Origin of the sequence: Sutcliffiella sp. NPDC057660 (genome assembly GCF_042800035.1) — a bacterium.
In the GTDB taxonomy this organism is placed as follows: domain Bacteria; phylum Bacillota; class Bacilli; order Bacillales; family Bacillaceae_I; genus Sutcliffiella_A.
Window position 1 is genome coordinate 57,672 of record NZ_JBHVHV010000015.1, and the last position, 47,472, is coordinate 105,143.

43 protein-coding genes (1 of these 43 cut by a window edge) are annotated in these 47,472 nt (G+C 43.0%); 14 read left to right on the forward strand and 29 right to left on the reverse strand.

Annotated features, from left to right (window positions below):
* The 4 genes from ACFVAD_RS17585 to acsA form a co-directional block, all read right to left on the reverse strand.
* On the reverse strand, positions 1-619 hold the 5' portion of the coding sequence (locus ACFVAD_RS17585; RefSeq protein ID WP_386642935.1) for an MFS transporter. Its footprint begins 614 nt before the window's first position; the window shows 619 of its 1,233 coding nt (coding positions 1-619); the start codon lies at positions 617-619; the stop codon falls past the left edge of the window.
* Between the two features lie 93 nt (positions 620-712).
* The gene (locus ACFVAD_RS17590; RefSeq protein ID WP_386642942.1) at positions 713-1,624 is read right to left on the reverse strand and encodes a nuclease-related domain-containing protein; all 912 of its coding nucleotides are present in this window, start codon (positions 1,622-1,624) and stop codon (positions 713-715) included.
* A gap of 66 nt (positions 1,625-1,690) precedes the next feature.
* On the reverse strand, positions 1,691-1,990 hold the full coding sequence (locus ACFVAD_RS17595; RefSeq protein ID WP_386642945.1) for a hypothetical protein: 300 nt from the start codon (positions 1,988-1,990) through the stop codon (positions 1,691-1,693).
* A gap of 43 nt (positions 1,991-2,033) precedes the next feature.
* Positions 2,034-3,752 carry an acetate--CoA ligase gene (gene acsA / locus ACFVAD_RS17600; protein ID WP_386642948.1) on the reverse strand — a complete coding sequence of 573 codons (1,719 nt, stop codon included), beginning with the start codon at positions 3,750-3,752 and terminating at the stop codon, positions 2,034-2,036.
* A gap of 219 nt (positions 3,753-3,971) precedes the next feature.
* Here acsA and ACFVAD_RS17605 point away from each other — a divergent pair, with 219 nt between their 5' ends.
* From ACFVAD_RS17605 to motB, 5 genes are all read left to right on the forward strand, one after another.
* Positions 3,972-4,604 carry a GNAT family N-acetyltransferase gene (locus tag ACFVAD_RS17605; protein ID WP_386642951.1) on the forward strand — a complete coding sequence of 211 codons (633 nt, stop codon included), beginning with the start codon at positions 3,972-3,974 and terminating at the stop codon, positions 4,602-4,604.
* Between the two features lie 45 nt (positions 4,605-4,649).
* Positions 4,650-5,294, forward strand: a complete 645-nt coding sequence (locus ACFVAD_RS17610; RefSeq protein ID WP_386642954.1) for an acetoin utilization AcuB family protein — start codon at positions 4,650-4,652, stop codon at positions 5,292-5,294.
* Positions 5,264-6,466 (forward strand): acetoin utilization protein AcuC, encoded by a 1,203-nt coding sequence (locus ACFVAD_RS17615; protein ID WP_386642957.1) that lies wholly within the window; start codon positions 5,264-5,266, stop codon positions 6,464-6,466. Before ACFVAD_RS17610 ends, ACFVAD_RS17615 begins: the two co-directional genes overlap by 31 nt.
* A 162-nt stretch (positions 6,467-6,628) precedes the next feature.
* Entirely contained in the window at positions 6,629-7,423 is a 795-nt protein-coding gene (motA, locus tag ACFVAD_RS17620) for a flagellar motor stator protein MotA (protein WP_386642960.1), read from the forward strand.
* Entirely contained in the window at positions 7,416-8,156 is a 741-nt protein-coding gene (gene motB / locus ACFVAD_RS17625) for a flagellar motor protein MotB (protein ID WP_386643139.1), read from the forward strand. Before motA ends, motB begins: the two co-directional genes overlap by 8 nt.
* Positions 8,157-8,220: 64 nt before the next feature.
* Here the strand turns inward: motB and motS are convergent, their stop codons facing one another.
* From motS to ACFVAD_RS17645, 4 genes are all read right to left on the reverse strand, one after another.
* Positions 8,221-8,976, reverse strand: coding sequence for a flagellar motor protein MotS (gene motS / locus ACFVAD_RS17630; RefSeq protein ID WP_386642963.1), 756 nt, complete (start codon positions 8,974-8,976; stop codon positions 8,221-8,223).
* On the reverse strand, positions 8,973-9,788 hold the full coding sequence (gene motP / locus ACFVAD_RS17635; protein WP_386642966.1) for a flagellar motor protein MotP: 816 nt from the start codon (positions 9,786-9,788) through the stop codon (positions 8,973-8,975). The genes motS and motP overlap by 4 nt, the downstream gene beginning before the upstream one ends.
* A gap of 104 nt (positions 9,789-9,892) precedes the next feature.
* Positions 9,893-10,891 carry a catabolite control protein A gene (ccpA, locus tag ACFVAD_RS17640; protein ID WP_386642969.1) on the reverse strand — a complete coding sequence of 333 codons (999 nt, stop codon included), beginning with the start codon at positions 10,889-10,891 and terminating at the stop codon, positions 9,893-9,895.
* A gap of 248 nt (positions 10,892-11,139) precedes the next feature.
* Positions 11,140-12,216: a bifunctional 3-deoxy-7-phosphoheptulonate synthase/chorismate mutase gene (locus ACFVAD_RS17645; protein ID WP_386642972.1), complete on the reverse strand. Its 1,077-nt coding sequence runs from the start codon at positions 12,214-12,216 to the stop codon at positions 11,140-11,142.
* Between the two features lie 361 nt (positions 12,217-12,577).
* On the opposite strand from ACFVAD_RS17645, the gene ACFVAD_RS17650 reads away from it, so the two are divergent.
* Positions 12,578-14,731 carry a cell division protein FtsA gene (locus ACFVAD_RS17650; protein ID WP_386642975.1) on the forward strand — a complete coding sequence of 718 codons (2,154 nt, stop codon included), beginning with the start codon at positions 12,578-12,580 and terminating at the stop codon, positions 14,729-14,731.
* Between the two features lie 38 nt (positions 14,732-14,769).
* Here ACFVAD_RS17650 and ytxJ read toward each other — a convergent pair whose 3' ends face one another.
* The 3 genes from ytxJ to ACFVAD_RS17665 form a co-directional block, all read right to left on the reverse strand.
* Positions 14,770-15,096, reverse strand: a complete 327-nt coding sequence (ytxJ, locus tag ACFVAD_RS17655; protein WP_386642978.1) for a bacillithiol system redox-active protein YtxJ — start codon at positions 15,094-15,096, stop codon at positions 14,770-14,772.
* 78 nt (positions 15,097-15,174) lie between these two features.
* Positions 15,175-15,660 carry a YtxH domain-containing protein gene (locus ACFVAD_RS17660; RefSeq protein WP_386642981.1) on the reverse strand — a complete coding sequence of 162 codons (486 nt, stop codon included), beginning with the start codon at positions 15,658-15,660 and terminating at the stop codon, positions 15,175-15,177.
* Positions 15,661-15,673: 13 nt separating this feature from the next.
* Positions 15,674-16,108: a DUF948 domain-containing protein gene (locus tag ACFVAD_RS17665; RefSeq protein ID WP_386642984.1), complete on the reverse strand. Its 435-nt coding sequence runs from the start codon at positions 16,106-16,108 to the stop codon at positions 15,674-15,676.
* 242 nt (positions 16,109-16,350) lie between these two features.
* Here ACFVAD_RS17665 and ACFVAD_RS17670 point away from each other — a divergent pair, with 242 nt between their 5' ends.
* Together ACFVAD_RS17670 and ACFVAD_RS17675 are read left to right on the forward strand one after the other, a co-directional pair.
* Positions 16,351-17,466, forward strand: a complete 1,116-nt coding sequence (locus ACFVAD_RS17670; RefSeq protein ID WP_386642987.1) for an aminopeptidase — start codon at positions 16,351-16,353, stop codon at positions 17,464-17,466.
* Positions 17,467-17,586: 120 nt separating this feature from the next.
* Positions 17,587-18,552: a hypothetical protein gene (locus ACFVAD_RS17675; protein WP_386642990.1), complete on the forward strand. Its 966-nt coding sequence runs from the start codon at positions 17,587-17,589 to the stop codon at positions 18,550-18,552.
* On the opposite strand, the gene murC is transcribed toward ACFVAD_RS17675, so the two are convergent.
* The 5 genes from murC to ACFVAD_RS17700 form a co-directional block, all read right to left on the reverse strand.
* The gene (gene murC / locus ACFVAD_RS17680) at positions 18,549-19,859 is read right to left on the reverse strand and encodes a UDP-N-acetylmuramate--L-alanine ligase (protein WP_386642993.1); all 1,311 of its coding nucleotides are present in this window, start codon (positions 19,857-19,859) and stop codon (positions 18,549-18,551) included. The genes ACFVAD_RS17675 and murC overlap by 4 nt on opposite strands.
* A gap of 335 nt (positions 19,860-20,194) precedes the next feature.
* On the reverse strand, positions 20,195-21,280 hold the full coding sequence (locus tag ACFVAD_RS17685) for a nicotinate phosphoribosyltransferase (RefSeq protein WP_386642996.1): 1,086 nt from the start codon (positions 21,278-21,280) through the stop codon (positions 20,195-20,197).
* A 171-nt stretch (positions 21,281-21,451) separates the two neighbouring features.
* Positions 21,452-23,914 (reverse strand): DNA translocase FtsK, encoded by a 2,463-nt coding sequence (locus ACFVAD_RS17690; RefSeq protein ID WP_386642999.1) that lies wholly within the window; start codon positions 23,912-23,914, stop codon positions 21,452-21,454.
* Between the two features lie 266 nt (positions 23,915-24,180).
* Entirely contained in the window at positions 24,181-24,792 is a 612-nt protein-coding gene (gene ytpR / locus ACFVAD_RS17695) for a YtpR family tRNA-binding protein (protein ID WP_386643002.1), read from the reverse strand.
* On the reverse strand, positions 24,789-25,619 hold the full coding sequence (locus ACFVAD_RS17700; protein ID WP_386643005.1) for a DUF1444 domain-containing protein: 831 nt from the start codon (positions 25,617-25,619) through the stop codon (positions 24,789-24,791). Before ACFVAD_RS17700 ends, ytpR begins: the two co-directional genes overlap by 4 nt.
* A 684-nt stretch (positions 25,620-26,303) precedes the next feature.
* On the opposite strand from ACFVAD_RS17700, the gene ACFVAD_RS17705 reads away from it, so the two are divergent.
* A complete protein-coding gene (locus tag ACFVAD_RS17705) occupies positions 26,304-30,716 on the forward strand; it encodes a S8 family serine peptidase (RefSeq protein WP_386643008.1) in 4,413 nt (1,470 codons plus the stop codon).
* A 48-nt stretch (positions 30,717-30,764) separates the two neighbouring features.
* On the opposite strand, the gene ACFVAD_RS17710 is transcribed toward ACFVAD_RS17705, so the two are convergent.
* Positions 30,765-31,076: a thioredoxin family protein gene (locus ACFVAD_RS17710; protein ID WP_386643010.1), complete on the reverse strand. Its 312-nt coding sequence runs from the start codon at positions 31,074-31,076 to the stop codon at positions 30,765-30,767.
* Between the two features lie 5 nt (positions 31,077-31,081).
* Positions 31,082-32,095: a PTS sugar transporter subunit IIC gene (locus ACFVAD_RS17715; protein ID WP_386643013.1), complete on the reverse strand. Its 1,014-nt coding sequence runs from the start codon at positions 32,093-32,095 to the stop codon at positions 31,082-31,084.
* Positions 32,096-32,307: 212 nt separating this feature from the next.
* Here ACFVAD_RS17715 and ACFVAD_RS17720 point away from each other — a divergent pair, with 212 nt between their 5' ends.
* On the forward strand, positions 32,308-34,452 hold the full coding sequence (locus ACFVAD_RS17720) for a methyl-accepting chemotaxis protein (RefSeq protein WP_386643016.1): 2,145 nt from the start codon (positions 32,308-32,310) through the stop codon (positions 34,450-34,452).
* Positions 34,453-34,562: 110 nt separating this feature from the next.
* On the opposite strand, the gene ACFVAD_RS17725 is transcribed toward ACFVAD_RS17720, so the two are convergent.
* On the reverse strand, positions 34,563-35,093 hold the full coding sequence (locus ACFVAD_RS17725) for a hypothetical protein (protein ID WP_386643019.1): 531 nt from the start codon (positions 35,091-35,093) through the stop codon (positions 34,563-34,565).
* A 167-nt stretch (positions 35,094-35,260) separates the two neighbouring features.
* Here ACFVAD_RS17725 and ACFVAD_RS17730 point away from each other — a divergent pair, with 167 nt between their 5' ends.
* Positions 35,261-35,701 carry a YtoQ family protein gene (locus tag ACFVAD_RS17730; RefSeq protein ID WP_386643022.1) on the forward strand — a complete coding sequence of 147 codons (441 nt, stop codon included), beginning with the start codon at positions 35,261-35,263 and terminating at the stop codon, positions 35,699-35,701.
* Positions 35,702-35,757: 56 nt separating this feature from the next.
* On the opposite strand, the gene ACFVAD_RS17735 is transcribed toward ACFVAD_RS17730, so the two are convergent.
* Entirely contained in the window at positions 35,758-36,285 is a 528-nt protein-coding gene (locus ACFVAD_RS17735) for a DUF84 family protein (RefSeq protein ID WP_386643142.1), read from the reverse strand.
* A gap of 69 nt (positions 36,286-36,354) precedes the next feature.
* Positions 36,355-37,425: a M42 family metallopeptidase gene (locus tag ACFVAD_RS17740; protein ID WP_386643025.1), complete on the reverse strand. Its 1,071-nt coding sequence runs from the start codon at positions 37,423-37,425 to the stop codon at positions 36,355-36,357.
* A gap of 255 nt (positions 37,426-37,680) precedes the next feature.
* Here ACFVAD_RS17740 and ACFVAD_RS17745 point away from each other — a divergent pair, with 255 nt between their 5' ends.
* Positions 37,681-37,992 (forward strand): PepSY domain-containing protein, encoded by a 312-nt coding sequence (locus tag ACFVAD_RS17745; protein WP_386643028.1) that lies wholly within the window; start codon positions 37,681-37,683, stop codon positions 37,990-37,992.
* Positions 37,993-38,043: 51 nt separating this feature from the next.
* Here ACFVAD_RS17745 and ACFVAD_RS17750 read toward each other — a convergent pair whose 3' ends face one another.
* Positions 38,044-38,892: a YtnP family quorum-quenching lactonase gene (locus tag ACFVAD_RS17750; protein WP_386643031.1), complete on the reverse strand. Its 849-nt coding sequence runs from the start codon at positions 38,890-38,892 to the stop codon at positions 38,044-38,046.
* Positions 38,893-39,233: 341 nt separating this feature from the next.
* Positions 39,234-39,875: a tRNA (guanosine(46)-N7)-methyltransferase TrmB gene (gene trmB / locus ACFVAD_RS17755; RefSeq protein WP_386643034.1), complete on the reverse strand. Its 642-nt coding sequence runs from the start codon at positions 39,873-39,875 to the stop codon at positions 39,234-39,236.
* A 151-nt stretch (positions 39,876-40,026) separates the two neighbouring features.
* Between trmB and ACFVAD_RS17760 the strand changes: the two genes are divergently transcribed.
* Positions 40,027-40,305: a YtzH-like family protein gene (locus tag ACFVAD_RS17760; RefSeq protein WP_386643037.1), complete on the forward strand. Its 279-nt coding sequence runs from the start codon at positions 40,027-40,029 to the stop codon at positions 40,303-40,305.
* On the opposite strand, the gene ACFVAD_RS17765 is transcribed toward ACFVAD_RS17760, so the two are convergent.
* The 6 genes from ACFVAD_RS17765 to thpR all read right to left on the reverse strand — a co-directional run bounded on the left by ACFVAD_RS17765 (position 40,300) and on the right by thpR (position 46,108).
* Positions 40,300-41,085 carry a phosphotransferase gene (locus tag ACFVAD_RS17765; RefSeq protein ID WP_386643040.1) on the reverse strand — a complete coding sequence of 262 codons (786 nt, stop codon included), beginning with the start codon at positions 41,083-41,085 and terminating at the stop codon, positions 40,300-40,302. The genes ACFVAD_RS17760 and ACFVAD_RS17765 overlap by 6 nt on opposite strands.
* A 237-nt stretch (positions 41,086-41,322) precedes the next feature.
* A complete protein-coding gene (pulA, locus tag ACFVAD_RS17770) occupies positions 41,323-43,470 on the reverse strand; it encodes a type I pullulanase (protein WP_386643043.1) in 2,148 nt (715 codons plus the stop codon).
* Positions 43,471-43,514: 44 nt separating this feature from the next.
* Positions 43,515-44,450 (reverse strand): nuclease-related domain-containing protein, encoded by a 936-nt coding sequence (locus ACFVAD_RS17775; RefSeq protein ID WP_386643045.1) that lies wholly within the window; start codon positions 44,448-44,450, stop codon positions 43,515-43,517.
* A 22-nt stretch (positions 44,451-44,472) separates the two neighbouring features.
* Positions 44,473-45,150, reverse strand: a complete 678-nt coding sequence (locus tag ACFVAD_RS17780) for an LrgB family protein (protein WP_386643145.1) — start codon at positions 45,148-45,150, stop codon at positions 44,473-44,475.
* A gap of 10 nt (positions 45,151-45,160) precedes the next feature.
* Positions 45,161-45,538: a CidA/LrgA family protein gene (locus tag ACFVAD_RS17785; protein WP_386643048.1), complete on the reverse strand. Its 378-nt coding sequence runs from the start codon at positions 45,536-45,538 to the stop codon at positions 45,161-45,163.
* 9 nt (positions 45,539-45,547) lie between these two features.
* A complete protein-coding gene (gene thpR / locus ACFVAD_RS17790) occupies positions 45,548-46,108 on the reverse strand; it encodes an RNA 2',3'-cyclic phosphodiesterase (RefSeq protein WP_386643051.1) in 561 nt (186 codons plus the stop codon).
* Positions 46,109-46,290: 182 nt separating this feature from the next.
* Between thpR and cysK the strand changes: the two genes are divergently transcribed.
* Positions 46,291-47,223, forward strand: coding sequence for a cysteine synthase A (gene cysK, locus ACFVAD_RS17795; RefSeq protein ID WP_386643053.1), 933 nt, complete (start codon positions 46,291-46,293; stop codon positions 47,221-47,223).
* The last annotated feature ends 249 nt before the right edge of the window (positions 47,224-47,472 follow it).

The following is a 47,472-nucleotide window of genomic DNA, read 5'->3' on the forward strand; positions in this document are numbered from 1 at the left end:
GCACTTCGGAAATGTCCTTTCCGATGGAATAGATGTTTTGTTTGAATCCCCTAACCGCTTCACGAGTTTCAGGTAGTGCCATGTGCCATTTAAGACGCCACAGTACCAGTGCTGATAAAAGGTATGTAGCCGCATCAATCATCAGCGTATATTTATAACCGAGCATCTCCGTTATCACACCAGCTCCAATAAAACCGGTTACCAGACTGACAGAGGTAAGCCTTGCGATAAGTGAATTGGTCTCAATAATCTTATCCTGACCGAAAATCTGTGGAATCTCCGCACTGAAACTGACCATAAAGAAGCTATTAATAAAGCCGATCAGACACGATACAGCGATAATGACAACCGGATCTGGAAATGGGATAAGCAGCAGTATCAACCCCGCCCTGGCAATATCCGTAACAAGCATAATCGATTTACGGTTCCATTTATCTGCAGCCACACCCGAGACCAAGCTTGCCAGCACTCCCCCAACCGTCCTGGCTATCATTGTCGCAGCCAGCCAAACAGGACTGCCCGTCGCCGCATATACAACGACATTCAAAACAATCAGGTCCATAAACGAACCAAAATCAGATAACGCCTTAGTGTATAAAAATAACTTATGATTTCTCACTGCTGCTTCCCCACTTTCTAGTTCTTGTATTTATTGTAAGCTTGCGGAAAGTGTTTCGCAATGCGAAATTTATGTGTTGGGAAATAAAATGGTTTAGGGGAGGATGTATTTTAAGTATCTATTTTTTCCTTGGGTGGTTAAATTCATTGGAGCAAGCAGCCTTCTGGCTCTAACAGGATCAGCAATATGAAGGAAGTCACATAACTCATTAATTGAGGCTGTTTTACTAATTAAGAGAGCGAACTCGTTTAGAGCATTGATGTGAGCTTTTTTACATGTATTTTTACAGTGATGACATTTCCATCTGGCATTCCATCTTTCCATTGCCAGTTCGCTGCATTTCGGACATCTGACACCTGTTAGCAATTCTGAAATGGATATTTCATAGTAATCTAGGAGATTAATTTGCAATGGGGTGTTGTGTTTAAGGAGGCTGTTGATGACTTTTCTCATCTCTTTCTTGTTCCAACCTGAAGTACCGTACTTACTAATGAGTTTTTCTATTCTGAATGATAGAGCCGTATTTTTCACTACCATTTCATGGACTAATTGAGGGTTGGAAAGGGACTTTACTATTGCGTTAGGATTTGTTAAAACTACTAACATCTCACCTGGTATGGGTGGTACATTTATTCCTGAAAGCCATTCTCTGAATTGACTATATTGCCTTTTCACTTGAAGTATCGGCTCTGTTATTGCCTTTTCTACCTGTTTGCCTGACTCATCTGTTCTAATTTGGATTAATTGCTGGTGGTTAGGGTCGAACAAGAGGGTTCCAGTTAAGTTTTTCACATCAAGGATGATGAAAAAAGATGGAAATAATAGTAGAGTATCGATTTGGAAGTAGTAGTCTTTAAAACGAAGTCGAATATTGTGAAGGATTTTGAAATCAGTTCCGTGGATTAGCGAAAGAAAATAATCCAGTGAGTCCTCACCGTACTCCCCCGCTTTTCTTTTCTCTAAGTCATTTCTAATCCGCTCATACTTGGGATGGCTTTTGGGCAAGGACTTAACAAAATGGCTAGTATTGCGATAATACCGGCAGTCTCACGTAGTTTTTCAATCAAAAAATCACTCCTTTTTTTGTACAGAATAAGAATTCGGTATATAAGCTGAAACTCCTGCTGATTCGTGGGCTTTTTCATAACTATTTGAATAGTTCATATGGCAGATATTTTCTATCGGACTTTTTTTGAGGTCTATCGGACTTTTTTCACGTTCTATTGAACTTTTTTCCAAGTCTATTGAACTTTTTTCGACTTCTATCGAACTTTTACAAAATATTCCCGCATAGAACAATGCATCACATATCCCGTCAAATAAAACAGCCACCCCTCCAAAGGGGGTGGCTGCTCCAAAACTCTTTTTCAACGACTTCGTCAACTTCCAAAGCCGCAGTTTAAACTTCAGAAAATCAGTCCTCCATCGTCGACAAATCACCTGTAGGCAAATCAAGCTCCCAGGCTTTCAGCACGCGGCGCATGATCTTCCCGCTTCGTGTCTTAGGCAGCTTATCACGGAACTCGATTTCACGAGGTGCTGCATGGGCCGCCAGCCCGCGTTTCACGAACTGTCGGATCTCCTCTTTCAGTTCATCTGTCGCTTCATGACCGTCACGCAGCGCAACGAATGCCTTGATGATTTCCCCTCGAACAGGGTCCGGTTTTCCGATTACGCCCGCTTCCGCTACAGCCGGATGCTCGACAAGCTTGCTCTCCACTTCAAATGGTCCCACCCGCTCACCGGAGGTCATGATGACATCATCGATTCGGCCTTGGAACCAGAAATAGCCTTCCTCGTCCATGTAGGCGGAGTCACCTGATACATACCAGTCGCCAGGCATGAAATAGGACTCGTATTTCTCTTTGTTGTTCCAGATTGTGTGCATCATGGATGGCCAGCCTTTTTTAATGGCAAGGTTGCCCATGCGGTATGGAGGCAGCTCGTTCCCTTGGTCATCGACGATTGCCGCTTCGACACCAGGGATCGGTTTGCCCATGGAGCCAGGCTTGATTTCCATACAAGGGTAATTGCAGATCAACTGTGCCCCTGTTTCCGTCATCCACCATGTATCATGCACGCGCAGGTTGAACACTTTTACTCCCCAACGAATTACTTCTGGGTTCAAAGGCTCCCCTACACTCAGGATGTGGCGAAGCGAGGACAGGTCAAACTTCTTCACTACCTCGTCCCCTGCACCCATCAGCATACGGAACGCAGTCGGTGCGCTATACCATACAGAAACACCGAAGTCCTCGATCGTCTGATACCACGCCTCAGGTCGGAAGCGCCCTCCCACGATGACGTTTGATGCACCAGCAAGCCAAGGGCCGAAAATACCGTAGGCGGTCCCAGTTACCCAACCCGGGTCGGCCGTACACCAATATACATCCTCTTCCTTTAGATCCAATACCCATTTGGCGGTTTGATAGTGCTGTACCATCGCATTATGGACATGTAGCACACCCTTAGGCTTGCCTGTTGACCCACTTGTATAATGAAGAACAAGTCCGTCCGTCTTATCCACCCATTCAATCTGCAGCTTTTTGCTTGCATCCTTCATTCTTCCATTAAAATCAATAAACGGTCCTTCCTCTTTCACATTATCGCCTACAAGCACAACATGCTCCAATGCTGGCAGGTCATCAAACGGAATGCGCTTAAAAAGCTCAGGAGTCGTTACAATCACCTTCGCTTCACTATCCTCCAAGCGGTCTTTTACTGCACCTTCCATAAAAGCCTCGAATAAAGGCCCTACGATGGCACCTAATTTAATCGCCCCGAGTGCTGCAAAATAAAGCTCCGGAGAACGAGGCATGAAAATGAATACGCGGTCCCCTTTTTCCACATCACATGTTTGTCGGAGAATATTCCCCGCTTTGTTGGACATTTCCTTCATTTCCTTGAACGTGTACTTTTCATCACGTTCCGGGTCGCGGTAATAAAGTGCCACTTTGTTCTTTCTGTGAGTCAAGGCATGGCGATCAATTGCTTCATATGCCACATTCACTCTTCCTGTTTCGGCAAAACTGAAGCTCTTTTCCACTTCTGCCCAATCGAAATTATGGTAGGTTTGTTGATAGTCTTCGAGATTATAGTTCCCCTTTGTTACTGGTAGCGCTTCCACTTTCATCTACAACTCCCCCTTATGTAAAATATACCCTCTATTATAATATAGTTTTTGTTTTTTCTCAATTTTTAAAAAAGTAGGTGTAATCACATGAATTATTTCCTGTTTTCTAGTAGACTTAAAGGGCAGCAGGCATGAAAGCGTTTTATTTCTCTTGTTTTTTTTCAGTAAAATGAGAAAATAGTTTTATACTATCGTAGTCAAAAGTGGGTGAATGACAGAATGGAACATAGAAAAACGTACAATGCAAAGGAAATCAAAACGAAAAATAGCCGCTTGATTATAGAAGGGCCCGTAACACCTGAGAAACTCGCAAGCTATGAGTTCCATGAAGATCTGATTGCTTTCAGGCCGCCTGCACAGCAGCGAAAGGCATTGATTGAGATAGCAGGGCTTCCTGAGGGGAGAATCCTGATTGCACGGACACATGATACGATCGTAGGATATGTGACTTATCTATATCCTGATCCGATGGAAAGATGGTCGGAAGGGAAGATGGAAAACCTGATTGAACTCGGTGCCATCGAGGTTGTGCCAGAGGTCAGGGGGAGTTCCGTAGGTAAGACCCTTCTACAGGTATCGATGATGGATAAAATGATGGAAAATTATATTGTCATAACGACTGAATATTATTGGCATTGGGATTTAAAAGGGACTGGGCTGAACGTCTGGGAATACCGGAAAGTGATGGAGAAAATGATGAATGCCGGTGGCTTGGAATATTACGCAACCGACGATCCTGAAATCAGCTCGCATCCTGCCAACTGTCTGATGGCAAGGATCGGGAAAAACGTGGACGCAGAGTCTGTACAGAAATTTGATACTCTTCGCTTTCACAATCGCTTCATGTACTAGCATATGATGTCTTAAGGGAACTTGTTTTACAAGGGGGAGAGACTTTTGATCGTTGAACGTATAATGAAGAAAGACGTTTTTACGCTTTTGCCTACCGATACGGTGGAACAGGCACTTCAGTTGATGGAGAAAAAGAGTATTCGTCACATTCCGATCGTCAATGCCAAGCAGCAGCTGGTCGGGATCATTTCGGACAGGGATGTGCGGGACGTGCTGCATTCCTCGCTATCTGAACATGCAGGCAAGGATGATTTGAATCAGCCACTTTCCAAAGTGATGAAGACCAACATTCTCACCGGGCATCCGCTTGATTTCGTGGAAGAGGTTGCGGCATTATTTTACGAATATAAAATAAGCTGCCTGCCGATTGTAAGTGACTCTAAATTGGTTGGTATTGTAACAGAATCAGATCTGCTGTATACCTTTATCCAGCTGACAGGTGCCAACCAGCCGGCATCGCAGTTTGAAGTCAAGGTGGAGAACATCTCTGGGAAACTTGCAGAAGTCACATCTATCTTACGTAAACGAAAGCTCAATATTCTAAGTGTCCTGGTGTATCCACATGAGGACGAACAGTATAAAATTCTGGTTCTGCGTGTGCATACCATGAATCCTACCGGGGTAATCAAAGATCTCCATGAGGAAGGCTATGATGTACTATGGCCCAATCTTCCGGGTGTGACCTCATGAAAAAAGCGGTTTTCGTTTATTCGGATGATTTTCAAACCTATAAATTCAGTGAGAATCATCCTTTCAACCAGCTTAGAGTGAGACTCACCTATGATTTGCTTCAAAAAAGCAAGCTTCTGTCCTTTCAGGATGTGGTCCCTCCTCGGATGGCCACGGACGAGGAATTGGCTTTGATCCATGATCCCAGTTACATCGAATCTGTAAAACTCGCTGGAAAGGGACTATTGCCGAAAGAAAAAGCAAACAATTATGGACTTGGAACAGAAGATACCCCGATATTCCCAAATATGCATGAGGCAAGTGCCCTTTTAGTCGGAGGCACCTTGACCGCGGTGGACTATGTGATGACTGGAAAATCGGAGCACGCTCTGAATTTGGGCGGCGGGCTGCACCACGGATTCCGTGGAAAGGCTTCCGGATTTTGCATTTATAATGATAGTGCTGTGGCAATCAAATATTTACAAAAGAAATATAAAGCGAGAGTGTTGTATGTGGATACCGATGCCCATCATGGCGACGGTGTGCAGTGGACCTTTTACGAGGATCCTGATGTTTGCACCTTGTCCATCCATGAAACAGGTCGGTACTTGTTCCCCGGAACCGGGAATGTGAATGAGCGCGGACAAGGAGATGGCTATGGCTACTCCTTCAATATTCCAGTCGACGCCTTTACGGAGGATGATTCCTTCCTTGAAGTGTATGAGCAGGCATTGACCGAAATTGCGGCCTTTTTTAAACCGGATATCATCTTGACCCAAAATGGTGTCGATGCCCACTATCATGATCCCCTGACCCATCTCTCCACTACGATGAAGGCTTATCGGGAAATCCCGAAGCTTGCCCATAAAATTGCCCATCAATACTGCAGCGGACGCTGGATTGCTGTTGGCGGGGGCGGCTATGATATATGGAGAGTGGTACCAAGGGCCTGGTCACATCTTTGGGCTGAGATGATCGAGAAAAACACTGTCACTGGAGCAATCCCGGAGGAATGGATGAAGGAATGGGAAGCACAATCCCCTGTAGCTCTCCCTCCAAACTGGGAAGATCCAATAGACATGTATAAGGCCATTCCACGAAAGCAGGAAATAACCGAGAAAAACAAACAGATTCTCTTAAAAGCCCTATATCCGATCAGCCATCTCAATAATGACAACCACAACATCGGCTGATTTACCACAAAACACTTTTCCTATTATTGGAAAAGTGTTTTTCTTTTGACTACCAGGACGCACAATTTTATATCGCTCTATAAAATATTTTGATATTATGTCGAAGTAATTAGAAAGAGAAGTTTTGCAAAAGTTTATAGAATAGGAACAGGTGGTTATTTCATGGATAAAACGTCGGTAGTAGGTCTAATTTTAGGATTCATAGCTGTGGGAGTAGGAATGTTTTTTAAAGGTGTCACTCCAGCTGCTTTAATCAACCCAGCCGCTCTCTTAATTATATTATTGGGTACTGTAGCTGCAGTAACAATTGCCTTTCCAACCTCTGAGATCAAGAGAATCCCAAAGCTTTTCGGCATTTTATTCAAAGAAAGAAAAATGATGGATCCGATAGAATTGATCAAAACATTTTCCGGATTGGCTCTAGTGGCAAGAAAGGAAGGTTTGTTGGCACTTGAATCGACAACGATCGATATTGAAGATGAATTCCTGAAGAATGGTTTAACATTGGCAGTCGATGGACAAAGTGCTGAATTCATCAGAGATGTACTATCAGAGGAAATTGAAGCGATGGAAGAAAGACATCAATCCGGAGCATTAATATTCACACAGGCTGGCACGTATGCTCCCACATTAGGAGTACTCGGTGCAGTGATCGGGTTGGTTGCGGCATTGAAATATATGAATGATATTGATGGTCTCGGCCAGGCGATCAGTGCAGCATTCATTGCGACATTACTAGGGATTTTTACAGGTTATGTGCTTTGGCATCCATTTGCAAATAAGCTGAAGAGGAAATCAAAACAAGAGGCCAAATTGAAATATATGATGATTGAAGGAATATTATCGATTCATGAAGGCGAATCTCCTAAAGTAATTGAACAAAAGCTATCCTCCTATCTGCCTGCAAGTGAAAGAAAGAAAATTCTTGAAGGAAATGATGGGAACAAGGATGAGTAGAAGGCGAAAACGACATGACGAAGAAGAACATATTGATGAGTCCTGGTTAATTCCGTATGCTGACCTTTTAACACTGCTTTTAGCATTGTTTATTGTTTTATTCTCTATGAGTTCCATCGATGCAAAAAAGTTCCAGGCACTTTCTGAGGTTTTTAATGAAGTTTTTTCTAAAGGCTCAGGTATCATGGAATTCCCTAATCCAGTTCCACAGGAGAACGCAGCAGTTTTGGATGAACAGGATGAGGTTGAAGAGAATTTGGAGAAAAAGGCAGATATGCAAGAACTTGAATCCCTTCAAAAGAAAATTGACTCTTATATCATGGAGAAGGAACTAAGTAATATGCTGGATACTTCCTTAACAGATGAAGGGCTATTGGTCTTGATCCGGGATAATGTATTATTCTCATCTGGAAGTGACAGGGTAAGAACAGATGACTTGGAGATGGCAAAAGAAATTTCAGATCTATTAGTGATAAATCCGCCGAGAAACATTATTATCAGCGGTCACACCGATAATGTTCCCATCAATAATTCCCAATTTGCATCAAACTGGGAATTAAGCGTAATGAGAGCTGTCAATTTTATGAAGATTGTAATAGAAAATGATAGGCTTGACCCAAGCTGGTTCAGTGCAAAAGGTTTCGGCGAATACGAACCTATTGCTACTAATGAAACAGCGGAAGGTAGAGCACAGAATAGACGAGTTGAAATATTGATACTTCCAAGAAACTGACGCCAATCCGAATGAGGATTGGCTTTTTTTATTATGCTTTTACGTAAAGAAAAAAAGACCAATATTAATTGATCTTTTCCTCATACTGCGGGTCAGAAATGACTATTTCTACCCTTCTATTCTTTTGAAAATTTTCACTTGATGTGTTTGGTACGATTGGTCTTGTATCCCCATACCCTACAGCTACAAAACGCTCGGAGTCGAGTTCATGTTCAGCAACCAGGTAACGGATGACACTGCTTGCCCGGGCTGCGGACAATTCCCAGTTGGATGGGAACTTTTCTGTGGATATCGGCCTATTATCCGTATGCCCCTCCACCTTCACCAGATTTGGGATTTTCGTCAGCAGTGTTCCGACTTTATCCAGGAATGGGTAGGCTGTTGGGAGGATTCTTGCTTCGGCAGTTTCATAGAGCACCTTTTCTTCCAAAACCAGCACAATCCCACGTTCTGTGCGATTTGCAATCACGACATCCTGCAGGTCGTTCTCATCTAGGAATTTCTGTACTTCATGCAACAACTCCTCGAGATTTTGCTCGCTTTCCTGTGGATTCGTCTGATCTTCTTCCTTGTTGTTCGTTGATTCTGTCTCCACCGTAAAATCGGTAGGATGATCAAACGGAATAGCGGAAGGATAATAATCCAAAATGTTCGTCTCTTTGAAAGATTCCGCTACTGCCTTGAATTTAACCAAATCTATTTGGGACATGGAAAATAAAAGGATAAAGAATACGAGTACAAGCATGAAAAGGTCGGAAAATGTCACCATCCATAGTGGTGCCCCTGGTGCCTTTGACGATTTTTTTTTCCTGATCATCATCGGACGGTCTCCTCCATCCCCTCCATCACTTCCACTTCTTCTTTTTCACGATCCTGTGCAGTAAGAAATGCTGATAATTTCTCTTCCAGGATTTTCGGGTTCTGTCCGGATTGAACTCCGATGACACCTTCGATGATGATTTGCTTCATAAATACTTCTTTTTCTGTCTTATTCCCTAATTTATTCGCCATTGGCAAGAAAACAAGGTTGGCCAGCAAGGAGCCATAAAGAGTAGTCAGAATGGCAATAGCCATGTTTGGACCCAACGTAGTAGGATCGTTTAGATTGTTCAACATGAGGACAAGACCGATCAATGTACCGATCATTCCCCATGCAGGTGCATATTCACCCGCTTTTTCCAAAATGTTTTTGCCTTTTAGGTGGCGTTCTTCCATCGCGCTTATTTCTGCGTTCATAATATCATGAATGACTTCCGGATCCACTCCATCCACGGCCAGCAGTATCCCTTTTTTTATAAAATCATCTTCCACATCTTCGAGCTCTGCTTCCAATGCCAATAAACCTTCTCTTCTTGCACGGTCAGAAAGACGGACAAATGTTTCAATGAGAGCAGGCAGCTCCGTTTCCTCTCTGGAAAATGTCGCCTTCAGCACTTTGGGCATCAGCTTCATTTCTTTCAAGTTAAAGGTAATGAAAAGTGCGCCTGTTGTGCCTCCAAGAACAATAAACAAGGACGCAGGGTCCAAGAAGCTTGCAGCTCCGGCAAATCCAGAGTTGCTTAATATTCCAAAGGCAATCATCGCAAATCCAAGAACTAGTCCAATAGGTGTTAACATATCAAGCTTTTTCATACTTTCTCCCCTGACCTTACAACGCTTTTTAAAATTTTTGAAATAAAAAGAGGACAAATTTTAAAGCATTTTGTCCTCTTTTACTATCTATATCGACAGTTTTTTTATTTTGTTGAGCGCCTAAATTCAATTCGGTGAGGAAGTACGACAGTTTGTTCTTCGACTTTTTCCTTGTTCATGAATTTGGTCAATAAACGCATTGCCACTGCGCCGATATCATACATCGGCTGAACCACGGTCGTAAGAGTTGGGCGTACCATCGTTGCCAGACGGGTATTATCAAAACCGATCACTTCTATATCATTTGGAATGTGAAGACCATGATCCTGTGCACCGTGAATCACACCAAGCGCCATTTCGTCTGTACCAACAAAGATAGCTGTTGGTCTATCATCCAAGCTGATGAGCTTCTCTACAGCTTCAATTCCTGAATCGTAGCTGTAATCACCTTCGATCACGATTTCTTCATCATAGGAAAGGCCTGCTTCCTGAAGCGCATTCTTATAGCCGGTCAATTTCTTTTCCCCGTTGATCGGTTCATCAAAAAGTCCGGAAACATATCCAACACGTTTATGGCCTTTTACCACGAGAGCAGTAACTGCATCAAAGGAAGCTTGTACATAATCAATAGTAACGGACGGTACTTTGTTATCCTTTTCAATGGAGGCTGCAAGTACGATCGGTACAGGGGATTTTTCGAATTCTGCAGCAAGGTCTTCTGTAATATTTCCACTCATGAATACGATTCCATCTACTTGCTTGCCAAGCATCGTATTTAATAGATGCAATTCCTTATCCACATTCTGATCAGAGTTGCTTAGGATTATATTATACTTATACATTGTCGCAATATCTTCAATTCCACGTGCCAGTTCTGCATAGAAGATATTCGAGATATCAGGGATGATTACACCGACAGTAGTCGTCTTTTTGCTTGCCAATCCACGGGCAACTGCATTTGGACGATAGCCCAGACGCTCAATCGCTTCAAGCACTTTCTTTCTTGTGGTCGGTTTTACATTTGGGTTTCCGTTTACTACACGGGAAACCGTTGCCATGGAGACATTCGCTTCTCTGGCAACATCATAAATTGTTACGTTCATTCAAACACACACTCCTTCATTTACATGCATCTATGTAGGTAAAACAGTTTTATATAAGATAATAATGGCAATTTCAGCGCATTTATTTTATTATCATACGTTATTATGGTGGGACAAGCAACGAATTTACTGCCTTTTTGTTCATCTTGCCCTATCCGGGATAAATTATTTGTTTTTTTTCACGATAAAAGCTGTTCTGACAAAATAAAAAGACGAGCAGCTCGGTGCTCGTCTTGGATGGTTATCTCTTATGATTTATAAGCATAATGGCTGCGGAGCTCTGTAATGAACTCATTGAACATATCGATATCCATTTGCTGTGCAGAGTCGGAAAGCGCAACTGCTGGATCTGGATGAACCTCTGCCATGACTCCGTCTGCTCCGATTGCCAGTGCAGCTTTAGCTGTAGGCAATAGTAGATCTCTTCGTCCTGTGGAATGTGTCACGTCCACAAATACCGGTAAATGTGTTTCCTTTTTCAGAATAGGTACTGCGGAAATATCCAAGGTGTTTCTGGTTGCTCGCTCGTACGTTCTGATGCCTCGTTCACAAAGGATGATTTGATCGTTTCCTTGTGAGATGATGTACTCTGCTGCATTGATGAATTCATCAATCGTTGCTGCAAGCCCACGTTTTAATAGTACAGGCTTTCTTACAGCACCAGCAGCCTTCAATAATTCGAAGTTCTGCATGTTGCGTGCACCAATTTGGATCACGTCCACATAATCACATGCGGTTTCGATATCTGCAGGATTGATGATTTCACTGATGATTGCCATATCAAATTCATCGCCGATACGCTTCAGGATTTTCAAGCCCTCAAGTCCGAGTCCTTGGAAATCGTAAGGTGATGTTCTTGGCTTGAATGCTCCACCACGCAATAGTTTGATTCCTTGTGCTTTGGCAGCCTGTGCCACTTGAGCCACTTGCTCGTAGCTTTCCACTGCGCATGGTCCGATGATGAAGTGTTGAGAACCGTCGCCTATTTTTACACCTTTTACATCGACAATAGTATCTTCCGGTTTTTTCTTCCTGGATACCAATAGAGCTTTTCTATGATCATCCTTTTGGAGTTCAAGTCCAGCTTTGAAAATTTCCTTGAAAAGATGCTGCAAGGTAGATGTCTCGAATGGACCATCATTATGTTCCGTAATCAGGTCGAGCATCTTTCTTTCTCGCACAGGGTCATATCGATTTACACCTTGCGCTTCCTTGAGCTTCCCAATTTCCTGTACAAGCTCACCACGCTTATTGATGACCTCTAATAGTTGTAAGTTAAGTTCTTCTACTTGTTTTCGCAGGGCGTCTAGTTCGTTATGACTCATTTTAATTCATCCTTTCCTTATTTATAGGCCTTTTTCGCAGAAATTGTTGCTTATGACGAATACAACCCAAACACGGAAATATACATTCCTTCGTGCTCTTTCCGGTGTATCAGTTAACAAAATTCTTAAATTATGCGAAGTTAATCTCTGTAAAAAATCCAAAAACCGATTTTTTACGGTCAGAAGCAACAAACTTTACGAAAAGAGCTTATTTATAACAGCACCAAGTTATGGTACATTTCTATTAATTAGTTATTATAAACGAACAACCAGTGATTGTCACGAAAAATCTCTTTAATAATTAAACGCTTTTAAGCGATAAAGTATTATATGACCTTATATAGAGGAAGGTGTACCTATTTTGAAGGGTAACTCGAAAGTCTTTGCATTGGATATTGGGACAAGATCAGTGGTCGGACTATTATTGGAACAGCAGAATGAACAGTTCAAGGTCCTTGATATGGTGACAAAAGAGCATGAGGAACGCGCTATGCTGGATGGGCAGATACACGATATATTAGCAGTTTCCAAGGTGATCGAATATGTAAAAATGGAACTGGAAAAAAACCATGGTCCACTTACGAAAGTTTGTGTGGCAGCTGCGGGTAGAGCCCTAAAAACGCAGACCGCCCATTCAACCCAGAACATTAAAGGGAAATCACTTTTTACAGAAAATGATATTTTCCTATTGGAGCTGGCAGCTGTACAAGAAGCTCAAGCCCAGCTATTGAACGATCAGCAGGATTCCGCCAATCAATATTTCTGTGTAGGATATTCGATTCTCCGCTATTACTTGGATGGCCAGGAAATCGGAAGCCTTCTTGATCAAAGAGGTGAGATTGCTTCAACAGAGGTCATTGCCACCTTCTTACCGAAAATAGTGGTGGAGTCCCTCATCTCAGCATTGCAGCGGGCAAACCTACAGTTGGAAGCATTGACCCTTGAACCGATAGCGGCAATCAATGTGCTGATCCCACCCAGCATGCGCCGCCTGAACGTTGCACTTGTAGATATCGGTGCTGGGACCTCGGATGTTGCCATTACAAGGGATGGAACCGTTACTGCCTATGGAATGGTCCCTGTTGCTGGAGATGAGATTACAGAGGGATTAAGCGATCAATTCTTATTGGATTTCCCTCAAGCTGAACTGGCAAAACGAGATATGATACATAAAGACATAATTACCTTCACCGATATTCTGGGTTTTGAACATACTCTTACGAAAGATTCGATGATTGATCACATAAAGCCTTTCATTGATAAACTGGCAAAAGCCATTACAGATGAAATCAAGCATCAGAATAATAGGCAATCACCAAAGGCAGTCATGCTTGTTGGCGGAGGAAGCTTAACGCCCACCCTAACCTCCATGATTGCCCATTACCTGGATCTACCTGAGAACCGTGTGGCAATTCGTGGGGTGGATGCCATCCCTCAGCTTCAAAAATCGGACATTTCCATCACTGGTCCTGAATTTGTCACTCCTGTCGGCATTGCAATAGCCGCAAAGCAAAAACCGATCGAATATGTCTCTGTCACTGTCAATGATCTGCAGGTACGACTATTTGATGTGAAAAAGCTGACAATAGGCGACAGTCTGTTGGCAGCTGGTGTTTCCATCAACAAACTGGTAGGAAAACCAGGGCTTGCCTTGATGGTTACCGTTAACCAGAAAAGCATCACACTGCCCGGTAGCCTTGGGACAGCCCCTGAAATATACAAGAACGGGGAGCTCGTCCAAAGCTTTGATACCATCCAGAACGGTGATTCCATTGAGGTGATAAGAGGAGTGGACGGCGTGAACGCAACCGCTGCAGTCAGAGATGTCATAGGCGAGGATCTACCAAGTTATCCGGTAATAATCAATGGCAAAACTCTGATCATAGAGCCGACTCTTCTCATCAACGGGGAAGCTGCCTCTCTGGCCAGTGACTTAAAAGACCGGGATAGAATTGTATTCCATTATCCTTCTAGCATTAGGGAGTTACTGACGCATCTTGGTCAAAATGAAGAAGAGGATTTTTCTCCTTTTGTTCTTTATCTGAACGATGAAAAAACAAAGTTCGAGCATTTTTCTAAGAAACTTTATGTAAATGGAACCAAAGCCACATTCCAGGACAGCTTTTCGCCAGGAGATGAAATTGAATGGAAAGATGGTTCACATCCGACTGTCAGAATGGTGTCCATGATTCAAAACTATGAAACAAGGCAGGAGATAGCTGTCACTTATAACGGGGAAAAGATAGTCCTTCATAAAACGCTGCTTGAATTTTATCGGAATGGAGAACTGTTGACGGAAGATGATACACTATCCAACGGAGATCATCTTCAGCTAATGGTGAGACGAAAAGAGCCGTTTATCTTCCAGGATATTTTCCGATTTGTAGAAATAGAAAAGCCACACGGAGCAGGCTCTTTTATACTTCAAAAAAATGAGTCTGATTCCTCTTTCTATGATTTCATTGAACAAGGGGATGTGCTCGATATCAAGTGGGAGAAAAAGGTGTACCAATAATACAAAAAAACGAACGAGCAGCATGGGCCCGTTCGTTTTTATTTTACATTTTCCCCAAGAGAAGAGTACGTGATTTTCCAATGGGAAGCATTCCATACAACTTTTCCGTCTTTGAAAAGAAGTGCCTGTGGAGATTCATGTTTGATGCCATATATCTCTGCAATATAGTTTGATAAGGCTCTGGCTTCCTGTACATGCAAATAGTACAAAGGAATCTCATTGTGGTCGGCAGCGAAGTTTTCAAACTCCTCATATGCAGCATGGCTTATCGGGCATGTTGTACTGTTCTTAAATAATAGGAACGTACCATTTTCCTTTGCCAGCTCTTCAAATTGTTCAACAGATTGAACCAACGTTTTACTCATAGAATTACACCATCCTCTTGATTATTCCGAATTAAAAACGGCGAAGTTATCATATCACTTCGCCGCTTTATACTCAAGTTATTTAGTTTCAGTCAATTGCTTCTCCACATCTTCCAATGCAGCTTTTGTATCTTCAAGCTTCTTTTTCACTTCATCCGTCATTTCATCAGAGCCGCTTTCAATTGCAGTCGCCGCCTCGGAGATGATTTCCTGAACCTGATCCTGAAGATCTGAAGAAACATCACCGTTTCTATCTTTCAGCTGCTTCACTTTATCCATTACTTGCTGTGTCTGGTCTGTGATGGCCTTTGTTAATTGATTGGACTTCTCACGCGCCTGCTCAGCCAAGTCTGTTGAAAAATCAGTTGCTTGCTGTTTCCAGTTATCTGTTCTTTCCTTCAATTGAGTAGCTTGATCGGTAATGTCTTCACGAAGCTCTCTACCTGATTTAGGCGCTAGGAAAAGTGCAGTTGTCGCTCCAACGATTCCACCAATCAATGTACCGATTAAAAAGTCCTTTGTGTTGATTCCATCATTGTTTTTGTTCATTTCTTCGTTACTCATTTCCGATTCCTCCTCATAATTTGTTGATTTTGTTTTTCTGTTTTTTCTCATTCCATTTTTCCACAAGCTCCATTGCAACATTGGACCATTGAACCACCTGGGAAACCTTGTCCTGATTCTGATCCAATTGATGTGCTACATTATTTGATAACCGTGTTACGGAATGATTAAACCCTTGAATGGAAGTACCAACATCCTTAACGGCTGTCACAACCGTATTAAGCTGCTGCGATTTATCTTGAATATCATCCATCAAAACGTTGGTTTTATGTAATATCTGCTCCGTCTCTGTCGTGATTCCCTGCATCTGCTTTTCGATACTTCCAAGAGTACCTGCAACCTGATCCAATGTACCCTGCACAGAACGAAGAGTTTTCGAAACAAAAATTACTAATACTAAAAATGCAATTGCTACGATAATGGCACTCACGTAGAGCAAGTCGATCAAATCTGACACCTCCTGCTGAATATTTGCATACTAGTTGTTTACCCCACATGATAAAGTTTAAACATCTTATACCACTTCTTATTCTATGAGAAAGACAAAATCCCTGCTAGAAAATGCGCAAATTGTACATTTTATAAAAAAATTTCTGCTGCTGGAAAATCAAAAAAATTAAACAAACTCCGTGAATTCGGTTACAATAAAATGGTTACATACTAAACTTCATTAATTAGGGGGCAATACATGTGAAAGATCCTCGCATTCAAACTTTAGCCAAAAACCTGATAAATTACTCGGTTAAATTGCAAAAAGGTGAAAAAGTGCTTATTGAAAACTTCGGTCTTCAACGAGAGCTCGTTGTGGCCTTGGTGGAAGAGGCATACAAAGCTGGCGGCTACCCGTTCGTATCCTTAAAGGATGTACAAGTAGATCGTGCCCTGCTTATGGGTGCCCAGGAAGAACAATTTAACATGAAGGCTGATTTCGAAGCAAATGTCATGAAAAATATGGACGCATATATTGGATTGCGTTCCGGCGATAACATCAGTGAACTTTCCGATGTACCGGATGAAAAGCAGAAAATCCAAGGAAGCACAGTCGGCAAAAAGGTTCACCGTGACATCCGTGTACCGAAAACGAAATGGGTTGTTCTTAGATACCCGAATGCTTCCATGGCTCAGCTTGCAAAAATGAGTACTGAAGGCTTTGAAAACTTCTACTTTGACGTTTGCAACCTTGATTACGGGAAAATGAGCGACGCAATGGATGCACTGGTTTCCCTTATGAATAAAACGGATAAAGTGCGCATTACAGGCGAAGGCACAGATCTAAGCTTCTCCATCAAGGATATCCCGGCAATTAAATGTGCAGGGGAAATGAATATTCCTGACGGTGAAGTCTATACTTGTCCAGTAAGAGATTCCGTAAATGGAACCATCTCCTACAATACTCCTTCACCTTACCAGGGATTCACTTATGAAAATGTCAAATTGACTTTCAGAGACGGGAAAATCGTAGAAGCATCTGCAAATGATTCCGACCGCATCAACAAAATCTTTGACACGGACGAAGGTGCACGCTATATCGGTGAATTTGCAATCGGTGTGAACCCTTATATTCAGCACCCGATGCAGGATATCCTGTTCGATGAGAAAATTGACGGTAGCTTCCACTTCACTCCAGGTCAGGCATATGAGGATGCCTACAATGGAAACGACTCCGATATCCACTGGGATATGGTCATGATCCAGCGCCCTGAATATGGCGGAGGAGAAATCTACTTTGATGATGTACTGATCCGCAAAGATGGCCGTTTTGTCATTCCGGAACTGGAGAGCTTAAATCCGGAGAATTTGAAATAGATTCTTTCATAGAATAAATGGATTCGTGCTCACCGTAGTAATATTGGTGGGGCGGGTCCTTTTTTGTTGTTCAGATGGTTCATTGGCTTTTTTACATTAGCGACCTAGGTAGGTTTGGTCTTGGTCTCAGCCATGCTTTTTGAGACCACCATTCTTTGTTTCTGGACAAATGGCGATCTCAAACATGGCTTTTGTTACCACCATTCTTTGTTTCTGGGGGAATGGTGGCCTCAAATATTGCTTTTGTTACCACCATTCTTTGTTTCTGGGGGAATGGCGGTCTCAAACATGGCTTTTGTTACCACCATTACTTACTTTTGGACGAATGGCGGTCTCAAACATGGCTTTTGTTACCGCCATTACTTACTTTTGGACAAATGGCGGTCTCAAACATGGCTTTTGTTACCACCATTCTTTGTTTCTGGACGAATGGCGGTCTCAAACATGGCTTTTGTTACCACCATTCTTTGTTTCTGGACGAATGGCGGTCTCAAATATTGCTTTTGTTACCGCCATTCTTTGTTTCTGGGGGAATGGCGGTCTCAAACATGGCTTTTGTTACCACCATTCTTTGTTTCTGGGGGAATGGAGGCCTCAAATATTGCTTTTGTTACCACCATTCTTTGTTTCTGGGGGAATGGTGGTCTCAAATATGGCTTTTGTTACCGCCATTACTTACTTTTGGACGAATGGCGGTCTCAAACATGGCTTTTGTTACCACCATTACTTACTTTTGGACGAATGGCGGTCTCAAACATGCCTTTTGTTACCGCCATTACTTACTTTTGGACGAATGGCGGTCTCAAATATTGCTTTTGTTACCGCCATTACTTACTTTTGGACGAATGGCGGTCTCAAACATGGCTTTTGTTACCGCCATTACTTACTTTTGGACGAATGGCGGTCTCAAATATTGCTTTTGATACCACCATTCCTTTCTTTCGGACGAATGGTGGTCTCAACCTGCTCTTCCCACTACACAATCTACGAAAAACCTGCCACCCTGTAAGTCCATCCCCTGAAAACAAAAAAGAGAACAAGGTATACTTACTACCTCATTCTCTTTCAATATTCATATTAGCTTAATTCGTTTCCGTAGCCTGCAGCTTCTCATAAGCTTCCTGGAATTTAGTGATGTCCCCTGCACCCATGAAAATGATGACAGCATTTTCATGTCGTGCCAACATCTCTGTTCCTTCTTCACTCAGGATTTCTGCCTGTTCGATTTTTTCTTTCAAATCGTTAATACTCAGCTTGCCCTGGTTTTCCCTTGCAGAACCGAAGATGTCACATAGGTAGACAAAGTCTGCACCGCCCAGACTTTCAGCAAACTCATTCAGGAACGTCTGAGTTCTAGTGAATGTATGTGGTTGGAAAACTGCGATTACTTCTCGATCCGGGTACTTTTGATTCGCCGCTTCAATTGTTGCACGAATTTCTGTTGGATGATGGGCGTAATCATCGATCAGCACCTGGGAACCGACCACTTTTTCTGAAAATCTGCGTTTTACTCCACCGAAAGTGAGCAATTGGCTCTGGATTACGTCAACAGGTACTCCTTCGTAATGGCATAGAGCAATAACAGCCAAGGAGTTCATGATATTATGATCGCCATAACCATTAATCTTGAACGTGGCATAATGATTATTGCGGACAAATACGTCGAAGGTGGTTCCTTCTGTGCTCTTCTCGATATGTCTTGCCTGGAAGTCGTTCTCTTCCCCTAAGCCATAATAGATTACCGGAACCTTTGCTTGGATCTTCTGCAGATACTCGTCATCTCCACAGGCGATGATCCCTTTCTTGACTTGCAGGGCCATTTCCTGGAATGCATTGAAGACATCATCAATGCTTCCGAAATAGTCCGGATGGTCAAAATCAATGTTTGTCATGATTGTATAATCAGGGTGATAGGATAGGAAGTGTCTTTTGTATTCACATGCCTCGAATACGAAATATTCGCTGTCCTCTGCACCTCGGCCAGTACCGTCCCCGATCAGGAAGGAAGTCGGCTTTGCTCCTTGGATAACATGAGCCAGCAATCCTGTTGTGGATGTTTTCCCATGAGCGCCTGTTACAGCAACACTTGTGAATTTCTCCATGAACTGGCCAAGAAATTGTGGGTACCGGATGACAGGAATATTCAATTCATGCGCCGCCACAATTTCTTCATGTGTATCAGGAAAAGCATTCCCTGCTATTACTGTCATGTTATCTTTTACATTGTCCTTATCGAAAGGAAGGATGGTTATACCTTTTTCTTCCAGACCTTTTTGGGTAAAGAATTTCTTTTCAATATCCGAACCTTGAACTTCGAATTTCATATCGTGAAGAATACCAGCTAAAGCACTCATTCCTGTACCTTTAATACCAACAAAATGATAAATGGTCATGAAAAAACCTCCAACATTTATCTATATATAATCCGTCTGCAGCACCCTTCCTTGCAGTCGAATCGAATAGTAGTTTTTTATTTGTAGGCAAAGCCTCCGTAACTTCGAATAGTTACAGTATATGATTTATATCTCAAAGTGATAATTCCCTCATTCGAAAGCCATCAAACCATATGTATACTAATTTTTTGCCCAACAACTTGTTATTATAGCATGAAATTCAGTTATACTCCACTTTATCAAAGGAATGCAGTAAAGTACCTATGGTCCACTAGGGGGAGAAAAACTGATAGAATCATCGTTCCATCAGTTTTCAAAAAGGCTTTATGAAGATATTAATCAACTTTTTCCAAACGTTCATTGAAACGATATTTCCGTCCAGCTTTTGCTTGAGGTTCTCCGTTCAGCATGACATTGTCACCGGTAAACCCAATAGAGATTTTCAGCAGACTTCCTCCGATGCCATAGATGTCCACCGGAACCTTCTGTTCTTCAAATTCCATGATCCTCTGTTGATTGAAACCTCCACTTACCACAATTTTCACATGCTGAAAGCCTTCCTTATCGAGTGCTTCCCTTAATGCAAATACCAATGGTCCATTCACTCCACGTGGATCAAACGTGCCCAATACATCCTGGTTTCGTATGAAGTGTTGATCAATCATCGTTCTGGATGTATCAATCCGAACACCTTTGAGTTTGTCTCCAAAGACTCTGGCTACCTTCAGGGCGTCTGTAATAACATCATTGTTGTAATCAACCAGTACTAGCAGATCATCCTCAGGAAACTTTTCATGATATGCCTTGGATGCTTCGACTACATCTCCATTAAAAAGCTGGATAAGGGCATGAGGCATCGTTCCCATTCCCTTTTTCCCCCACCACTCGTTCATCGCATGTGTAGCCTGGGCTGTGGAACCGCCGATATGAGCAGCATATCCGTCCCCTGCTTGCTGCGTGAAGTGGTCGTCGCGGTCTCCCATAAAGATGACAGGCTTCTGCCCTGCAGCCTTGACCACATTATACACATTTGTCGAAACTGAAGTGCGCCTTGCCAGTATGCCATCGATTACACCCTCAAGGAACCCAAAATTCTGATAAGGCCCTGTGATTGTAAGTACCGTCTCAAAAGGACTTATTTTATCTCCATCCTTCAGTGAGTATATTTCCAGGGAATCGGGGTCATCTGCAAATGTTTTTATCAAGGCGATTACTTCGTCCGTTCCACAGAGTACTGCGTGCTCTTTTTGGAAAAATTGCATGGTAACAATATTGTCAGGTTTATAGGCACGTACAATTTCACGCGTTTTCAAGAAATAGACTGCGGAAAACCAGCCCTCTTTCACACGTTCATCAAATTTGAATGTACGATTAGTCAACCTTTTGATTTTCCCTTGTAGCTTTAACTCTATTTCTTTCATCCAAAAAGCTCCTTACGTCCCCTATTTAACAGCTGTTAAATAATGAAAATGGTTACTTGGTCTTAGGCGGCCAGGACAGATGCCCAACCCGCCTTTGCTTGTCTTATTAACTATTATCTATATTATAAGAAGTTTATATCCATTTACAACTTTTCCTGCATGAATTCATTATTACTCCGCTTCTTGCCTTGTTACCAGTTCTTCCTCGGAGACTAATACATCACGGGGCTTACTCCCTTTCGGACCGGATATGACTCCCTGATCTTCCATCAGTTCCATCAATCTGGCAGCTCGGTTGTAGCCGATTCTGAATCTGCGCTGAAGGCTGGATGTGGAAGCGACATTCTGGTCCACCACAAACTGACATGCCTCGAGGAACAACTCGTCTTCCTCCTGAACATAGCTCTCTTTGAGCAATTCCGTCTGTTCAAACAGGTAAGTGGGTTTTTGTTCTTTTCTGACGTGTGATACCGCTTTTTCAATTTCTTCATCCGAAACAAAGTTTCCTTGCACCCGGATTGGCTTTGGAGCTCCATTTTCCAAAAGCAGCATATCCCCTCTGCCAAGAAGCCTTTCCGCCCCGCCTATATCGATGATGGTTCTGGAATCCACTTGGGACGATACAGAGAAGGCGATACGAGTTGGAATATTCGCTTTGATCAAACCGGTAATGACATCAACGGAAGGTCTCTGAGTCGCAATAAGAAGGTGCATTCCGCACGCTCTCGCTTTTTGGGCAATACGGCAGATTGCCTCCTCTACGTCACTTGGCGCCATCATCATCAAATCAGCGAGCTCATCGATGATAATGACCATATAAGGCAAGGTTTCCTGTTTATGCTTTTTGGCGCCTTCATTATATTTGGCAATATCCCTTACACCTGCATGGACGAACAGGGCATATCTTCTTTCCATCTCCTCTACCGCCCACTTCAATGCAGCGGTCGCAGCCTTTACATCTGTGATAACCGGGCTGACGAGATGAGGAATATGATTATATGGCGTCAACTCGACCATTTTCGGATCGATGAGCAAAAGCTTCACTTCATCCGGAGTACTCTTATAGAGCAAGCTCATGATAATGGAATTCACACATACGCTTTTTCCGGAACCAGTTGCTCCTGCAATCAGTCCATGAGGCATCTTCTGCAGGTCCAGTACAACCGGCTGGCCGGAAATGTCGAGTCCCATGGCAACCGTTAAGGGTGAAGCATTCTGTATGAATGATGGGTGTCTGAGTATCTCCCTGATAAGTACCGGTTTACTCACACGGTTCGGAACCTCTATTCCGATTGTGTTTTTCCCTGGGATCGGCGCTTCCATCCTGATATCCCTTGCAGATAGGCTAAGCTTGATATCATCACTTAGGTTTGTAATTTTATTCACCTTTACTCCAGGTTCAGGCTGCACTTCAAATTGTGTCACAGAGGGCCCCTGTGTTGCTTTTACAACCTTCGCCCCTACTCTGAAATGATGCAGTGTCTCATCAAGCAGCCTTCTTTGGTCCACCACCCATTCACGATCATCCTCTGAATGCTGTGGTGGAATATTCAGAAGGTGGATAGGTGGCTTTCGATAGTATTCAGGCTGTACCTCTTCAGTTTTTCGTTTTTCCAAGGTGCGTTTATCCTGCTTCAGCATAATCACATTATAGGGAATATGCTGTCTCTTGTATTCTTTATTTCTATCATTTTCCGACTCTCGTTTTGGGCTTCTGACAGGTTCACTCTTTTGTATTGGTGAGGATTCAGGCTCTTCTGGTTCCATCGCGGCATCGTTCAAAACTTTTTCTTCGATTGGTTCCAAGGTTTCCGCCTGTTCTTCCAACTCCGGTGCAGTCTCTTCTTCTAGTTGTGAAACCGTCTCTTCTACTATTGGATAAAACTCGTAGTAGTCCTTGTTCTCCGGAGCTGCCTCAATTGGTGTTTCATGTTCTTTGCGGTAGTGATCCACTTCAAGCTCGGCATTGCTCTTAAACTTTTCACTTTTCGGAGTTTGTTCCACAAAATTCGTTTCTTCCTCTTCGATATGCCTGTTATTTTCCGGCTTTTCTTTCAACAGGCCAAAGCTGAACGCTTGCACTTTTTCCTTCTCCGTCTCCGATATGCCAAAAGAGTCCTCTTTAATAGTCAATGTCTCTTCCATGATAGGATCTACGTTTACTGGATTGTTCTGTCCTGCGAAGCTGAGACTTTCCAATTCGATCTCCGGAATTTCCTCCTCCACTTTTTTACTTGCAGGTGGACGAAGGCTATATCCATATACCGGGGACACCACTTCAGTTGGGTGAAATGGCTTCTTCTCCTTCCAGTTCGGTTCCACTTTCTTTTGAATAACCTTTTTGGGAGGTGCAGCTTCTTTTTTTATCTGTTCTTTTAACGTTGGCTCTGAAACCTGCTTCATGCTTGAAGACGCAGTTTCCTTTTTCTTTCTTGCTGCCACTTGCGGAGGCGGTTCCATCACAGCCTTTTCTCCATCAGGTATTAACGGAAAGCGAAACTTGCCATTGGGATACTGATAGGAAATTCTCGCCTGCATATTCTTCTGTTCCGGTTTCTTAGCATAACTCTGCTCAATTCTCTCCTGCTCTACATCATCATTAAGCTGAGCAAACAGCTTTTTAAACCAGTTCACATCTATCACACTCTTTCGTACGTTATTTTAGCCAGAGCCGTTTTCGCATATATTGTTGCTTTTGACGTATACAACTTAAACACGTTATATTACTTGCTCTCGTGCTCTTTTCCCTGATGCTAGATTTAATTCTCGTTGAATACTATAGGGAGAAATGCTGTAAAAAATCCAAAAGCCGATTTTTTACGGACATAAGCAACAAACTTTACGAAAAGAGCCTAGCCAAAAATACCACTAGAACGGTCTAGTGGTATTTTCTTTGATTTTTACTTCCCGAAAGGCTGTCCGGCTTTGTACTCATCGGAATCAAGAACTAAAATCCCTTTTTCGGCAGGTGCATCCGGCAGGTCCAATTCTTTGGCGGAACAGATCATTCCATATGAGGCGACCCCACGCAATTCTGCATCCTTGATACTCAGGCCGCTTGGCATAACCGCCCCGACCTTAGCTACTACGACATGCTGTCCCTTGTCTACGTTAGGAGCGCCACAAACGATCTGCAGCACTTCAGTGCCAACGTCCACTTTGCATACACTCAGCTTGTCAGCGTTTGGATGCTTTTCCTTTTCCACCACAAGACCTACGACAAACTTGGGGCTAAGATCAGCAGAAAAACTTTCCTGCACTCTGTTTTCTTTAAAAGCGTCATTGATTTTTCCGACCAATTCTTCTGTAAGTTCCACTTGGCCCTTAAACTGCTCCACTTCGACATACTTGGAAGCTTCAAAAATATTGTAGCCTACCACTTCTTTCGTTTCGCTGTCCAGGATGGTTGCTACGTCTCCCTTTTTTTCAAAGGTCCTATTTTTCAGTTCTATATCTTTTATGTAAATAAGAAGGGTATCTCCTATACCTTCTTTATTATAGAATACATTCATGTGTAATCCCCTTCTTTCCTTTTTGTATCCTTATTATTTTTCCCTAGAATGAAAATCGGTTCCAGTTCTCCTTCTTCATATAGGAAAGAAAGAGCCGTTATCGGAATTTTGCCATTCACAAAGAAGCTCATGGTCAATTCAGCAAGTACATCATACCCTACCTCATTTTGAATGTCAGCAACTATCAGTACATCCTGATGGGGTACAGCCACCGTCATGGTTCCTGTGATCCGTTTTTTGAAGGAATCCAGAAAGCTATCATTCAGGATTCTGCTCGCATCGTATCCGTCATTAGAGCGGACGAAATAAAAAGTGTTGCCTGCTACTGCATCCTCTTTCACGTTCGTTGGGAGCGAGCGAACATTAAACATTGCCATCTCTTTGATCGTTTTCTTTTCCAGATTCTCTTTCTGAAGCAGCTTCTCATCTATCAGTTTATAGGATTTCCCAAGATCCACTGCATAATAGATGCGCGTTTCAGCCGTATGCTCATCATATACAAGTGGAATATCATTGCTTGAAGTCGGGAAGGAAGTGGACCTTATTACCGGATAGATGTGGCGTTCCGCTCCATTCAACTGAATCGGCACCCTCATGCTCGTTAGTGCTTCCTTAACATAATATACGTACTCTTCGATGGCTTTTTGGTCATCATTCTGTTCGTATTTTGCAAGAACACCTTGAAGGGAAACATTGATCCCTTTTTTGGTTTCCTTATCTTCTACTCGAAGTGACTCTTGTTCTCTATCATATGTAAAAGTCCAATTGGGATTGGATAGTTTGTCTTCCAACATCCGCCTGATTTTTTGGACGGTCATTTTCTCCATGAGGAACATTCCCTTCTCTCATTTAAGTCAACCTTTATTGTACAACAAAAATAGACAGCGTGTAACGGGAAAGCCCCTTTTCCCCTTTTTTCTATGGAGTTTTGAAATTTTCCATTTCTACCTTTTCCGTTAGATAGGAAAATAATACCCCTTCATCTGAAAACTAGTAGTAAAGCCTCTTTCATTTCTTCCTTCCCCTAGTTCCTTTCGCTTATATGACGTTGCTTTATTCTTGTAGGAATACTTGTATTAGTAATAATAGCTCGATTTTACTTCAATTCTTTCATTTTATTTAGACCTAGTTATTAGTGCCTATCACTTCTACTACCTAAGTAGTATGGAAGATACCCTATTAAAACTGGGTTCAATAGAATATTTTTACATTATTTCTTCGTTTTGGATATCTATGCATTCATGTACTATTTTACCATCCAAAATAATCCAACTATACCAAAAGAATCATTTTTAGAATATTCAGATTTATATCTTCTTATTTCGACATTCTTCTTCTGATTTCTTATTTACTCTTAAATTGTCAACTTAGAAAAACCTACATATACCGGCTTTTTCTAGTTAATCGGCCGGATTCTACCATTCTCGCAAATTAAATGGTAGAAGGATTTTGTCAAAGAAAGGGGGATGCATGGCGTAAGGTTTATCATACAAATTTGAGGGGGATGTTGAATGAGAAGGAAACGTAATAAGGCTAGAGTATTCAGTATCTTTATGTGTTTACTTTTGATCGTCCCAAGTTTCACGCTTAACAAAGCGGCTGCACAAGGAAAAAGTGCCACTGTCTCCTTATCGGGAGCGTCGAATGAAGTAGCGGCCAGCAAAATTCCTGATCGCCTGTCGACACAGTTCTCCAAGGACGGTGAAAAAGTCACTTTCCTTATCAAGTTCAAGGAGCAGGTTGACACAATGGCGGTAGCAAACAAAGCAGCTCAATCAGCAAAAGCAAAGGCTGCCACTGCAAACCAGGAAAAGCTGATGAAAAGAAATGCGGTTGTTTCTGAGCTGAGAGCAACTGCAATCGAAACTCAAGTGAGTGTAAAAGAATTTCTTGAAAAAGAAGTTGAAGCCGGAAATGCCAAGGACATCCAATCTTTCTACGTGGTGAACGGAATGGCTGTCACTGCTACAAAAGAAGTAATGGAAATGCTTGCTCAGTTTCCAGAAGTGGACAAACTTCTTCCTAACGAAACAAGGCAGCTTGATCCACAAATTGAAGCACAAAAATCAAATAGTGTCGGCCTGGCGGCAGAAAACGAAAAGCCGGCTGCAGGTTTGGAGAATATCGAGTGGGGCGTGGCTCAAATTGGAGCTCCACAGGCTTGGGAAATGGGAGTGGATGGAACCGGAACTGTTGTCGCAAGTATCGACACAGGTGTCCAGTGGAATCACCCAGCGTTGGTAGAGAAATATCGTGGATACGATGCCAACAACCCAACCAGTCCTAGTCATGAGTATAACTGGTTTGATGCAACTCCTGCCAACCAATCAACTCCTTATGATGATGACGGGCATGGAACGCATGTTACCGGTACGATGACTGGTTCTGAGCCAAACGGTTCCAACCAGATCGGTGTGGCACCTGGAGCAAAATGGATTGCAGTTAAAGCGTTCACTCCTTCAGGCGGAACCGATGTTGCCTTGCTTTCTGCAGGTGAATGGATCCTTGCACCAAAAGATGCAAATGGTGTACCAAATCCTGCTATGGCTCCAGATGTTGTAAACAACTCTTGGGGTGGCGGTGCAGGACTTGATGAGTGGTACCGTCCTATGGTTCAAGCATGGACAGCTACTGAAATCTTCCCGGCATTTGCTGCAGGGAACACTCGTGCAGGAAATCCTGGTGGACCGGGATCTGTTTCCAATCCTGGTAACTACCCTGAATCCTTTGCAACTGGAGCAACAGATGTAAATATGAATCTGGCAAGCTTCTCCCTGCAAGGTCCATCTCCTTATGAGGAAATTAAACCGGAAGTTTCTGCACCAGGGGTAGGCGTTCGATCTTCCTTCCCGGGCAATCAATATGGTGCTGCCAGTGGAACATCCATGGCAAGCCCGCATGTTGCCGGTGTGGTAGCCTTGCTTAAACAAGTCAATTCCTCCTTGACTATCAGTGACATTGAGGAAATATTAATGACCACAGCGACACCTAGAACCGACTCCGCATTCCCTGAAACTCCAAACAATGGATATGGGCATGGAATTGTGAATGCATTCGATGCAGTATCCTCCATCATCTCTGGCTTAGGGAAAATCAAAGGGCAGGTTGCAAAAGATGGAGAAGACGATGAAGCTCCTACTTTTGAACATACAGCCCCGGCAGAAACATATGCTGGAATGAATTTACCGTTAAGCATCAACGTCCAGGATAATGTCAGTATTTCTTCTGTTACACTTCAATATCTGTCTCAGGATGGCAGTTGGGTGAATATCGATGCTGAACGTGCATCCGGCAACTATAGTGATGCCGTCTACACTGCTTCCATTCCAGGTGAAGTCATCGCAGAACCATCTGTATCCTACAAATGGGTAATTGTCGATTTCGGAGGAAATGAAGTTACTTCCGATACGTATGAAGTCAGTGTTCAACCAGGTATTTCACTTGGGTATTCCGAGGACTTTGAATCAGATCCAATTGGCTGGTATTCCTTCGGGACGGTAAATTCTTGGCAATGGGGTGCCCCAACGAGCGGACCTGGTGCTGCCAACTCCGGAGAAAAAGTCTATGCTACTAATCTTGAAGGAAATTACGGGAACAGTGCCAACATGACACTTGTGATGCCTCCTGTGGACCTGCCGGCAGACAGTGCAGCCTATCTGCAGTTCATGAACTGGCATAACCTTGAAACACGTTATGATTTTGCCCATGTGTTTGTTTCCACTGATCAGGAAAACTGGACACAGCTTCTCCGTTTTGACGGTGTGACTACGGAGTGGCAGGCACGGGAAGTCGACCTGTCCGCATATGCAGGACAACGCATCTATATCGGCTTTAACGTTACAACCGATGGAAGCGTGGTACGAGCAGGCTGGTATATTGATGATGTAGCACTTTCAGCTGAATCAAATGCCGCTGAAGCTGCTGTCAAATCTCAGCTTGGCTTACAAAAAGAAAGTTCAGTAGAACTGAAGGAAGAGCAAGTGAACCCAGATAAGATCCATCCTGCAGCAACTCCTGTTGAAACGGATGAATCAAAAGAAGAATTCAACCCTGCAGCACTACCTTTAAGTGCCCAGGTAACGGTTGTAGAGACCGACAGAACGGTAAATACGAACCCTGCAAATGGCCAATATGAATTGCTCCATGCAGCCGGAAGCTATACTGTTAAAGCGGAGAGTTATGGCTACTACCCTGCTGAGCAAACAGTGGATATCCCGGCAGATGGGGAAGCAGTCGCAAACTTTGTCCTAGAGGAAATCCCTCAAGGTACACTAACTGGTACTGTTACAAACAGTGCCACAGGTGATCCGATTGCAAATGCTACATTAATGCTTGTAGAGGATGCAGCTATTGCACCTGTTACAACAGATGAGAACGGAAACTACTCTATCACTGCTTACGAGGGAGATTACACATTGCGTGTCATGGCTCCTTCCTTCTACAGTGAAAATATCCCAGTCAGCGTAGAGCCGAACGGCGAAACAGCACTTGATGTGGAGCTTCGTCCATTCATCGGCTACCCTGGTGAAATCGGCTATGATGATGGCACTGCAGAAAATGCACGTGCATTCTACGATGCCGGAAACGGTTGGGCAGTAAAAATGTCTCTTCCTGAAGGACAAAACAGTGCCCTTGTAACTGGCGGTTTGTTCCGCTTCTGGGATACGGAATGGCCGGTTCCTGGTGGTACTGCATTCCAAGTCGAAGTATATGATGCATCAGGTGCAGATGGAGCGCCAGGTCAGAAGCTGGCTGGTCCATTCGATGCAACGGCACTTCGAAATGGGGAATGGACAGATGTTGATCTATCTGAACACGGTATCATTGTAGAACAGGACTTCTACATGGTATACATCCAGTCCCATCCGAACCCGAATACGCCTGGGCTTGCTACTGATGAAGATGGCGAGAATGCTGCTCGCAGCTGGCAATTGGTTGGAGGCGCATGGTCCCCAGCACCTGAAGAGGAAGGTAACTACATGATCCGTGCAAGAGTGAACTTTGAAGTGACAGCACCTAGCATCACTTCCCCTGCAGACGGATCTTATACAAATGAAGAGACTGTTACGGTAGAAGGAAATGCAGCTCCTACCACAACAGTACATGTATTGAATAATGGCGAAGAAGTGGCCACTACTACCGCTACAGCTGAAGGAACCTTCGCTGTGGATATCAGTCTGAATGATGGAGAGAATGTCTTAACAGCGAAAGCTTCCACTGACAATGGAACGACAGATCCGTCAGAGCCTGTAACAGTGGTGCTCGACCAGGCAGCACCGGAGCTTGCAATCACGGGTCCTGAAAACGGGTCCAAGACAAACCGTGAAACAGCGACAGTCACTGGAACGGTTGCAGATGAAAATCTCGACTTTGTAAAGGTGAATGGGGCAAAGGTAGCTGTGACTGATGGTGCCTTCTCACACCGCATCCTACTGGAAAGCGGTGAGAATGACATTCGAATCGTCGCCCAGGATCTTGCTGGCAATCGTACTCGCCAAAATGTAACAATCTATGCAGATTACGAAGCACCGGTAATTGAGAACCTAAAACCTACGGAAGATAAACACTTAAGATCAGGAGAATCTGTAAAAATCGAATTCAACAGTGAACCTGGATTACGTGCCACCTTCTCGATCCGTATGCCTTTAACAAATGCTTCGGCTATGCTGCAGAACAATGAAACAAGCAACGCAGTTGAGCTGCCAATGATGGAGCAATCTCCTGGATACTATGTTGGTTATTGGACAGCAACTTCCAGCGTGGTTGCCAGCGGTGCCGAAATTGAGGTAAAAGCTACTGATGAATATAATAATGTTACTCGTGCGCTAGCAGAAGGTAAATTGTATATCAATGAAGCTGGCGAAGACAATGGAAAGCCTGGTAAGCCAGGAAAACCTGGTAAAGGAAAAGGGAAAAAGAACTAAAATGAATGAAAAAAGGATGCGGGAGAAAGTTTCCCGCATCCTTTTTACTTATAATGAAGTGATAAATTGTTCAATCTCTTCTTGAGTTTTTCGATCCTTGCTGACAAAGCGCCCAGCTTCCTGGCCATTTTTGAAGGCAACAAAGCTTGGAATTCCAAAAACACTCAATTCGGCACATAAATCGATGTACTCATCCCGGTCCACATAGATGAATGTATACTCATTAAACTTTTCCATAATTTCAGGCAATACCGGTTCAATTACTCTGCAGTCCGGACACCAGTCTGCTGAAAACATGAAAACCACATTTCGGCTTTCCTTTAATTCATTAAATTGCTCCAAAGATTGTAATTTCTCCATTTTCATTACCCTCCAATGTTAATTTTCATATCGCCGTCTTTGATATAGGATTTTTTTCTCATCCATTCGGATAATGTTAAACTTACCACAGCTGGGCCAATAATGTGAAGCAGCAAGACTTTGAGCAGGACGGAAACGGAGAAGCCCATGGAAGCAAATGTCATGATCTGCCCGACAAATCCACTCGTGCCCATGCCTGCCCCCTCTTTCACGTTGGTCATGTTAAAAATGGTTGTTCCGATCGGAGCGAATACAACCCCGGCGATAGTCGGAGGAATGATGATCCAGGGATTCCTGATAATGTTCGGGACCTGAAGCATGGAGGTTCCGATTCCGATCGCCAAAAGACCTGAAACTTTATTTTCCCTGTAACTGCTGACTGCAAATCCGACCATCTGGGCGGCACATCCAATGGTTGCCGCACCTGCTGCGATTCCCTCAAGTCCAAGCATGAATGCAATTGCCGCACTGGAAATGGGTGCCGTCAAAGCCCAGCCCATCAAAACGGCTACCAGTACTCCCATGATGATGGGCTGTTGTTCTGTTGCCCACATGATGACAGATCCAAGACTGGTCATTCCATAATTGATCGGCGGCCCGATAAAGGTTGCTACAAAAAAGCCTACAAGAATCGTAACAAACGGGGTGACGAGAATGTCCACCTTCGTTTCCTTTGAAACCACTTTCCCTATTTCAGTTGCAAAAAGTGCTGCAATAAAACTTCCTGCCGGCCCCCCAAGCTGTGCTCCAGCCGCACCTGCAATGACGGTTGCAAATAAAACCAATGGTGGTGCCTTCAACCCATAGGCAACTGCCGCTCCAATTGCCGGACCCATCAATCCCATTGCGAGGACACCCATTTCTGTAAACCATGTCCATCCAAGCTGGTCCCCGACCGTTTTTATTATAAGACCGATAATCAGAGAGGAAAACAACCCGAGTGCCATATAGCTCAACCCGTCAATCAAATATACCTTCGGTGACAATGTCACACCCTTCTTATGTAAAAAGGACTTCATTCAACCACCTCTTTTCTCCTAGATATTCATTCCCTCAAACTAATAATAGCCAAATTTAGTTTCAGCGCAATAGATAATTTTATTCTTATTTTCTTAATCTTTCAAAACCTTATTGTGAAATTTGTTGAATTATGTCTATAATTACTTTAAAATATCTGATTTTTATCAAAACATATAAAATTCGAAAAGATATAAGAATTTAGGGGGGTACCATGAAAACAATCAGAGGAAGAGTCAGGTTTATTTTACTAACAGCGATTTTGGGACTTATTGTAGTTTTACTTTTCAACTTCTTATTCTACTTCACTCAGTCTAATGCCAAGGAACAAGAAACTGCCCTTTTTGAAGCGGTGAACGGGAGTAAGGACATCAAATATTCATTTGCCGATACACGCAAAAATGAGCAGGAGTTCCTGCGAGTACCTAGTACGGAAACTGCGGAGAAGATAAAAGAGAATCTCGCCGGAATTGCAGCTGAATCCGAAAAGCTGCAAAAACAGTTTGCAGAATATGATGATCTTGTAGCCTTGTTTTCGAAAATCCAGGCTTCGTCCTCGAACTATTTAAATGAATTCCAACCGTTGGAAGAAGCCTACACTGAAATCGGATTTACAGAATCAACCGGACTCCAGGGACAAATGGGGAACATGGTCCGGAACCTGACCATCAATATCCAAGGGACAAACCAGGCGGAACTTGAAGAGGTTCTACTGGATCTACGGCTCTATGAACAGCAATACCTGGCGTCCAAACAGGAGATCCGCTACCGGGATTTCAAGGAAACAGCAGAAACCTTCCGTACTACCCTTGCGGGGACAGATCTTACCGATTCTCAAAAAAACGATATTATCAACCTTTTCAATCCATATACGGAAACAATGAATACCCTATATGAAAACTATACCATGTCCGTTACGTATATTCGGAACTTCGAAGAGATCAGCAATGAAGTGGAGTCAAGTGTCAACGAGGTGGAGTCCAATGTCTCCTCTCTCCAAACGAAGCTCCAAAAGGAATTGAATTCCAATCTTCAAACAATCATGCTTTTAACTCTTATTATCAGTGTTCTACTGCTTCTATTCCTTAGCACTACCGGCTATTTCCTGAACCGTAAAATAGCAGGTTCGATACGCTCCCTGAAAGATGGTGCATCGAAGATCGGGGAAGGGAATTTTGCGTATCGTGTTCCAATCACTACAAAAGATGAGATGGCCGACCTGGCTCAGACTTTCAATGCAATGGCTGAGAGAATGCAAGTTTCCTTGTTAAAGGTAATGGAAGCAACGGACAAGCTTCATTCCTCTTCTCAGAATTTAGCAGCTATCTCAGAGGAAACTACTGCACAATCAACAGAGGTGAACGAAGCAATCAAACAGGTCGCAATGGGATCGAGCGAGCAAGCAAGGCATTTGGAGGAAAGTACAGAAATTTTACACCATGTCAAAGAAGCCGTTGGAAAAACCGACCGCTTCAGCAAAGAAATCAAAAGGCAGGCTGACAGTGCCAAAGTAGTTGGTGAAGAAGGGTTGACAGTCGTACAAGACCTTCACCAGTCATCCGAGCAATTCCTATCCCTTGCCAATCATCTGACAGAGCGTGTGCAGCAGGCCACCAAACAATCACAACAGATTCATACGATCGTGGCAACCATACAGGAAATAGCCGAGAACACCGACCTTCTTGCTCTTAATGCAGCCATTGAATCAGCCAGAGCCGGTGAAGCCGGTAGAGGCTTTGCAGTAGTGGCCCAGGAAGTACGCAAGCTTGCTGAACGATCCAAGCATGAAGCACTATCCATCAAAAAGCTGGTAGCGGAAATGGGCAGCCAGATGAGCAAATTATCCAATGATGCTCTCCAATTCAATGAATACAGGGAGCTCCAGCAGCAATCCGTCACTCAGACAAAGTCATCGTTCGAGAAAATTGCGCATAATGTCCTGGAAATCAACCATAAAGTGAATGATGTCCAACAAGCTATCGCACAGGTTACCCACTCGAACGTGATGCTTGAAGAAAAACTATCAGAGGTGCATTACATTTCAGAGGAAGCGGCAGCGGCCTCCGAGCAAGTAAGTGCATCAAGTGAACATCAGATCTTAGCCATTGAGCAAGTGAATGAGGCGGCACTTTCCCTATCTGATATAGCTACTGAGCTTCAAGAAGAAGTGAGTCAATTTGTTGTGGTGGATGAAGTAGGTGAAGACGAAGCTGCACAATCCGCATACCTGGATTCTGTTGAAGACTATGAAGACGAAAATCTGGAATCGGTGCAGTTCGAAGGGTTAAATGAAGAACAAAAAGCGTATAATGAGGCGGCAATTGGTCTCGAAGAAGAAGAACACCATTCCAAGAAGTGATATATTTTTAAAGCAGTTGTCCTTAGGGCAGCTGCTTTACTTATTTGCTCCCAAAGAATTCCCCCATAAAAAAAGCCAACCATCGAATGGTTAGCTGTAATATATTATAATTAGCTCTCTTCTCCTTGCACTTCCACAGATGATACAATCTCCATCATCGTATCCGCACTCTTTTCCATATTATCAGGGTCGGTCACAGTCGTCATTTTGACTCCGCCTACTCCAACCGTAATCTCATAGAACTCTTCTTTTTCATCGTCCAATCTATCAATTATCACATAACCAAATTCTCCATTTTTGGTAAACGTCTCAGCCACTTCAGGGCTATCATAACCTTCAAGAGTAGATTCATAAATAACTTTTGAATCATCCGGCTCAAAAGGATTGATAAAAAGTATATAGGTCTGTTCTTTATGTGTCAGGACTATATTGTTGGTAGCGGCACTATCCACTTCATACTCAGGAGGCAGATAATAGCTGAATTGATCGCTATCCTCGTTTGCTTCTTTTTTCTCTTCGTTCAAAGATTCTTCAACCGCTTTCATCGTTTCCTTTGATGCATCCTCGAATGTTATGGAACATCCGCTTAATACTAGAATCGAAAAAATAAAAATAGAAATAAATGCTCTTCCCAAATACAACTCTTCCACTCCCTTAGTACATTTAGACTAGAAAATACCACTTCATCTATCATACCTATAATTGTTTTGTGTTGACAAGGATATTTTCGAATTATCACTTTATTCCTCTATTTATGATAGACTAAAAAGCAGGAAAACTACAAGAGGTACTATTTGGAGGGATAAGGATGAAACTGACAGTTTATCTAGCAGGAGAAATTCACACACCTTGGCGCGAGGAGATTATGGATAAGGTCCGCGCACTGGACCTTCCCATCGACTTTGTCGGCCCGATGACAGACCATGCTAAATCGGATAATATCGGTGAAATCGTTCTTGGAGCTCAAGTGAATGCAATAGCTAAAGATGAAGCTGCATCCCAGATCAACAACCTTAGAACACAGCTTCTCATGAAAAAATCTGATATGGTGATCGCTTTATTCGGCGAAAAGTATAAGCAGTGGAATACGGCGATGGACGCAAGCGCTGCACTTTCCATGCAAAAGCCACTAATTCTTATCAGACCGGAAGCCTTGCACCACCCATTAAAAGAGCTCTCCAATAGAGCGAATGTAACAGTAGAAACAGTGAATCAGGCATTGAAGGTTCTGGCTTATATTTTTGAATAACAAATAAAAAACCTATCTCATAAGAGAGCATAACCTATAAAGGGAGTATCGCTCTCTTAATTTTTTTTATTCATGTTGTACTGCCATTGACCAATCAGGATCAGACATACATGCTTGAACATTTCAATCCGGGAGACCGCACCGTTCGTAAATATCCCGAGTGCCCCTTCATGCTTCCGAATTCCATCTCTGTTGCAATATTGTTCCATCAGGTCTCCCAGCTCCACACCCTGTTCAATGTGGACCCTAAAATAATCGGGAAGCGGAATTCTTGCCCCGCCGGCAATAAACTCTCTTCCTGCACGATCCACCAATGCCCCCCAATTGCAGACCATCACCTTGGAGCCTTCATCCAATACAACTCCCCCTTCGAGTCCAATGGCTATGTCCGCTCCACTTTCATCCAGTGTACTTCTGGCACGCTGGATAGCCCCCTTCACCGTTTCCTCATCCGATAAAGGCTGTGCACTTACGCCGGAATCCACCTCGTGGCTACTCCATGTGTATAAGATATCAAGTTGATCCAAGGCCTCGAGAACCGCTTTATACTTGGCAGGATTATTGGAGCCAATTGCTACTTTTATCATAATAGTCCCTTCCCTTGTGTTTTTTCCCAGAATAAAACGGTGGAGTTTCCCCACCGTCTATTGTGATTATCTATTTCGGATGCTATCGACTGTTGCTTGATCCGTTGATTTTACCAGCTTTACAATCAGTTCACGTGCTGCTGCATAGTCATCTACATGTACAATTGATGCATGTGTATGAATATAGCGTGAGCAGATTCCCACTACCGCAGACGGAACACCTTCATTGGAAGTATGTACTCTGCCGGCATCAGTGCCGCCTTGTGAAATAAAGTATTGATATGGAATATCGTTACTTTCCGCTGTATCAAGGACAAAGTCCCTCATTCCCGTGTGGGTGATCATAGAGCGGTCATATATACGCAACAATGCCCCTTTACCAAGATGGCCAAATTCTTTTTTATCTCCTGTCATATCGTTTGCCGGGGACGCATCCAAGGCAAAGAAAATATCCGGCTTGATCATATTGGCAGCCGTCTGGGCACCTCGCAGGCCGACTTCCTCTTGAACAGTTGCACCTGAATATAGGATATTAGGAAGCGTTTCTCCCTGGAGATCTTTAAGCAGCTCGATGGAAAGACCGCATCCATAGCGGTTGTCCCAAGATTTCGCCAGGATTTTCTTTTCATTTGCCATTGGAGTAAATGGGCAGATCGGGACAATTTGCTGACCAGGCTTGATACCAATCTTCAAAGCATCCTCCTTGTCATCAGCACCGATATCAATCAGCATGTTCTTAATTTCCATCGGCTTGCTGCGTTTTGCTTCATCCAGCAAATGCGGAGGAATGGAACCAACCACTCCAACAACCGGTCCATTATCTGTCATTACCTGAACTCTTTGAGCCAATAATACCTGACTCCACCAGCCACCAAGCGTCTGAAAGCGAAGCATTCCATTCTCTGTGATACTTGTAACCATAAATCCTACTTCATCCATATGTCCAGCCACCATGACAGTCGGACCCGTTTCAACTCCACGTTTAACCCCGAAGATCCCGCCAAGTCGGTCTTGTACCACTTCATCCGAATATTTCTCCAGTTCGCTGCGCATAAAGCGTCTTACATCATGCTCAAATCCTGGTGCCCCTTGTAATTCCGTCAATGTTTTAAAAAGCGATAAAGTTTCTTGATTCACAGTTTTCATCCCCCAAAATTATTAGTTGACCTGATTATGTAAAATAGTTAGGCTATTTCGTTTAGGTTATCGAAATATTTTTATTATTATTGTATCGAACTTTCTGGATACTTTCCAGCTTTAGCATGACATTTATTTGAATAACGAGTTATACTATAACTAATGGCAGTCAGTGACAAAAATCCAATGTACTTACCTACAATTGAAAAGGCTTACCTTTTATAGCAGTTTGAGAAGAGAGAGGATGGGACGTCAATGAAATGGAAAACGTTATTACTTGGTGCAGGCATAGGAATCGCCGCTGCATACTTCTTTACAGAAGCCTCCAAGCAACAGGCGATCAAACCAGAGAAAGCATTAAAAATTGCAAAAGATGCATTCAAGAAGAAAGGTCCTGTTGACGGTTCATGGATACAGATGGTTCCTGAAACCGTAATTAAACATGATATTTCCTATAGCGTATACCGCGGTGGAATCTCAAGAAGAATTGACAAGGTTCTAGAGCAATATGAATTTATTGTGGATAAGAGCACAGGAGTTTTGCTGGATGTTAATCAAATAAAATAATCTTTATACATGTGCCTGTCCAGGGAGAACTCCGGCCAGGCACCTTTTCTTTTACCTCTCTCTTTCCACCTTGTCCACAACCGCAAAATCATTATCCCACTTAATCGCCCGGTAGATGGCATCATGATAGAAAGTGAACCATGCATTGCGGGCAATACCCTCTTTGATCCACTTTTCCTTTGCATAGATCGATGTCATCGGATAGTCGTCGTAGGCAAGTACCCAAAGGGATGGTGAATGGGCATGTGTTGGCATCAGATCTGCCATATGAAGTAGAATCTCATCCCCTTGAATCAATTCGACGATGGAATGCCCATCACTATGACCGCCTGTATGTACCATCTTAATTCCTTGTTCTAGAGTTACTTCCTTTTCGAAAGGACGGATCTGTCCCTCGATCCCTTTCCAATTCATTTCCCAATACGTATTCCTTGAACGTATATTAGGATTCTTCATTTCCTCCCACTCTATGCTTGATACATGGATACTTGCATTTGGAAACACAGAGACATAGTCCTCTTTCTCGCCATCCCATCTGTTCAACCCGCAGACATGATCGAAATGAAGATGTGTCATGAGAACCATATTGATATCTTCGGGTGTCAGTCCGAGAGTTTCCAGATTTTTTTCAATGGCTGACTCCTCGAGAACCCCAAAATTTCTCTTCTGCTTATCAGAAAGCTTGCCATTCCCGATTCCAGCATCAATCAGAATGTTTTTATCACTCGTCTGCAATAGTATCGGATCTGTCCTAAGTTCTATCTGATTCTGTTCATTAACAGGGTACTTCCTGGACCAAAGCGCTTTGGGTACCACTCCGAACATTGCCCCTCCATCAAGATGTGTGACTCCCCCATTAAGCCAGGTCAGCTTCCATTTTCCGAAAGTTAATGTTTCCATTTATATCTCTCCCCTCGATTTACTTGTCCTTATTTTATCAAAAGAATGGCGAAAGCGCCTTCAAATTGACGAGCAATATAGAAATTACGGGTTTCCCACTTAATACAGTGGACAATAGAATTTTCTTTGGATATTTCAGATATCAACGAAAATTTTCATTTATCAATGAATCGGATCAAGATATCAATGGAAAATTCCATATTTCAACGAGTTTTTTATTTTATCAATGAAAACAGGAACGATATCGATAAACCGCATCATTCGACATAACCCCACACTCCCTTGTTGAATAACAAAAAGGCCGCTCCCTTGGTAAACACCAAAAAGATCGGCCAGAGCAGTTAGTCCATATATTTTACTTCACAACGATAAATAGGTTGTCCTAAGCTCGAGAACTTCTCTTCATATTCCGTCATGATATTCCCCTCGAAGTCGCTGTTATGCAAGTCCAGGCTCACATATTTCAGAAGCAGTCCGTAGGAAGAGAAACTCATGAGGGAGTATTCGAACAATCCTCTATTATCCGTTTTAAAATGAATTTCACCTTGTTCCACCAATACTGTTTTATATAAATCCAAGAAGTCCTTATAGGTCAATCTTCTCTTTTCGTGACGACCTTTTGGCCATGGATCGGAAAAGTTGAGGTAAACCTGGTTCACTTCCCCTTTTTCGAAAATCCCGGTCAGTTCCTTAGCATCCACATTCAAAAGCTTTACATTCGGAATGTCTGCCTCCACCGCGCGTTCCAATGCTTTTACAATGACACTTTCGAATAATTCAATGCCTACATAATTGATTTCGGGATTGGCTTTGGCCATTTCCGTAATAAACGTACCTTTTCCTGTTCCAACTTCAATATGGATCGGATTGGAGTTGCCAAACAGCACGGCCCATTTCCCTTTATGCTCTTCAGGATTTGGAATGCAGTAATATGCATTTTCTGCAATATAATCTTTTGCCCATGGTTTATTTCTGAATCTCATTTTTTGTCACCTCATATACTGGATATATTTTCTAATTCATCCCTATTCACAGAAAAAAACCGATCCGGAGACCGATTCTTTTTTTGAGTATAAGAATGATTTTATGACGAAAGCTAAACTTATCATTTATTTATCAAAAGGAGTGCATGTTATGCCGTTAAATTATCATGATCAAATACACTTGTTAAAGGATATTTTGGCGGATCATCAGATTGATTGCTGCGGTTCTGTTGCTGAATATGAACAGCTCGAACGCGTAATCAAATCCTTAATGGTCAATTCCGAGATTGATCAAAATGTGAAAAATGTTCTTCAGGATATTTATACCTACAGCCAGGCTGGAATCAATTCAAGCAATGTCAACGAGCATGTTCAGTCCCATCAAGGACAGTTCACCAACTGGATTGACAGCATCGACCAATACTCATAGTTCAACAGGCAATAATCGTTCCAGATAGTTCAACCAGTTCATTTTTTCTTTTTCAATGTTTTTCTGATGGTACCATTGAACGGAAAGAATCGTCTGGGCGATCACATACCAATGCATGCGATGACGCAGATCATCTGTAAGCTCAATTCCATAGGTGGAGAGCCAATCCTCCCAATCCTGTTCAGGGATGTACCAGTATAGCAGCATGCAAAGATCGATGGCCGGGTCTGCTATGACCGCTCCATCCCAATCAATGAGGAAGAGCTCATTGCTGTGCGACAACAGCCAGTTGTTGTGGTTCAAGTCACAATGACAGACCACTTTATCTTTATATTTTACATTAGGCATCTCTTGCAGCAAGAAGTCCAATGATTTTTGAATCACTTCCAATGACAATAAATCCAACGCCATACCATTTTTAATATCGTCAAAAATGGTACTTGGCTCTACCGGTTCTTTCCCCAGTCGAGTGAGCATATCAAGGAGTTCTTTAGAGTGGTGTATTTTGTGAAGAAGTTGTGCCACTGTTTCTTTGTTCATATCACTCGGCTTCAATTCTCTTGCGCTGATCCAATGCTGGGCAGTAATGACATCCCCATTTTCCAACCGCTTTGTCCAAACTAATTTAGGAACAATTCCCTCTGCAGAAAGAACAGCCAAGAATGGCGATGAATTCCTTTTCAAGAAGAGCTTCTTCCCATCATTTTGAGCAAAATATGCATCTCCGGTTAAACCGCCGGCAGGACTGATTTTCCACTCATCACCTAATAAATGTTCCAACCATTTCACCTTCAATTTCAACACAACTTTTCCTCAAAAATTAGACAGCCGAGCACCTGGGCGCTTAGCTGATCATTCTTATTTCATGTTATCTTCTATCTATATGAATATCTCTGACTTCAGCCGTGTTTGTTGATAATTAATAAAAAGCAAAAAAACAGCTATTGGATAATTCACAATAGCTATCTAATAAATTTTATCGTTATTTCCCAATTAAATCAAGTACTTCCGGAACAATTAATATTGTGCCAAAACAATTGTACTGATGGGATCAACCATTATTTCCTTTCGGACAATCGGTGGTGCATCAAGGTTCACCTGCAGGTCCTTTACGAGAACTTCCCAATCGGAATCATCCGGCAGCTCTATTTTTTCCTGCTGCGGCGCGTTATGGAACACGACAAGCAAATTATTCCATTTACCATATGCTTTCACGTCCTGCAGCCTATACATCAGCAAATGCCCGTTATCTAGCGGAAATGTCAGATGCTTGTGTATTTCTGTGCTGGTGGCAAAGCGGAGCGCTCCGTGGCTTTTCCTTAGTTCAATGAGGCCTTGAACGTATGTCACCTCTTTGGAGAATTGATGCTTCCTCTCCCAATCTATCCAGTTTACAGTATCCGGTGATTTATAGCTGTTCTCTTCTCCCTGCTTCGTACGAAAGAACTCCTGGCCTGCATGCAGGAACGGGATGCCTTGCGAGAGCAGGATAATGGACGTTGCGAGCACCTGTCTCCGCTTTCGAACCTCTTCACTTTCATGACTATTGCATATTTCCATCTTATCCCACATGGTGTGATTGTCATGGGATTCCACATAATTGACCGACTGGGTGGGTTCGAAAAATAACCCTCTAAAATGGGGATCCAATCCCACACTCCCAGAAAGCGTTTGCTTGAGGCTTTGAATTTTATGGGTATTCCCCAGTGAAAAGCCCCTATCGAACAGATTAAAGGTACTGCCTTTGATGGAGTCCCGGACCATATCATTAAAAAACGCCAGTCCAGGCATTTTTTTTGCATTCATAATCATTGCCTTCTTTTCTGCTGGTAAAGGGGTGTTGAGCTCCCACCCTTCACCAAGGAGGATGCTGCCTGGTTTATGTGTATCGATCAACTCTTTAATGGCGTTCATTGTGGCAATATCCAGGATTCCCATCAAATCAAACCTGAATCCGTCCACATCATACTCCGTAAGCCAAAATCGGATGGAATCCAAAATGAATTTCTGTACCATTCTGCGTTCCGATGCAATATCATTCCCTACTCCCGTTCCATTAGATGGCATGCCATGATTGTCGTGGCGGAAATAATAACCCGGTACTATCTTCTCAAATGAGGATTCCTCGCGTACATAAACGTGATTGTATACAACATCAATGATCACCCTTAAATCTTTTTGGTGCAGCTTCCCGATAAGGTTCTTCAGTTCCAGTATCCTGGAATAAGGATCTTCAGGATCTAAGGCATAGCTCCCCTCAGGTACATTGAAAAACAATGGGTTATACCCCCAGTTGTAGCCCTTTTCAGGCTCTTCCTCATCTACACCGCCGTAGTCATTTACGGGAAGAAGTTCCACATGGGTTACTCCCAGCTGCTTAATGTAAGGGAGGCCTGTAACCCCAACATCTTCTACAGAAGGTTCCTCCGTAAAAGCTGCATATTTGCCTTTTTGGCGCATACCGCTTTTTGGGTGAGAGGAAAAGTCCCTTACATGTAGTTCATAGATGATGGCATCCGTTGCTTTTAGAAATGGGGGCAGTGCTGTCTTTGGCACATTGATCTTTTCCGGATTGATAATGACTCCCGCTCCACTATTTATTGTGGTGGCAATTGCATATGGATCCACCGCTTCCCTCCATATAAGATTCACACACACAAGATAGGTATATTGGAAGCCCTCCAGATCGCCTTGGACTGTGATGCGCCATATTCCTTTATCTTCGGGAACGAGTGAATAATAAATTGGTTCCTGGCTGTTTGGAGCAAGCAGCTTTATTTTTACCGACGTAGCTGTCGGTGCCCAAACTGTGAAAGTGGTCTCACCAAGGTGATAGGTTGCACCAAGATCATTTTCTCCGTAATAGTAGAGTTCATCAAACGCAGTGGTTCTGATCACCGCACCAATCTGCAAATCTGTTTTTCTGCCATGCTCATCTTTCACCTTATATTTAGCTCCTATAGAAACAGGGGCATCTGCTTTGCATCTATATTTCACCGAATGCCCCAGATTCACTTTTTCCATGATGTGTAATGGGTGCTGCTTCTCTTGCAATAGGAGGGTAAAGAGACTTGATTCTCCATGATGGCGCTCTGTCGGCAGTAGGATGGTAATACAATCTATCTCATCTAAATAGGCTTCAAATTCTCTTTTAATGAATATCACACCATATTCCTCCCTTCGAAACAGCCTTATCTAAAACTATCTCCTCACTTCCATTCAGGACGATCCACATAGGTAGATTGGCAATGGGAAAGCAGGACCCCTGCCGCCTTCAACTGGTTATGTTTAAGCGGGAGTTTATTGGCTCTCATCTTCTCAAACCACGGCTCATAGCTTCTTTTATCAATGACATGTATGTCAGATGGTCCGTCTGTAATATCTATATAACCGTTCTGATGCAATAGCACCTTTGTAATCGGAAAATCGACTTCATGATACGCCAGAATATTCTTTATTATAGACGCCATCCGATTCAAGCTAATCGTTGGATTTACAATTTTTCTTTCCTTTTCCTTATCCCTTATTGCCCAGAAGCGTTCATTATTTCCAAGCACCACACTGTTATTCTCCTCTTCCAAATACGTAATGGCAATTATTTCTGTGGGAGTAATAAGGATGATTTCCAATTCAACAGGTGCCTGCTTTACCAGGAAGATAGGTCTATACATGACCAGATACGTATCCGGGAAACGCTGCAGGAAATATAGAAGCGTCGACTCCCGCTTATAGTTTTTTTGCAGATAGGACATCTCCCGTATGGTGGAACTTGCCCATTTAAGTTGCAAGGGGAGAATTGCATTCAAGAATAGCTGCTTTTTCTCCTCGGGCGTCTTGGCACCAACAAGCTTCGGCAGTTCCCACTCATCAAGCTCTTCCTCAGACTTTACCACCTTGCCGACATGAAGCTCCTCTTCGATTTCGGGCTTCTTTTTCAATGATTGGAAAAGAATGGAAAGTTTATTGTACTTTAACGGCTCCTCCTCTTGAAGGGAGGTCAACTCCGTATCTGCCTGTGAATCTGCCTCCTGCTGCAGGAAGGTATTCCACTGCTGTTTTTTTAATCGCATAAATTGGCTTGGATATCGATAAACATCCACTTCATAACGAGATATATAATCTTGCAGTTTTATTAGCTGAGCCACATGGGTTCACTCTTTTCTATTTCTATAGTAAATACTCTACGGCGACAGGTAACGCGCATGCATATACAATCGCTGATAGAGTCATGCTAATCGAGCTGAAAGCAGCCTCTTCTTTTCCATACTCCATCGCTTTTGCCGTCCCAATTCCATGAGCGGCATTCCCATATCCTACTCCTATTCCTAAAAAATGCTCGATATGAAACATCTTTAGTAAGTAAGGACCAAAAATGGCGCCCATCATCCCGCTTAATACAACAAGTGCTGCAGCAAGACTTGGAATCCCTCCTGTCATGGAAGCGATATCCATCGCAATAGGGGATGTGACCGACTTCGGAAGAAATGTCGCCGCATACGCACGGTCCAAGCCTGCCAATTTGACAAAGGCAAAACCTGAAATAAAACCAGCTGCAATTCCGGAAGCGACACCAGCGAATAATGGAAGCTTGTATTGGTAGATTTTCCCGCGGTTCCGGTACAAGGGATATGCCAAGGCCACCACTGCCGGATTAAGGAGCTCATTAATCCACGTGCCGCCAACCATATAGGTTTCATAGCGGATATTAGTGGTTAAAAGAAGCACGATTAGGAGAACGGTGGTCGTAGCGACGGGTACCAGAAGAGGCCAGCCAAATGAATCGTATATTATTTTCATTCCCATATAGATGAGAACTGTCAGTAGCACAAATGCAATTCCAATCATATAGGTCACCTTATATCCCTCTCTTTTTCCTTTTATCGACCAACTCAACCGTTTTTTGACCCACCAACCCTGAAATGATCATGATAAGGAAGGTACTCAATAATAATGCCACTAACAGCAGCGACCCTTTTCCTGCAAAAACGTCAAAGTAGCGGATGACCCCAACCGTTGCAGGAACAAAGAACAAAGGCATGTATCTCAGCAGCAGATCAGCCCCCTCGTCCAACAGCCTCTCTTTCATTATCCCGCTTAAAAGCAGGAAAAATAAAAGAAGCATCCCGATAATACTTCCTGGCACCGGTATCTCAATGGCCCGCTGAATCATTACCCCTATCCAATACAAGGCATAGAGGCCTACTATTTGCAGTACAATTCTAATTCCCTTCATTTGATTCTCCTACTCCTGTTTCAAAGGAAAAATTCCTATTTTTTCATATTTCGGAAGCATATGTAGGTGCGATTGATATAAAACAATTTCCTTTACTATAAAAGTGTCCCTTCTTGCCAGGTCGCTCAGGCTTGATTCATGTTGGAAAGCAGGCCCCTGCCACTTTCTAGCTAAGGTAATATGTGGATGAAAGGACCGTCGATCCAATTCAAAGCCCATCTTTCTGCACGCCTCATACACTAGATCTCTCAAAGCGTTCAGATCAGCAGATCCCTCAATCCCGTGCCAGAAAATTCTTGGTGACTGGGGGTTTCCGAAGGTCCCTAAGCGATCCAATGTTAAAGAAAAGCCTTTCGTTCCCTGCGCTATATCCTCCATGGAAACCTTTAAGGCAGCTATCTTCTCTTCACTAACCGGTCCCAGGAACGCCAAGGTAATATGTAGATCCTCGGGATGAACCCATCTTGTAAAAGCGAATTCACCTTTAAGCTCTTTTAAGTAAACAGACATTTGATTTTTCCATTCATCAGGCAAAGGGACTGCTATAAAAAAATGATTTTGTAACGTCATTATTCTCACCTTTCCTATTTTATCAAAAAGTTTGAAGTCTGCGGTGGTTAGCGTGGGTGTTTAAAGCAAATGATAATAAAATGTAAAAGTAATCCCGTCCTTATCCATCAATTTAATCAGCTTTTTATGATACAATACGAAGTAGTAAAATGGTTGAGACAGAGAAAGGTTGTGTTCTTACAATGAAAGTTGTTTCCAACATGGCAGATTTGATTGGTTCCACCCCTTTGGTAAAACTGAACCGTATCGTTCCAAAAGGGGCAGCTGCGGTCTATCTTAAATTGGAATTCTTTAACCCAAGCGGCAGTGTAAAAGACAGAGCCGCTTTCAATATGATTATCCAGGCGGAAAAGGATGGACTCATCAAACCCGGCGACACCATCATCGAGCCGACAAGCGGCAATACTGGTATAGGCTTGGCCATGAATGCAGCAGCGCGCGGTTATAAAGCTATTCTTATTATGCCAGATACCATGTCAAAAGAAAGAATTAATCTACTTAAAGCATATGGAGCTGAGGTGGTTTTAACTCCCGGCGATGAAAAAATGCCTGGAGCCATCAATAAAGCGAAGGAGCTTGTAAAAGAGATTCCCAATAGCTTCATGCCGATGCAGTTTGAAAACCATGCCAATTCCGATGCCCACCGCAAATCGACGGCACTAGAAATCATAGATGGCATGAACCAGATCGACAAGCCCCTATCGGCCTTTGTTGCAACTGCCGGAACCGGTGGAACGATTACGGGGACAGGGGAAGAACTGAAAAAGCATTATAAGGATCTAACCGTGCATGTCGTGGAACCTGCAGGATCACCAGTTCTGAGCGGCGGAAAGCCAGGAAAGCATAAACTCGTCGGCACCAGCCCAGGATTCATTCCCGATATTTTAAATCAGGAAGTCTATGATGAGATCTTTAAAATCGAAGATGAGGAAGCATATGAAATTACCCGTCAGCTTGCTGCATTGGAAGGTATCCTCGTTGGTCCTTCATCAGGGGCAGCGTGCTTTTCAGCCATCCAGGTGGCAAAAAGGCTTACCGAGGACGATGTAGTGGTATGCATTGCATGCGATACCGGGGAAAGATATTTATCGACTGATTTGTTTGATTTTGAATGAATCGATGGCATAGGTGAAATTTATGGATGAAGGACTTTTCGCGATATTGGAAAAGTCCTTTTTTAGTTTGTGATGGACTTTTTGGACCGACATCATCGTGAAAAAGTCCTTCATACGCTTTATGATGGACTTTTTGCACCAGCTTCACCATGAGGTCCTTCATACGCTTTATGATGGACTTTTTGCACCAGCTTCACCATGAAAAGGTCCTTCATCGGCTTTATGATGGACTTTTTGCACCAGCTTCTA

Excerpts from the sequence above, each read along its gene's own strand:
- ACFVAD_RS17605 (WP_386642951.1), top strand. The coding sequence starts at position 3,972 with ATGGAACATAGAAAAACGTACAATGCAAAGGAAATCAAAACGAAAAAT.
- motS (WP_386642963.1), bottom strand. The coding sequence starts at position 8,976 with ATGATGATCAGGAAAAAAAAATCGTCAAAGGCACCAGGGGCACCACTA.
- ACFVAD_RS17700 (WP_386643005.1), bottom strand. The coding sequence starts at position 25,619 with ATGGAGAAAATGACCGTCCAAAAAATCAGGCGGATGTTGGAAGACAAA.
- ytpR (WP_386643002.1), bottom strand. The coding sequence starts at position 24,792 with ATGAATGTATTCTATAATAAAGAAGGTATAGGAGATACCCTTCTTATT.
- ACFVAD_RS17720 (WP_386643016.1), top strand. The coding sequence starts at position 32,308 with ATGAAAACAATCAGAGGAAGAGTCAGGTTTATTTTACTAACAGCGATT.
- ACFVAD_RS17730 (WP_386643022.1), top strand. The coding sequence starts at position 35,261 with ATGAAACTGACAGTTTATCTAGCAGGAGAAATTCACACACCTTGGCGC.
- ACFVAD_RS17705 (WP_386643008.1), top strand. The coding sequence starts at position 26,304 with ATGAGAAGGAAACGTAATAAGGCTAGAGTATTCAGTATCTTTATGTGT.
- ACFVAD_RS17660 (WP_386642981.1), bottom strand. The coding sequence starts at position 15,660 with ATGAGTAACGAAGAAATGAACAAAAACAATGATGGAATCAACACAAAG.
- murC (WP_386642993.1), bottom strand. The coding sequence starts at position 19,859 with ATGACCATTTATCATTTTGTTGGTATTAAAGGTACAGGAATGAGTGCT.
- ACFVAD_RS17710 (WP_386643010.1), bottom strand. The coding sequence starts at position 31,076 with ATGGAGAAATTACAATCTTTGGAGCAATTTAATGAATTAAAGGAAAGC.
- ytxJ (WP_386642978.1), bottom strand. The coding sequence starts at position 15,096 with ATGAGTAAAACGTTGGTTCAATCTGTTGAACAATTTGAAGAGCTGGCA.
- acsA (WP_386642948.1), bottom strand. The coding sequence starts at position 3,752 with ATGAAAGTGGAAGCGCTACCAGTAACAAAGGGGAACTATAATCTCGAA.
- ACFVAD_RS17785 (WP_386643048.1), bottom strand. The coding sequence starts at position 45,538 with ATGAAGGGAATTAGAATTGTACTGCAAATAGTAGGCCTCTATGCCTTG.
- thpR (WP_386643051.1), bottom strand. The coding sequence starts at position 46,108 with ATGACGTTACAAAATCATTTTTTTATAGCAGTCCCTTTGCCTGATGAA.
- ACFVAD_RS17645 (WP_386642972.1), bottom strand. The coding sequence starts at position 12,216 with ATGAGTCATAACGAACTAGACGCCCTGCGAAAACAAGTAGAAGAACTT.
- ccpA (WP_386642969.1), bottom strand. The coding sequence starts at position 10,891 with ATGAACGTAACAATTTATGATGTTGCCAGAGAAGCGAATGTCTCCATG.
- ACFVAD_RS17760 (WP_386643037.1), top strand. The coding sequence starts at position 40,027 with ATGCCGTTAAATTATCATGATCAAATACACTTGTTAAAGGATATTTTG.
- trmB (WP_386643034.1), bottom strand. The coding sequence starts at position 39,875 with ATGAGATTCAGAAATAAACCATGGGCAAAAGATTATATTGCAGAAAAT.
- ACFVAD_RS17615 (WP_386642957.1), top strand. The coding sequence starts at position 5,264 with ATGGCCCAATCTTCCGGGTGTGACCTCATGAAAAAAGCGGTTTTCGTT.
- ACFVAD_RS17685 (WP_386642996.1), bottom strand. The coding sequence starts at position 21,280 with ATGAAAGAAATAGAGTTAAAGCTACAAGGGAAAATCAAAAGGTTGACT.
- ACFVAD_RS17750 (WP_386643031.1), bottom strand. The coding sequence starts at position 38,892 with ATGGAAACATTAACTTTCGGAAAATGGAAGCTGACCTGGCTTAATGGG.
- motB (WP_386643139.1), top strand. The coding sequence starts at position 7,416 with ATGAGTAGAAGGCGAAAACGACATGACGAAGAAGAACATATTGATGAG.
- ACFVAD_RS17745 (WP_386643028.1), top strand. The coding sequence starts at position 37,681 with ATGAAATGGAAAACGTTATTACTTGGTGCAGGCATAGGAATCGCCGCT.
- motA (WP_386642960.1), top strand. The coding sequence starts at position 6,629 with ATGGATAAAACGTCGGTAGTAGGTCTAATTTTAGGATTCATAGCTGTG.
- cysK (WP_386643053.1), top strand. The coding sequence starts at position 46,291 with ATGAAAGTTGTTTCCAACATGGCAGATTTGATTGGTTCCACCCCTTTG.
- ACFVAD_RS17780 (WP_386643145.1), bottom strand. The coding sequence starts at position 45,150 with ATGATTGGAATTGCATTTGTGCTACTGACAGTTCTCATCTATATGGGA.
- ACFVAD_RS17715 (WP_386643013.1), bottom strand. The coding sequence starts at position 32,095 with ATGAAGTCCTTTTTACATAAGAAGGGTGTGACATTGTCACCGAAGGTA.
- motP (WP_386642966.1), bottom strand. The coding sequence starts at position 9,788 with ATGAAAAAGCTTGATATGTTAACACCTATTGGACTAGTTCTTGGATTT.